48 protein-coding genes and 2 pseudogenes (1 of these 50 running past the window's edge) are annotated in these 57,671 nt (G+C 60.2%); 28 read left to right on the top strand and 22 right to left on the bottom strand.

Annotated features, from left to right (window positions below; all coding sequences use genetic code 11):
- The 3 genes from GOB93_RS01625 to GOB93_RS01615 form a co-directional block, all read right to left on the bottom strand.
- On the bottom strand, positions 1–493 hold the 5' portion of the coding sequence (locus GOB93_RS01625; protein WP_173581786.1) for a gamma-glutamyl-gamma-aminobutyrate hydrolase family protein. 230 nt of this gene lie to the left of the window's left edge; the window shows 493 of its 723 coding nt (coding positions 1–493); it begins with the start codon at positions 491–493; its stop codon lies beyond the left edge, outside the window.
- Between the two features lie 177 nt (positions 494–670).
- Complete coding sequence (locus GOB93_RS01620; protein ID WP_173581785.1) at positions 671–1,441, bottom strand: glucose 1-dehydrogenase; 771 nt, start codon at positions 1,439–1,441, stop codon at positions 671–673.
- A 172-nt stretch (positions 1,442–1,613) separates the two neighbouring features.
- The gene (locus GOB93_RS01615) at positions 1,614–1,763 is read right to left on the bottom strand and encodes a hypothetical protein (protein WP_173581784.1); all 150 of its coding nucleotides are present in this window, start codon (positions 1,761–1,763) and stop codon (positions 1,614–1,616) included.
- A gap of 317 nt (positions 1,764–2,080) precedes the next feature.
- Here GOB93_RS01615 and GOB93_RS01610 point away from each other — a divergent pair, with 317 nt between their 5' ends.
- A complete protein-coding gene (locus GOB93_RS01610; protein WP_408742322.1) occupies positions 2,081–2,578 on the top strand; it encodes a nucleoside deaminase in 498 nt (165 codons plus the stop codon).
- 27 nt (positions 2,579–2,605) lie between these two features.
- On the opposite strand, the gene GOB93_RS01605 is transcribed toward GOB93_RS01610, so the two are convergent.
- Complete coding sequence (locus tag GOB93_RS01605; protein WP_198912659.1) at positions 2,606–3,439, bottom strand: cyclase family protein; 834 nt, start codon at positions 3,437–3,439, stop codon at positions 2,606–2,608.
- 105 nt (positions 3,440–3,544) lie between these two features.
- Positions 3,545–4,141, bottom strand: coding sequence for a zinc-binding dehydrogenase (locus tag GOB93_RS01600; protein WP_173581783.1), 597 nt, complete (start codon positions 4,139–4,141; stop codon positions 3,545–3,547).
- A gap of 751 nt (positions 4,142–4,892) precedes the next feature.
- On the opposite strand from GOB93_RS01600, the gene GOB93_RS01595 reads away from it, so the two are divergent.
- Positions 4,893–5,702 (top strand): glutaminyl-peptide cyclotransferase, encoded by an 810-nt coding sequence (locus GOB93_RS01595; RefSeq protein ID WP_173581782.1) that lies wholly within the window; start codon positions 4,893–4,895, stop codon positions 5,700–5,702.
- Between the two features lie 31 nt (positions 5,703–5,733).
- Here GOB93_RS01595 and GOB93_RS01590 read toward each other — a convergent pair whose 3' ends face one another.
- Both GOB93_RS01590 and GOB93_RS01585 read right to left on the bottom strand, forming a co-directional pair.
- The gene (locus GOB93_RS01590) at positions 5,734–6,741 is read right to left on the bottom strand and encodes a hypothetical protein (RefSeq protein ID WP_338422267.1); all 1,008 of its coding nucleotides are present in this window, start codon (positions 6,739–6,741) and stop codon (positions 5,734–5,736) included.
- Between the two features lie 246 nt (positions 6,742–6,987).
- Positions 6,988–7,485, bottom strand: a complete 498-nt coding sequence (locus tag GOB93_RS01585; RefSeq protein WP_173581780.1) for a hypothetical protein — start codon at positions 7,483–7,485, stop codon at positions 6,988–6,990.
- A 271-nt stretch (positions 7,486–7,756) separates the two neighbouring features.
- Between GOB93_RS01585 and GOB93_RS01580 the strand changes: the two genes are divergently transcribed.
- Together GOB93_RS01580 and GOB93_RS01575 are read left to right on the top strand one after the other, a co-directional pair.
- Positions 7,757–9,331, top strand: a complete 1,575-nt coding sequence (locus tag GOB93_RS01580; RefSeq protein WP_173581779.1) for a trypsin-like peptidase domain-containing protein — start codon at positions 7,757–7,759, stop codon at positions 9,329–9,331.
- Between the two features lie 328 nt (positions 9,332–9,659).
- The gene (locus GOB93_RS01575) at positions 9,660–10,592 is read left to right on the top strand and encodes a cellulase family glycosylhydrolase (protein WP_173581778.1); all 933 of its coding nucleotides are present in this window, start codon (positions 9,660–9,662) and stop codon (positions 10,590–10,592) included.
- A 119-nt stretch (positions 10,593–10,711) separates the two neighbouring features.
- Here GOB93_RS01575 and GOB93_RS01570 read toward each other — a convergent pair whose 3' ends face one another.
- On the bottom strand, positions 10,712–13,150 hold the full coding sequence (locus tag GOB93_RS01570; protein WP_173581777.1) for a TonB-dependent receptor: 2,439 nt from the start codon (positions 13,148–13,150) through the stop codon (positions 10,712–10,714).
- A 526-nt stretch (positions 13,151–13,676) separates the two neighbouring features.
- Here GOB93_RS01570 and GOB93_RS01565 point away from each other — a divergent pair.
- Positions 13,677–14,471 carry a shikimate dehydrogenase family protein gene (locus GOB93_RS01565; protein ID WP_173581776.1) on the top strand — a complete coding sequence of 265 codons (795 nt, stop codon included), beginning with the start codon at positions 13,677–13,679 and terminating at the stop codon, positions 14,469–14,471.
- 42 nt (positions 14,472–14,513) lie between these two features.
- On the opposite strand, the gene GOB93_RS01560 is transcribed toward GOB93_RS01565, so the two are convergent.
- The 4 genes from GOB93_RS01560 to GOB93_RS01545 all read right to left on the bottom strand — a co-directional run bounded on the left by GOB93_RS01560 (position 14,514) and on the right by GOB93_RS01545 (position 17,722).
- Positions 14,514–14,753 carry a hypothetical protein gene (locus GOB93_RS01560; RefSeq protein ID WP_173581775.1) on the bottom strand — a complete coding sequence of 80 codons (240 nt, stop codon included), beginning with the start codon at positions 14,751–14,753 and terminating at the stop codon, positions 14,514–14,516.
- A 215-nt stretch (positions 14,754–14,968) separates the two neighbouring features.
- Positions 14,969–15,856 (bottom strand): TIGR01459 family HAD-type hydrolase, encoded by an 888-nt coding sequence (locus tag GOB93_RS01555; protein WP_242010472.1) that lies wholly within the window; start codon positions 15,854–15,856, stop codon positions 14,969–14,971.
- Positions 15,853–16,944: a quinone-dependent dihydroorotate dehydrogenase gene (locus tag GOB93_RS01550; RefSeq protein ID WP_408742335.1), complete on the bottom strand. Its 1,092-nt coding sequence runs from the start codon at positions 16,942–16,944 to the stop codon at positions 15,853–15,855. The genes GOB93_RS01555 and GOB93_RS01550 overlap by 4 nt, the downstream gene beginning before the upstream one ends.
- Before the next feature lie 67 nt (positions 16,945–17,011).
- Complete coding sequence (locus GOB93_RS01545; protein ID WP_242010471.1) at positions 17,012–17,722, bottom strand: GntR family transcriptional regulator; 711 nt, start codon at positions 17,720–17,722, stop codon at positions 17,012–17,014.
- Positions 17,723–17,885: 163 nt separating this feature from the next.
- Between GOB93_RS01545 and GOB93_RS01540 the strand changes: the two genes are divergently transcribed.
- From GOB93_RS01540 to GOB93_RS01490, 11 genes are all read left to right on the top strand, one after another.
- A complete protein-coding gene (locus tag GOB93_RS01540; RefSeq protein WP_173581773.1) occupies positions 17,886–18,635 on the top strand; it encodes an aspartate/glutamate racemase family protein in 750 nt (249 codons plus the stop codon).
- Between the two features lie 148 nt (positions 18,636–18,783).
- A complete protein-coding gene (locus GOB93_RS01535; RefSeq protein WP_173581772.1) occupies positions 18,784–21,243 on the top strand; it encodes a TonB-dependent receptor in 2,460 nt (819 codons plus the stop codon).
- A gap of 61 nt (positions 21,244–21,304) precedes the next feature.
- Positions 21,305–21,853, top strand: coding sequence for a 2-oxoglutarate and iron-dependent oxygenase domain-containing protein (locus GOB93_RS01530; RefSeq protein ID WP_173581771.1), 549 nt, complete (start codon positions 21,305–21,307; stop codon positions 21,851–21,853).
- Complete coding sequence (locus tag GOB93_RS01525) at positions 21,796–22,290, top strand: 2OG-Fe(II) oxygenase family protein (protein ID WP_338422277.1); 495 nt, start codon at positions 21,796–21,798, stop codon at positions 22,288–22,290. The genes GOB93_RS01530 and GOB93_RS01525 overlap by 58 nt, the downstream gene beginning before the upstream one ends.
- The gene (locus tag GOB93_RS01520; protein WP_173581769.1) at positions 22,287–23,234 is read left to right on the top strand and encodes an isopenicillin N synthase family dioxygenase; all 948 of its coding nucleotides are present in this window, start codon (positions 22,287–22,289) and stop codon (positions 23,232–23,234) included. Before GOB93_RS01525 ends, GOB93_RS01520 begins: the two co-directional genes overlap by 4 nt.
- Complete coding sequence (locus GOB93_RS01515; RefSeq protein ID WP_173581768.1) at positions 23,234–24,733, top strand: NCS1 family nucleobase:cation symporter-1; 1,500 nt, start codon at positions 23,234–23,236, stop codon at positions 24,731–24,733. The genes GOB93_RS01520 and GOB93_RS01515 overlap by 1 nt, the downstream gene beginning before the upstream one ends.
- 138 nt (positions 24,734–24,871) lie before the next feature.
- Positions 24,872–26,068, top strand: a complete 1,197-nt coding sequence (locus tag GOB93_RS01510; protein ID WP_173581767.1) for an SMP-30/gluconolactonase/LRE family protein — start codon at positions 24,872–24,874, stop codon at positions 26,066–26,068.
- Between the two features lie 166 nt (positions 26,069–26,234).
- Positions 26,235–26,705, top strand: a complete 471-nt coding sequence (locus GOB93_RS01505; RefSeq protein WP_173581766.1) for a YbaK/EbsC family protein — start codon at positions 26,235–26,237, stop codon at positions 26,703–26,705.
- Between the two features lie 143 nt (positions 26,706–26,848).
- The gene (locus GOB93_RS01500) at positions 26,849–27,967 is read left to right on the top strand and encodes an acyl-CoA dehydrogenase family protein (RefSeq protein ID WP_242010470.1); all 1,119 of its coding nucleotides are present in this window, start codon (positions 26,849–26,851) and stop codon (positions 27,965–27,967) included.
- Positions 27,964–28,692: a PIG-L deacetylase family protein gene (locus GOB93_RS01495; RefSeq protein WP_173581765.1), complete on the top strand. Its 729-nt coding sequence runs from the start codon at positions 27,964–27,966 to the stop codon at positions 28,690–28,692. The genes GOB93_RS01500 and GOB93_RS01495 overlap by 4 nt, the downstream gene beginning before the upstream one ends.
- Positions 28,689–29,273: a class I SAM-dependent DNA methyltransferase gene (locus GOB93_RS01490; RefSeq protein ID WP_173581764.1), complete on the top strand. Its 585-nt coding sequence runs from the start codon at positions 28,689–28,691 to the stop codon at positions 29,271–29,273. Before GOB93_RS01495 ends, GOB93_RS01490 begins: the two co-directional genes overlap by 4 nt.
- Here GOB93_RS01490 and GOB93_RS01485 read toward each other — a convergent pair.
- Complete coding sequence (locus GOB93_RS01485; RefSeq protein WP_242010469.1) at positions 29,266–30,492, bottom strand: glycosyltransferase; 1,227 nt, start codon at positions 30,490–30,492, stop codon at positions 29,266–29,268. The two genes, GOB93_RS01490 and GOB93_RS01485, sit on opposite strands and share 8 nt — an antisense overlap.
- Positions 30,493–30,611: 119 nt before the next feature.
- On the opposite strand from GOB93_RS01485, the gene GOB93_RS01480 reads away from it, so the two are divergent.
- From GOB93_RS01480 to GOB93_RS01470, 3 genes are all read left to right on the top strand, one after another.
- Positions 30,612–31,298 carry an extensin-like domain-containing protein gene (locus GOB93_RS01480; protein WP_173581763.1) on the top strand — a complete coding sequence of 229 codons (687 nt, stop codon included), beginning with the start codon at positions 30,612–30,614 and terminating at the stop codon, positions 31,296–31,298.
- Between the two features lie 86 nt (positions 31,299–31,384).
- A complete protein-coding gene (locus tag GOB93_RS01475) occupies positions 31,385–31,954 on the top strand; it encodes a biliverdin-producing heme oxygenase (protein ID WP_173581762.1) in 570 nt (189 codons plus the stop codon).
- 9 nt (positions 31,955–31,963) lie between these two features.
- Positions 31,964–34,555 carry an HWE histidine kinase domain-containing protein gene (locus GOB93_RS01470; protein ID WP_173581761.1) on the top strand — a complete coding sequence of 864 codons (2,592 nt, stop codon included), beginning with the start codon at positions 31,964–31,966 and terminating at the stop codon, positions 34,553–34,555.
- An 18-nt stretch (positions 34,556–34,573) separates the two neighbouring features.
- Here the strand turns inward: GOB93_RS01470 and GOB93_RS01465 are convergent, their stop codons facing one another.
- Positions 34,574–35,326, bottom strand: a complete 753-nt coding sequence (locus GOB93_RS01465) for an ABC transporter substrate-binding protein (RefSeq protein ID WP_173581760.1) — start codon at positions 35,324–35,326, stop codon at positions 34,574–34,576.
- Between the two features lie 302 nt (positions 35,327–35,628).
- Between GOB93_RS01465 and GOB93_RS01460 the strand changes: the two genes are divergently transcribed.
- The 5 genes from GOB93_RS01460 (at position 35,629) to GOB93_RS01440 (ending at position 43,283) form a co-directional block, all read left to right on the top strand.
- Positions 35,629–37,845, top strand: a complete 2,217-nt coding sequence (locus GOB93_RS01460) for a TonB-dependent siderophore receptor (protein WP_173581992.1) — start codon at positions 35,629–35,631, stop codon at positions 37,843–37,845.
- Between the two features lie 102 nt (positions 37,846–37,947).
- Positions 37,948–38,220, top strand: a complete 273-nt coding sequence (locus GOB93_RS01455; RefSeq protein ID WP_173581759.1) for a hypothetical protein — start codon at positions 37,948–37,950, stop codon at positions 38,218–38,220.
- Between the two features lie 20 nt (positions 38,221–38,240).
- Positions 38,241–39,674: a PepSY-associated TM helix domain-containing protein gene (locus tag GOB93_RS01450; RefSeq protein WP_242010468.1), complete on the top strand. Its 1,434-nt coding sequence runs from the start codon at positions 38,241–38,243 to the stop codon at positions 39,672–39,674.
- Between the two features lies 1 nt (position 39,675).
- Positions 39,676–39,984: a DUF3325 family protein gene (locus GOB93_RS01445; protein WP_173581757.1), complete on the top strand. Its 309-nt coding sequence runs from the start codon at positions 39,676–39,678 to the stop codon at positions 39,982–39,984.
- A 308-nt stretch (positions 39,985–40,292) separates the two neighbouring features.
- Positions 40,293–43,283, top strand: coding sequence for a rhamnan synthesis F family protein (locus tag GOB93_RS01440; RefSeq protein WP_173581756.1), 2,991 nt, complete (start codon positions 40,293–40,295; stop codon positions 43,281–43,283).
- Between the two features lie 234 nt (positions 43,284–43,517).
- On the opposite strand, the gene GOB93_RS01435 is transcribed toward GOB93_RS01440, so the two are convergent.
- Together GOB93_RS01435 and GOB93_RS01430 are read right to left on the bottom strand one after the other, a co-directional pair.
- A complete protein-coding gene (locus GOB93_RS01435; protein WP_173581755.1) occupies positions 43,518–44,642 on the bottom strand; it encodes a glycosyltransferase family 4 protein in 1,125 nt (374 codons plus the stop codon).
- 40 nt (positions 44,643–44,682) lie between these two features.
- A complete protein-coding gene (locus tag GOB93_RS01430) occupies positions 44,683–45,909 on the bottom strand; it encodes a glycosyltransferase family 4 protein (RefSeq protein WP_408742334.1) in 1,227 nt (408 codons plus the stop codon).
- Positions 45,910–46,033: 124 nt separating this feature from the next.
- On the opposite strand from GOB93_RS01430, the gene argE reads away from it, so the two are divergent.
- On the top strand, positions 46,034–47,275 hold the full coding sequence (gene argE / locus GOB93_RS01425) for an acetylornithine deacetylase (RefSeq protein ID WP_173581754.1): 1,242 nt from the start codon (positions 46,034–46,036) through the stop codon (positions 47,273–47,275).
- Positions 47,272–48,339, top strand: coding sequence for a M14 family metallopeptidase (locus GOB93_RS01420; protein ID WP_173581753.1), 1,068 nt, complete (start codon positions 47,272–47,274; stop codon positions 48,337–48,339). Before argE ends, GOB93_RS01420 begins: the two co-directional genes overlap by 4 nt.
- Before the next feature lie 106 nt (positions 48,340–48,445).
- Here the strand turns inward: GOB93_RS01420 and GOB93_RS01415 are convergent, their stop codons facing one another.
- Positions 48,446–49,969, bottom strand: coding sequence for a CYTH and CHAD domain-containing protein (locus GOB93_RS01415; RefSeq protein ID WP_173581752.1), 1,524 nt, complete (start codon positions 49,967–49,969; stop codon positions 48,446–48,448).
- A 113-nt stretch (positions 49,970–50,082) separates the two neighbouring features.
- Positions 50,083–51,674 (bottom strand): annotated as a pseudogene (locus GOB93_RS21360) (oleate hydratase).
- A gap of 432 nt (positions 51,675–52,106) precedes the next feature.
- Between GOB93_RS21360 and GOB93_RS01405 the strand changes: the two are divergent.
- Positions 52,107–52,976, top strand: a complete 870-nt coding sequence (locus GOB93_RS01405; RefSeq protein WP_173581751.1) for a hypothetical protein — start codon at positions 52,107–52,109, stop codon at positions 52,974–52,976.
- 6 nt (positions 52,977–52,982) lie between these two features.
- Here the strand turns inward: GOB93_RS01405 and GOB93_RS01400 are convergent, their stop codons facing one another.
- From GOB93_RS01400 to GOB93_RS01390, 3 genes are all read right to left on the bottom strand, one after another.
- The gene (locus GOB93_RS01400; RefSeq protein WP_408742333.1) at positions 52,983–54,383 is read right to left on the bottom strand and encodes a sugar porter family MFS transporter; all 1,401 of its coding nucleotides are present in this window, start codon (positions 54,381–54,383) and stop codon (positions 52,983–52,985) included.
- A gap of 216 nt (positions 54,384–54,599) precedes the next feature.
- Positions 54,600–55,457, bottom strand: coding sequence for a shikimate dehydrogenase (aroE, locus tag GOB93_RS01395; protein WP_173581749.1), 858 nt, complete (start codon positions 55,455–55,457; stop codon positions 54,600–54,602).
- Positions 55,458–55,534: 77 nt separating this feature from the next.
- Positions 55,535–56,566 carry a LacI family DNA-binding transcriptional regulator gene (locus tag GOB93_RS01390; RefSeq protein WP_338422264.1) on the bottom strand — a complete coding sequence of 344 codons (1,032 nt, stop codon included), beginning with the start codon at positions 56,564–56,566 and terminating at the stop codon, positions 55,535–55,537.
- A gap of 337 nt (positions 56,567–56,903) precedes the next feature.
- Here GOB93_RS01390 and GOB93_RS01385 point away from each other — a divergent pair, with 337 nt between their 5' ends.
- Positions 56,904–57,569: a TonB-dependent receptor plug domain-containing protein gene (locus GOB93_RS01385; RefSeq protein WP_338422263.1), complete on the top strand. Its 666-nt coding sequence runs from the start codon at positions 56,904–56,906 to the stop codon at positions 57,567–57,569.
- 1 nt (position 57,570) lies between these two features.
- Here the strand turns inward: GOB93_RS01385 and GOB93_RS01380 are convergent.
- Positions 57,571–57,671: pseudogene (locus GOB93_RS01380) on the bottom strand (IS5/IS1182 family transposase); the annotation flags it as partial.

The raw sequence follows: 57,671 nt of genomic DNA, 5'->3' as shown, positions 1-57,671 counted from the left end.
GGCGTGTTCCTGCCTCCAGTGTCACGATATGCCCTGCCTCATCCCGCGGATTCGGCTGCTCATGCGGCAGCGCATCCGGTATCGCCGCCGTAATATCCTGATACAGCGTTCCACCCAGAACAGCCGCCAGCAGCTGCATTCCGCCACAGATTCCAAACACCGGAATTCCGCGCGTCCGGGCCGCCCCGATCAGTTTCAGTTCTGCCTGTGTCCGGCCCGGCTTCAGCAATGGTGTCCGTTCATCCCGCGCCTCGCCATACAGCGCCGGATCAATATCGAACGCTCCACCGGTCACAATCAGCCCGTCCAGCCGGGATACAGTCTCGTCCGCCAGGCAGGGCGTATGCGACAGCGCAACCGGCAAGCCCCCGGCCTTCACCACCGCGCCCATGTAATTCGCCCGGACCGCATACCACGGAAAGGCCGAATACTGAGCCGGGCTGCCAGGCTCCTGATCCAGTGTGACACCGATAAGAGGAAGGGAAGCATTCATGCCGCTTCCCATAGAACAAAGCTGGACACCGGTATATGGCCGCTCACACTGCTGAAAATGAACCGAAGCTTCTCCCGGGACTAAATACTGGCCTTCATAGATAAAAAGCCTCCTGTGACCGAAACTTCCGGTCACAGGAGGCCTCTGCATAAATCTGAATCCGGACAGAAACAGAAGTTACTGAGCGGTATATCCGCCATCAATGACCAGTTCACTGCCGGTCATGAATTTCGACTCATCGGACGCCAGGAACAGAATTCCATAAGCAATATCGTCCGGCTCACCGAGATGACCGATCGGATGCAGGTCCACGAGCTTCTGCCGTGCTGCCTCCTGATCCGGCGTCTCCCCTGTCAGTCCCTGCACCATCGGTGTCCAGATATAACCTGGATGAACTGAATTCACCCTGATATTATAGCCTGATTTCGCACAATGCAGGGCAGCGGATTTCGTAAACAGCCTTACTCCGCCTTTGCTTGCATTATACGCCGCCAGGGTCGGATCACCGACAAGTCCTTCAATCGATGACAGATTGATGATCGACCCGCGTCTATGCGGTTTCATCGCCTCGACAGCATATTTCGTACCGAGGAAAACGCCATCGAGATTGATTGACTGAACCCGCCGCCAGTCATCGAGCCCGGTACTTTCAACCGTCCCTGTCCAGGCAATTCCGGCATTATTAACCACTATATCAAGCTGACCATACGCCTGAAGAGTCGCCGCAATGGCCTTTTTCCAGTCGTCCTCATGTGTGACATTCAGCTCGGCGAACATGGCCTCACCGCCTGTCGCCTTAATCTCAGCAACAACGGCCTGACCATCCGATACCTTCATGTCGGTTATGACGACCTTCGCGCCCTCGCGCGCCAGCAGTTGCGCCGTCGCCTTGCCAATCCCAAGCGCTGCTCCCGTCACGAGAGCCACTTTTCCTGATACACGTCCCATATCGTCTGTCCTTAAAAAGGCAGGACACACCCCATACCAAGACAAACCGGTTTACAATGACCTGCGTCAAAATCGGAAAACAAACCGATTACACACATTGTATTATAATGAGATAGTAAACATAAGGACGTTCAGCCACCGATGCTTCGAAACACCGATCCCGCAGCACTTTTCAGGGCAAATCCACGCCCGCATCTTTCGATGCATGAACATGCGATCGCATGTGTGCATGAGAAGCTGTCTGATGAAGACCGATATGCTCCGAAGCGGCGAAACCAAGGCCGATCGCAGCAGCAGCCAGAACAAGTGTCAGACTATGCATAACTGTCTCCCTCCCTGCGCCTCAAGGACCTTCCGGACATCGGATCCGCGTTATCGCAATGAGTCCGACGCCATGTTTTCTTACACTGGCAAACATTACAATTTAGGTAACGACGCCGTAACGCATTGTGATCTCCCCGGGTTCCCGGATCAAGGCCAAACTGTGGCGAAAATAATATTTCTGACATGTTCGGGGTCGAAATATTCTCTTCGCCGGCCCCGGAGCTGGTTCCGATGTGTAGCTCGGGCACCATCTTCCCAAATCACAACGAGACTCCTATGCATGTCCCGCCCTCCGGAGCGTCCCAGGGGAACGCCATGCCACCGCCTTCCGATATTGTCCGCAATCCTGGCGGCCTTCGTCCCTGTGCCGGGATGGATCTTGCCCTCAGCGAAGCCCGCGAGGCGGCCCGGAACGGCGAAGTTCCCGTAGGCGCGGTTATTCTCGATGCTGATAACAGACCCATCGCCCGGGCCTCAAACCGCGTCGAGGCCGATCACGACGCGTCCGCCCACGCCGAACTTCTTGCCATGCGCGCCGCGGCACGCGCCCGCGGCACCACACGTCTTGAGGACTGCACGCTGGTCGTCACGCTCGAACCCTGTCCCATGTGCGCCGCCGCCGCCGTCCATTTCCGTATCCGGCGCATCATCTTCGGTGCCTGGGACCCGAAGGGCGGTGGCGTTGATCATGGTCCCCGTCTCTTCGGACAACCTGCCTGCCTGCACCGTCCCGAAACGATCGGAGGCATCAGAGAACGGGAAAACTCTCTGATGCTGAAAGAGTTTTTCAGAGCGCTTCGGCATCACTCCTGACAGCCACGCATGACGAAGCCGCCGGGCTTATGGAATGATCGCAATCACCCTGACGGGAAAACCGGTTCCGTCTTTCACTTTTGGCACGCCAACACTGATCAGTGCCCCTTTTTCGGGGACCTGATCAAGATTTGCCATGATCTCGATCTGATAATGGTCGTGAGCAAGAATATAACGTTCGATCGGATAATCGTTCTTCGTCACCACCACTCCGGGCTCTGTATCGGTGGTTTCATGGCCATTGGCCGTAATATGACGCACCTCGTACAGATAGCGAATCGCTTCCATACTCCAGCCCGGATAATGCGAGACGCCGCTGGCGTCGACATTCTGCATCGCCTTCTGGTCCGCCCAGCGACGCGACCAGTCTGTCCTGAGCGCAACAAACGCCCTGGCCGGAACAGGTCCATTCCGCGTCTCCCAGTCCAGAATATCCTGACGCGTGACGGCATAGTCCGGATCAGCAGCCACCCTGGCATGAACGTCGATGACTGCGAGAGGAAGAAACAGATCCTTCGGCGGAATATTATCCAGCGTTCTGGCGCCGGGAATGAAATGAACCGGCGGATCGAAATGGGTGCCCCACTGCCCCACATGACAGAATTTCTGAATTCTGAAACCGGACTGCGGATAATCGTACAAGGTCGTAACCGTCTCGTCTCCCACATCCCGCCAGTGAGGAATGCCGGGTCCGAAAGCATGTGTCAGATCGACGAAGCGCGCATTTCCGATCAGTTCGTAAAGCTGTTCTGACTTCGCGGAAGAAACCGGACTCCCGGCAGCGCGCTCCGTGATCGCCGTAAACACCAGGCCGGACGCCATGACAGCGGAAAGAGAACGCCACGAGCGATGGAAACGCATTAATATTTTCCCCGAAATCCTGAGGCAGCCTGATCTGCTCAGGGAATCAGTACCACAGACCCGGTCGATCTGCGTCACTCCGGATCAACATGAGCCTGCACAACCTCAAAGAGCGGACGCTGTGTCACGGCATCCGCCTTCAGAGCACCATCCAGGATCTTCCCGAACAGTACCGCTGATCTCCGCCGCAATTCCTGCGGTTCGCGAATAAAATCGGAAAGCTTTGGCCGGGTGGCCCATAAACGCCCCGCGTGCCAGATCGGAAACCCGAAAATCCGTGACCGGTCCCGAAGACTGACCGAAACTGACAAACGTCCCTCGCGTTCTCAGACACGCGAGGGACACCCGCCACGTCGTGCGGCCGACGGAATCATATGCCGCTGCGCACAGTGGTACGCCGGTCAGACGAGTCACGTTCGCGACAATATCGTCACTGTTATAATCGATGACATGCGCATAACCATGGTGCGCGGCCAATGCTGCCTTTTCCGGGCCACCTGCCACGCCGATCGCGACAGCAGCGAGAGAAGCGCGCCATTGTCCGAGCAGCAGCCCGACTCTGCTGGCGGCGGCGTGAACCAGAGCGAACTCTCCCGAACTTACCAGATAGCTGTCGGTAACAAGATACCGGACCGTCAGCCCTTTAAGGAACACTGCAGCCGCTGTCACATCGTCGATCCCGTCCGGAATGCGTACAAGCATCCAGCGCACGTTCGGACCGGTAAGCACCGGTGGCGGATGTATAGACGACCCTGTTTCCCACCGAGATATGTTCAACGCCTCTTCCGACCGCCTCCACGACCCCGCTGCCTCGTTGCCCGGAATCAGGCAGCAATCTGAGCAGGGGTAGAGACCGGAACGATAATAGGTATCAACGAAATTGACCCCGATCGCCGCGTGACGCACCAGCACCTCGCCAGGTCTGGCGGGACCGCTAGCTCTTCCGCCCTGGACAGAACATCGGGGACCACCGGCGGCATCTGCTTTCCGGACAACAACCATATTCAGACCTCCATCAGGAACTGCAGATTGGAAGGACTTTGAAAAGCTTCAGCTGCCACTCTGGTTTCCAGGGCCGTGCCGATCGGGGACACTACCTGATCTTCTCCATCATCTTCCCGGCTGCGCTGCAGCCATATGCTGGTGAATATATTACGGAGAGCCGGTCGCTGCCGGCACCATCGCTCAGTACATTTCCATGGCTCTGCCCAAAGATGTTTTCCTTCATCCGGAGTGCTGTTCAGCAGCAGCAATGCGTGTCCCGGCTGACCCGATTGTCGTCAGACATAGTCCTGACACCCGGTGACTCCTGACCCTGACATCCAGTCTGGAAAGGAACAGCTACCCGGTGTGTCTTCCTGCCGGATCTGACCACGCTATCTTCCCTCCCTGTCCGTTACAGCACTGCGCTGTTATCATCGGCGGAACAGACGACAGCAGGAGGAAAAATTTCATGAACGATTGCGGCAGAAAAACAGTTCTTCTGCCTGCTGTTCTGTCCGTTTTCCTCTGCCAGCCTGCTGCCGCAACCCCGGTCTACGGTGTCAGCGTCCAGGCCACTTTTCCGCACGACCCCCGCGCCTTTACGGAGGGTCTCTTTTTTCAGGATGGTTTCCTCTTTGAGAGCACCGGGCTTGCCGGTCACTCGTGGATCCGGAAGGAAAAACCCGAAACCGCCACCCCTTTGCAGGAAACGCGCCTTGACACACCGTATTTCGGCGAAGGCATCATCACCTGGAAAGATCGTCTTTTCCAGCTCACCTGGCGCGACCATGTCGGCTTCATCTACGATCTTAAAACTCTGAAACCCGAAGGCCAGTTCACCTATCCTGGCGAAGGCTGGAGTTTCACCCGCAACAGTCAGTGGCTCATCATGAGTGACGGCAGTGCGAAACTTCGCTTTATCGACCCGAAAACCCTGAAACAGGTCACGACGCTCTCTGTCACCGCCGATGGCTGTCCTGTCCCGAATCTCAACGAACTGGAATGGGTCAATGGCGAAATCTACGCCAATGTCTGGCTGACAAACCTTATTGCCCGCATCGACCCGAAAACAGGTATCGTCACCAGCTTTCTTGACCTCAGCCACATCGGCCCGCCCCGTACCCGGTACAGCGACAACGTTCTCAATGGCATCGCCTGGGATGCGCAGAAAAAGCGCCTCTTCGTCACCGGGAAACTCTGGCCCAGCATGTATCAGATCACCACAGGCAACCGGAAGACCGGCCAGATAAGCTGCAAAGACCTGACACAGACAGACTGATTTTCATCTTCCGCCAAGCGAAAGCGGGAACCTATCCGTTCACCGGGATTGTGACGATCGCCCCTGGATTCTTGCTGGTTTTCGACAGCTCCAGCAAAATCTGAAGCATGGTAAACGCTAATTTGCTGTCGAAATCATCATCGGCGATCCAGTAATATTTGTTATTGTAGGTCGTCCATACAAATACGTTGTCAGGCCGCTCTTTGCCGACATGAATAATGATGATCGGTTTCGTTTCACGCCCGATCAGCGCTGTCCCCGCAAGTGTGCGTCCGGATCTGATGTCCTCCGCCGGGACCTCAATCTGGTACGCGATCTGCGCCATAACACCCAGCATGGTGCGTGTCAGAAGCCTGACCTGTCCCCGGGCAGCCTTGCCGCCTCCGTAGACCACTTCCACCCGCTCATCCGTCCGGGACATGCCAAAGAAACGGCGCGTTTCATAAACCGTCTCGGACAGGACAGGATCATTTGTGCTGGCAACCGTCAGGAAGACCCGGTCAACCGGCGGTGTTTTTCCCGAAATCTCCGGGCTGTGCTCCAGTTGTATTCCCAGAAGCCCTGTCAGCTGAAGCAGTCGCAGATCATGAATCAGCTCGAAAAACTCCGGTGATCCGCGGCCGACACTCCCACCGATCGCCCCGGCATTGCTGATCAGATTGACCGACTGAACGGACAGCCTGAACAGCACATCGATCGGGAGACCACCCATTGCGAGAGGCAGCAGACTGCCTGGTGGCAACGGGCGTAAAAAGCTCTGCGCATAAGAATCGCCGGTCACCGGCTGGAAGGTAAAAGTGGGGCTCTCCTGAAACTGAATCGCCGCACCCCCAATTGGCCGAACCGGCGAATCCGTGCCCACGCCAACGGAAAGGTTACGCTGCAACTGATAGCCCGAAATCAGCTGCGTCGTATCGAGGAATCCCGGTGTATCCGCATAGCGCAGCCGCACCACATTCAGCAGCGTCTGCTGTTTGCCGGAACTGGTCAGGGCCCGTGAATAATCGCTTTCGTCCTGATCCAGGCGCCGCGGCCCCACCTGGTAACATCCGCTCAGAAAAACAAGAGACAGAATAACAATTTTCTTTGACAAGCTGATCACAGAGACGTCCTGCTGCATAAACACGGCGACCCGCCCTTATAGAGATCGCCGGTTAAGAGAACAGACTTTTTCAGGCCCGAAACAGGCCATGAAACCCTGAAATCAGCTTCTGAAAGGCAGGAAATCCCAGCTTTGGGATGCCCCGGAAAACCCGGATGAACAGTCTGGTCTGCTCAGTTCCCGTCACCAGCCTGTCGGCCCCATTCCCGGATCCCAGTTCCCCCAGGCCGGATTCCAGCCACCGTAAGCGCCGCCCGGAAGACCTCCCCAGCCCCAGGGACCTCCACCCCAGGGGCCCCATGCTCCCCAGTTCCACGACGCATCCTGGTAATCCATTGCCGTCATCTGCTGTTCATCAGCCAGCGCCTGTGCCTGACGATACTGCTGATACTTTGCATAAGCCGCCTGATCGCCCACATAGAGACAGTCACACACTGTCGGATCAGCGTAAACGTAGAATACCTGGTCTCCCTTCACCCGCTGCACGAAGCGATGCGGTGGCAGCCTGTTCAGCATGCCCTGGCGCTCCCGGGTGTTCGCCGGCTTAAAGGCAAAGCCTGCCGCGGCCAGATGATCTTCCTTCTGTGCCACCATTTCGCTCGTGCTTTCACAGGACGGCAGAACCGCCAGCAACCCGAGGATACCCGCCGTAAAAAGTCCCTGCCGATAACCTGCCATCATGTTCCGCCTCTTCAATGTCCGGCAATGTTTTGTCATATATGCATCCCAATTGCACGCATCGGGCGACCGGACGCTCCTTATTCAGACCCCCGGGAAACTACCTCGTCTAACGCATGTTTCATCACCGTGTATCATGCCTGTTCGGTGAGACAGCGTATTCGGGACACTCTCGGGCGCGGGTGGATTGCCCTCAAAGGCGCCCTCGCTCATCATGATAGTGTGCACGGGCCGCGCGAAGCGGCCCGGTCTTTTGGGATTTATCGGAAGAGATATGCCAGTACAGAATTCGCCGACCCGCACCACCCGGACGTCCCGCGCCCTCCTGTGCGCAGCAATCGCGGGTCTCGGTGGCCTCGCTTTCGCCTCACCGCTCTCCGGCTTCATGGTTCCGGCCGCGAAAGCCGACACAGCCAGCCTGATCCAGCCATCCGCGCCGGCAAAAACCATTCCGGACTTCGTCAGCCTCGTCAAACAGGTGAAGCCCGCCGTCGTCTCCATTACGGCGAAGATCCGTGCCGATTCCGTCGATCCCGGTGAGGGACAGGGCGGAGGCCAGCAGATGCCATTCGGCTTTCCCTTTCCCTTCCAGATGATGCCGCAGCAACAGCAGCAGACTGTCGAAGCCCGGGGGTCCGGCTTCATCATTTCCGCTGACGGTTATGTCGTCACCAACAACCATGTGGTCAAAGGCGCAACCAAAGTCACCGCCACGCTCGACGATGGCACCACCCTTTCCGCACGCATTGTCGGCCGCGATCCCAAAACCGACATCGCTCTGCTGAAACTCACCCCGACCGGTAAGCTGCCTTTCGTCCAGCTCGGCGAATCCGATGACGTTCAGCCCGGCGAATGGGTCATCGCTGTTGGCAACCCTTACGGTCTTGGCGGCACCGTCACAGCCGGTATCGTGTCCGCCCTCGGCCGCGATATCGGTGACGGTCCGTACGACAACTTCTTCCAGGTCGACGCTCCTATCAACCGTGGCAACTCCGGTGGCCCGCTGATCACTCAGGACGGCAAGGTAGTCGGCGTCAATACGGCCATCTTCTCGCCTTCCGGTGGCTCCATCGGCATCGGCTTCGCCATCCCCTCGGACATCGTTCAGACCGTTGTCACCCAGCTTCGGACGACCGGACACGTCACGCGCGGCTATCTCGGCGTCCAGGCGCAGATGGTCTCGCCCTCCATAGCCAGCGCTCTCGGCCTGAAACCTTCCATTCCGGGAACCCCGGCCGCCGGCGCTCTCGTTGCCAGCGTGTCTTCTGACAGCCCGGCTGAAAAAGCCGGAATCAAACAGGGTGACGTCATCACGAAGCTGAACGGAAAGCCGATCGACACACCGCACCATCTCGCGGTCAAAGTGGCAGCCCTTGTCCCCGGCACGGATGCGACGTTCACAATTCTCCGCGGCAACGCCCCACGCGACATCACCGTGAAAATTGCCAGCCAGTCCGCAGCCGGCGGCGCGCCAGGAACACCTGCCAGTCTCGGAAGCAATGGTCAGAAGCTCGGTGTTTCTCTCGCTCCGCTCAACGGTGACGCCCGTCAGCAACTTGGTCTCGACCAGTCCGTCAAAGGCGTTGTCGTCAGCGACGTCAAACCCGGCTCTCCCGCCGATCAGGCCGGCATCCGCCCAGGCGACGTCATTCAGGCCGTAGGCGACCAGCAGGTCGACAATCCCAAAGCCACCGTCACAGCTGTCGCCGCTGCTCTGAAATCCCGACAGGCGGTTCTGCTTCGTATTCTCCGCGACGGTCAGTCACTGTTCGTCGCCGTCTCCCTGAACGGCGATAACAGCGACAGCAATGCGGCTCCCGATAACGGCGACGACGACGATAACAATTAAACCCTGTTTCCTCGCTGAAGCAGGCCTCTTCTTCAGAACGCCCCTGTCCGGAAAACCATCCGGACAGGGGCGTTTCTTTTTAAAATCCTTTCCTGTGGTGATTCCGGGCAGATAAGACCGGCCACTTTCAGTGCCGCGATAACAGCGCCGGATCACGCGCCAGCAAGATTGTATAATTTCGTTACGTTACGAAGAGCGAGGGACAGCCAGTCTGATGCCGCCAGTTCCTGACGCACGAACCGTGCTCCGGTAATGGCGCCTTCCCGGGAAAGACACAATTCTAATCACAAAAAACACGTCGCCGATCGTTTTTCAGAAGGAGAACATCATGCTTATCGGCGTTAATCTCGGTGGCCTTGAGGATGGAAGCACTTTTTCGTCCAGGGCTTATTTTGACTACAACGTTCCCGCCGCATCCCTCGGCGAAAGCTGGATCGCTCTCGGATGCCTCGCAGCGCGCATTCCTCACAATCTGTACCGTATGCAGCCCGGCGGTCAGGGCACCGACTTCGATGCAACCTATCTGGGTTATTCCACCGCTCTCGCACAACCTTATCTGGAAGCAAACGGTTTCGTCATTTTCGATCCGCATGGATTTGGCAGCATCCAGACAAGCGGGACCACTGTCGATATTACCACCACCAGCGGCCAGGCACAGTATCTCGATTACATGACCCGGCTGGCCACCGCAGTTAAGAACTGGATGGGCGATGCCGATCCATGGCGTGTCGCCATCGGCCTGATGAACGAACCATACCAGCACGACAACGCTACTTATCAGCCGCTCTGGAACACCGTCATCGCCGCGATGCGGGCGACCGGATACAAAGGCGTTATCACCGTGCCATGGACTGCCTATCAGGCCGCCGCACAGTTCAGCGTCAGCAACCCGGTCCCCGCCGTTGTGGACACTGTCGGCCCCTGCGTCGTTGAAGTACATTGCTATCTTGATCCGGACGGCTCCGGAGCCGGAGATGCCTCCACCAGTACATCGGCCGGCGTGGACCGGTTCTCCGGCCTGCTCGCCTCTGCTCTGCCGGATTGCTACGCCGGCATCATCGTCGGTGAGATCGGCTGTCCTGCAGACGCTGTTTCGGTTGCGGCTCTGACCAATACCTTTACCGCTCTGACGGCCGACTCCCGCGTTCTGGCTACAACGGTCTGGTGCGACGACAAATGGCTGGTCAATAACGGAAATTACGTAACCCCGGATCAGACCGACCCGCGCGTTAAAGCCATGCTGGCCTGTCTTTCCACATAAACTCAGATCTCTGTTGCTGACGGAGCATAGCTGCTCCTTCAGACTGGTCCCGCTCCCGTCGGGTGGCGGGACTTCTCTGCTCCGGTCATCACGAACCCGAAATGTACCGGTCAGACGTATTACAGTCCGACACTGACGGACATAATGGCCGCAAATCCCGGATCGATATAATAGGTGGGCGAACTGCCACTGATCGTTCCGCCAAAAACACCCTGAGCGGTCCGGGCGTTGTCAGAATATCCATACACGCCAATCCGCTGGGTCGAGCCGCTGATGTTGTTCAGTGCGACCTGAATTTTCGGCGCCTTCATAAAACCGATGTCGCGGGCACGATACCCCAGGGTAAGAGAATTTGTGACATAACCGGGCATTTTCTCGTCGTCCATCAGCGTCGAATACTGCGAACTGATATATTTGACGTTCAGATTCCCGAAGAAATGCCCGTCATCATAGGTCAGACCCAGCGCGGCCTGATAATGCGGACTCATCACCTGCGTTTTGCCCGCCGTCCGCAGGTAATCAACCGTTCCGTCAGAGGCAGTCGTCGCCGTGTTGTTGTCCTGCCGCGCCGCAAGATAGGCAAACGTCACATAGGGCGTGAACCGTCCCCAGATCGGAGCCGTCGCAAACTGAACGTCCACACCACGGCTGGTCTGACCGCCGGCATTTTCCGTGCGGCTGACCTGAACACCGTTCTGATAGGTGTTGAGAGTCAGCAGACGGTTGACGATGTTCATATTGTAGAACACCACCGAGGCGATAATCTTTTCACCGTTATAGCGGTATCCGAGTTCTTCCTTGATCGCATATTCCGATTTCGGCATGGACGCGCCGTTGACCAGCTGCCCGGTGCCGATCCCGTAGGCGTCAAGATTGCTGCCCATATAAGGCTGGCGATAATCGCCCTCACCCAGAATGAAAATCTGATTGTTCCGGTCAAAGCTGTACCGAGCGCTCAGCGTCGGCAGCGGAACATTTTCACTGACACCCTGGTGAGCTGTCGCACCCGGCAGATAGTTGTCAGCCGACCGGGTGATCATCACGTCCTTGAAGCCAGCGTTGATGTTCAGCTTGTCATGAAAAAGCTTCAGGCTGTCGCCGACATATAAAGCATTCAGCTGGTACTGAAGAAAATAATTGGCCGAATAATATTTCCGGCCGTTGGGCAGCGTGTACTGATTGGCGCGCTGTGTGATGTCGTAAGGCGCTCCGGTTGCCTGATCGACAATCCCGACCGGATCCTTGTCCGACAGATTATAATTCTCATACCAGTAGCCGACATAAAGATCGTTATGCCGGGTATGCCAATTCAGCTTCAGATTATTGCCACCAATATAGGTCAGGCCATAACTCGCATTGTCGACCAGGACACTGGTGCCGGTGGGCAGACTGCCTGCTCCGGTTCCCTGCGCCAGATTGACGTCCACATTCTGATTGCCGAGATAGGTGCTGCCCTGCTGAACAGTATTGCCACCCATCGACCAGCCATACCCATACCAGAAATATGGCGTATCGGTCAGGGTAAGATTATCATTGAGCACAAATTTCATCGGCATCAGAACCGTACCGCTGTAAAACGGCGCCGCATTGTTCAGCTTGTAATAGCTGGAATCGTTTACGCCGCTATACGTCGCATCCGGGCTGATCCAGCGTGTCTGCCGCCATTGCTGCGCGGTCGGATAGTAATAATACCCCGAATCCGAAAGATTAAAGACCTGCTCGAACGCGATCGAACTTCCATTCGACCATTCCTTCATGATTTTAGCGTCCGAGTGAATCTTCTTCTGGATGCCGGGTCCGTACCAGTTTTCCTCGGACGCATCGGAAACAGAAGCGAACGCACGCACTCCGGAATGACCGATCTCTCCGGTATCACCCCGGAAAAATCCACGGAATGTATTGAAAGATCCGTAGCTGAAATCGACCTGCGCTCCCGCCTTCGCCGTTGGATCGCGCATCTTCATGTAGATCGTGCCGGCCAGCGAACTCGTCACCGGATCGTCCGTGCTGCTGGACCCCGGAGCAATCGCGATCTGCTCCATGTTCTCCGTATCCAGCACCTCCGCCTGATAGTTGCCGGCACCCGACGAGAGAACCGGCGCCCCGTCCATCAGCCAGCCCATATCGTTCGAGGTCAGACCACGAACCTGCAGACCGGAACTGTTGATTCCCGCTGCATCCGTGGGCATCGCATTCACGCTGGGCATCATTGCCAGAAGATTGACGACGTTCTGCGTCGGCGCCTGCTTGGCGATGTAATCCTGCCCGACATACTGAATGTTCCGGGCTTCCTCGACCCGGCGTAGCAGACCGCCGCCTACCGTGACATGCAGACGGCCGGTGCTGACAGACACTTCGTCAGCGGCGCCACGTGCCTCGATTCCTCTGACAGGAGAAGCCGGTTTCGCACCAGCTGTCTTGCCGGTCGCAGTCGCCTGCTGTGCATGAGGTCGCGCGTGAGAGCGGTGTGTCACCGGTGTCGCCGCATGAGCGACCCCCGAAAGAGCTGTGCTCAGCAGAACCGCACGACCGGCAGCCAGTCTCAACTTACGCGACATGTTCGAAATTCCTGTTCTCTGCTGTCTTCATACGGTCAGTAACCGAAACGTAATGCCCATCATTCGGACTTAGCAACGACCGGAATCGGAATTCCGCCACAAAACCCGTCTGAACGGTCAGGTTCTTCATGGCTGTGCTGATTCAGCAACAGTTTGAAAGATGCAGTTTCAGAACGATCTGTATGAACGACTATCGACGCACAGCCCTGTCGGCTCCTGAATCCGGGTAAACGTCCTGATCGATCGACGGAAGAACAAGGCTGCCGGACGGCGCTTATACGCTACACCGGCCGCAACGCCACGGCGGGACACACGCCGCCGCTTCGGATCTGATCGCTCTCATGCCCGGACGAAGGCCATCTGTGACATCCTGATCAGGACCACAGGCACGTCGATCCAGATCACGGGGCCTCCGCACAATCCACCATCGCTTTGTATGATCCACGTAAAAAGGCGCATGATCGCAGGATCATTCTTCATTATACGGCTTCATTGGAGCCGCATCCCGTTGTCAGCCGGAGACCTCATGACCAGCATCACCGGAAAAACAAAGCTCTTCGCCACACTCGGCTATCCCGTAGGCCACGTTCTGACGCCGCAGAAAATGAACGCGCTTTTTGCCGAACGTCACTATGATGGTGTCATGGTCGCTGTCGCAGCCACTCCCGGTCAGGACCTCGCCCGCGTCGTCGCAGCTTTCAGGGCCATGAGAAACTTCGGGGGCGCGGTCGTCACGGTTCCGCACAAAACCGGCATTGTGACGCTCTGCGACCACCTTTCTCCGCGCGCCGCGAACGCCGGTGCTGTCAACGTCATCCGACGCGAAGCCGACGGCAGTATTACCGGAGATCTTCTTGATGGCGTCGGCTTCGTCACAGGCCTGCAAAATGCTGGTGAAACACTGAAAGACCGGCGCGTTCTTCTCGCCGGCGCAGGGGGTGCGGCGCTGGCCATCGCCTTCGCTCTGGCCGAAGCCGGCGTGGCGCATATCACCGTCACAAACCGCTCACAGGACAGGCTGGACGCTCTGATATCCCGACTGAAAAACTCTTTCCCCAGACTATCCGTCTCCGCAAACGACCTTTCGGAAGGTCATGATATCGCAATCAACGCCACGTCCCTGGGTCTGCGCGAAAACGATCCCCTTCCGATCGCTCCTGAGCATCTTCGGCCGCCTATGCTCGTCGCCGAAGTTGTGATGATGCCCGAACAGACCGGCCTCCTGAAAGCCGCCGGATGGGCCGGGTGCCGTACCCATTCCGGTCGTCACATGCTGACAGGCCAGCTCTCAGCGATCTTCGATTTTCTGACAGCGGCATAGCTTACAGCCTCACATATGGCCGCAGTGAGGGACGACGACCCGTCACCTGCCCCAGCGCCACCGCCAGCCACCTTCGGTTCTGCGCGACGCAATCCAGCCGAAGACGACCGTCACGCCAAAGATCGCCAGGCTCTGCTTCAGCCCGGGAACCAGCGCGATGATCACCACGAGCGCAGCGACATAGACCAGCACAGAGACCCAGCCCTGCCATGCCACAGGCCATCCCGCTCCGTAGCCAAACCGCTTTGGTGCAAACCACGGTTTCGATACACTTTCCATCATGGAACCATCCCTCCGCGAAAAGCAGATTGCCAGTTTCCGATAACGGCAGGCTACAAAAATCGTTGTAGCGGCATGTCCGGGACAGATGCCTTCGCGCGCACTCATCTCACCCCGGCAGAGACCATAATTCCTTCATCTTTTTTATGGAGACATAATAGTTCGCAAAAGACTGCTTCTTTAGCGGGTTTTCAGATCAGAACCCTGATGTCAGCCATTTACCATCTGAACAGCGGCACCGTCGCAACCGGTGACAGGCCCGCTCCGTCCGCTTCCTCCTGCGCGAGGACCGGATCGTCGCCGAGTTTTTCCCGGTGTATCCCGCCCAGAACCCACAATCCGGCCACGCCAGCCGCTGCCGCACCGCGAATATCCGTCGCCAGCGCGTCGCCCACGCCGATCACCCGGTCCGGCGGCACCGCCAGCATCTCCAGGACCGGCTGATACACCTCTGCATAAGGCTTGCCGATCCAGTGCACGATACCGCCTTTCTGCTCGTAAACCCGGCCGAGCAGACCGGCGCAGATCAGTCGCACGCCACCACGGATCACCTCCATATCCGGGTTAGCGCACACCATGGGCAGATCACGCACGACACAGGCCGCCAGCGGCTCCAGATACGGCTCCAGCTCCGTCTTGCCCCGCCGCTCATCCGGCCCCGTGTTCAGCACGAAATCCGCATCGTCCGGATGATCGACCAGCTTCAGACCCAAGCCCTCGAACAAGGCTAGGTCATGTTCGCCACCAATGTGCAGAACACGTGATCCGATCTTCTCAAGCCAGGGCCAGTCTTTATAAAGCCCTTTGTCATCACGCGAGGAAAGCAGATTCCAGGTAAACTGTCCTGATGTCATCAGCCCGTCATAAAGAGCAGGATCGACGCCCATTCCGCCAAGCTGCGCCCGCACCACCTCTGCCGGACGCGGCGCGTTGGAGAGCAGCACGATCCGCTTCCCTGCCGCTCGCAGCGCCTTCAGACAGTCCACCGCGCCGGGATACGGAGCGACACCGTCATGCACAGTGCCCCAGAGATCGACAATAAATCCGTCATAGCGATCCGCGAGCGCGGCAACTCCCGACAACACTTCCATCCGACGACCGCTCATGACCGCACTCCTGCTCCGGACCCTTTCAGATCCGCTCCCTTCAGATCCCCCACCGACTCAATGCCCTGCTCCCGCAGGATCGCCAGCACCTCACGCTTCAGGCGCGTCAGCAGAGCCGGGCCGTCATAAGCGAACGCCGTATAGACCTGCACAAGATCAGCCCCGGCCCGGATACGCGCTACTATGTCCGCCCCGGTCTCGATACCGCCACAGCCGACCAGCGCCAGCCGCCCGTCCGCCAGCCTCGCCACCTCGCGCAGCATCTCCAGCGCCTTTTCTTTCAGTGGCCGCCCCGACAGACCGCCGGCTTCGGACGCATACGGACTGCGAAGCCCCGCCGGCCGGGCGAGCGTCGTGTTGCTGATGATCAGCCCCTGCGCGCCACCGGAAACCGCCGCTTCCACGATCGGCCCCAGCTCATCGGATGCCAGATCCGGCGCCAGCTTGATCAGCAAAGGCGGGTGTTCGCTGTGCTGCGCTGCAATCGCCGTCAGCAGATCGGACAGCCGTTCCGCATCCTGCAGCGCCCGCAGACCTGGCGTGTTCGGGGATGACAGATTCAGAACAATATAGTCCACATATGGCTTCACACGCCGGATCAGCTCCGGATAGTCCCGCTCCGGGTCCGCACCGTCCTTGTTGATGCCGATATTCGCGCCCACGGGCACCATCGGATGCCGCGCCCTTCCGCGAAACAGCCGCGCCAGACGCACCGCGAACCTGTCGATTCCCTGATTGTTGAAGCCCATCCGGTTGATGATCGCCCGGTCTTCCGTCAGCCGGAACAGACGCGGCTTCGGGTTGCCGGCCTGCGGGCGCGGCGTAACGGTACCCGCCTCGACAAACCCGAACCCCAGCCGGGCCAGCGGACGCAGCACCCGCGCATCCTTGTCGAATCCGGCGGCGATTCCGATCGGATTGGGAAACCGCATGCCCAGCGTCCGCGTCGCCAGCGCCGGATCGTCCTTCACCGGGACAGGCGGAACCCCGACCCCGAGCATCAGCGCGTCGATCGCCAGCCGGTGCGCCCGTTCCGCGTCCAGCGTGCGCACCAGGGGAAGCAGGGGAGAAATCAGTTTTTCAGACATATCGCTCATGGCGGCGCATGCTGCCCGAACCACCGCCCAAAGAAAAGCCGCCCGCTCCGCCCCCTCGCTACCGCTTCAGAATCAGACTCAGAGAGGAGGCCGGAGGCGCGGGAGACGAGAAATCCAGATTCTGCTCGATCTCCAGCAGATGCCGCGACATCAGCCGCCCGGCCTCCGCCCAGGCCTGTTCGCAGACCGTGCCAAGCAGCAGATCATGATCCGCCTTCAGACAGCACATCGCATTCTGCCGCTCATAGATCGCAATGATCAGAGACGTCCGCAGGCTCAGCTCCGAGACGATACCCGCGATCACGGCATTGCCGAGCGCCAGCGCCAGCTCCAGGTGAAATCGTCCCGACCAGCGAATCATCGCCACGGAGTCATGCGCCGCATGCGCCCGCCGCTCCTCCTCCGTGACCGCCCGCAGAACCGCAATCGCGTCTTCCGTCAGCGGCTGGCACGGCCGTTCCATCACGGCGACCTCGATCATGCGGCGCGCGGCGAGAACGGCCCGCGCCTCGGCCGCGTCCGGCGACGCCACGAAAGCGCCGCGTGACGGCTGAATCACGACAATATGTTCACGGGCCAGCGCCAGCAGAACCCGCCGGATACGGCCGCGCGAGGAGGCGAAAATCTCCGCCAGCTGTTCTTCCGGCAGCCGGCTTCCCGGCCCCAGCCTGCGCTCGAGAATGGCGTCGCGCAGCGCCTGCGCGATCGCACTCTCTTCCTGAATCAGCCCGTCATCCCGCAGCGCCCCCGCCGCCAGCATAACATTCATGCTACCCCCCGTGTGCACAGACGGCACTCGTTTCACCCCGGCATTGGTTTGCATTGTAAACGATGATTGTTAACAATGCACCCGTCATCCGACACAGGTCCAGTCCGTAACACAAGAAAACGGAGCAGACGCACCCGTGAACACGAGGCCAGAAACGGATCCTATGCGGCATCTTCTTATTCTCAACCCGAACACCGATCCAACCCTGACGGCTAAACTTGTCAGTCGTGCGCGCGGTTTTCTGCCGGAACACTGCGCTGTCAGCGGTGTCACGGCCCGCTTCGGCGCCCGGTACATCACCTGCCGCACCTCACTCGTGATTGCGGCATATGCCACACTCGACACATTCGCGCACGCATTCCGCTCAGACCCGCCACTGATCACACCGGACACGACGGTTCTTCTCGCCTGTTTCGGCGATCCGGGCCTGTCCGCCCTGCAGGAAATCACCGGCAGCGCCGTGACCGGCATGGCCCGCGCCTCCCTCCTGGGCTGCCGGGACAGAGGCGGCCGCACCGGCATTGTCACAGGAGGTGCGGCGTGGAAACCGCTGATCGAAGAACTGGTCATCAGGGAAGGCTTCACCGATACCGTCGCCGGCATCCGGACAACGCCCGACAGCGGCGAACACGCCGGGGTGCAGCGAAATGCGACAGTGCAGGCACTTCTCCGTGCTGCCCGCGACCTCATCGATGAGGACCACGCCGACCATATTCTCATTGCCGGCGCGGGCATGGCCGGGTTCAGTACGGAACTGGCTGCTCTGCTTCCCGTTCCGGTGCACTGCTCCTTTGAGGAAAGCCTGTCCTGCCTCATGCGGACACCCCTTCAGCCGGAAAAAACCCGGCAATCCCCGCTTGTCACCACAGGGCTCAGTCCGGATCTGACCGCGCTTCTGCTCAGCCCGGCGTAATACTCACTCAGATTGTTAACATTTCTTGTTGACATAATTCGCTCACAGGTTTCATTCTTGTTTCGTAATATATGGGTGCCGCAACAAACTACGCCGCCCGCATCGTCCCAACCGCGCCCCTTTCACAAGCGCCATGAGGAATCCCCGGATGCGTCGTCTCAGAACCCGAACCTGGACATTTCGCGCGACACTTCTGACCAGCGTCATGCTCACCGGCGCCACGGAACAGTTCGCCACCCCTGCCGGGGCCGCCACCCCCACCGGCCATGCCGCGCACCACAGCACCTCCCGCCAGACAGCGCCCGGCCACGCGGCCACCGCGAAACCCCGCCACGCCGTCAGCTCCTCGCCGGAAGTCATTGATGTCCGGGCGGAGACCACACCCTCCGGCGTCACGCGTCACGCGGCCGGCGGCGGCCTCATCCGGCTGCAGGACGCACCCAAGGCCCGCAGTACGGTTTCACAGGATTACATCGCCAAGCAGGCCCCGGCGCAGAACGCCTATAACTTCGCGAAAATGATGCCCGGTGTCGTCGTCGCCAACACCGATCCGGCCGGACACGAAAAATCAGCCCTCTCCATGCGCGGCCTCACTCAGGACGAAATCGCAAACACCTATAACGGCATGCCCCTGTCCAGCGTCGGCGGCTACAATCTCGACCTCGCCTGGATCGTGGACAGCGAAAATATCGGCACCGTCTCCGCCCAGCCAGGCTCGTCCAACCTGGACACCGCCGCGATCAACGGCTCCGGCGGCATGTTCACCCTCACCACCCGCGATCCCTCAAAGAAATTCGGCGGCCTTGTCGATTTCGGCGCCGGCTCGCGCGATTACACCCGCCAGTTCGTCCGCATCGACACCGGCGAATGGGGCCATTCCGGTATCCGCTCCTTTATCTCCGCTTCCAACCAGCATGATTCCTTCTATCGCGGTCCTGGTCAGGAAAGTTTCCAGCATCTCGACTTTCACATTCTGAAAGAATGGGACCCGGACAACAGGATTTCGCTCATTGGCGGCTTCATGCGCGGCCTCGCCGGCAACGAGCCCTACTGGAGCACGACCATGGAAAACTGGCATAAGCTGGGATGGTCGAATCAGCTTGCCCGTTACTACAACTCACAGACACAGAACACCGATTACTGGAAGCAGAACTGGCTTCACTCGCGCACCTACAACATCCTCGCGCCCTCAAAATTCCGATTCGGGAAAGTGCGTCTCGAAATCACACCTTACACAGCTTATAACTATAAAGTTTATGGCGCGGGGACTGTTCTCGGGAACACGGTTTATTACGGCAACCAGCAGATCACCGCCATGGTCATCCCGGGCCAGCTTTCTGGCACGAGTTCAGGAAATGCCGAGTCTTATTCAAGCCTGAATGAAATGCGTGGCGGTGTCGTCACGAAGGCGACCATCGACCTCGGCGCGAACCATCCCTATTTCGGATACTGGTTCGATTATGACAATTCCACCGATCTCACCGGCTATACCGGCGTCAATCAGGACGGTTCTCCCACCACGCCCTGGGGCTGGTCGAGTAAAAGCCTGAAAATGCCCAACGGCCAGAACTATTATACCGCCAATTACAGCGACATCACCACGACGCACGCTCTCTTCGCCGGCGATACGCTGAAACTGTTCCACGACAAGCTCGTCATCGACGGCGGTATGCGTGTCACCATGATTAACCGCAACGCCACGCAGCGCCTGCCCGGCCTGCCTTACAAGATCGGCCTCAACGAACTGCAGCTCCTGCCACAGCTGGGCGGTCATTATCAGGTCAATAAGAACTGGCAGGTCTTCGCCGGCGTCGCCACCGGCGCCAAGGCGCCGCCCGACAGCTACCTGCTCACCACCCTCAACCCGAACACCGGCGCCTATGCTTCCAAAGGAAGCAACTCGGTCAAGGAAGAATACTCCATCTCGGAAGAAGCCGGCGTCCGCTACAACGACAAAATCTTCGTCGGATCGCTGACGTATTTTCATTACAATTTCACAAACCGTCAGATCTCCACCTACGGTTACCTCGGTAATCAGCAGATCGCGGAAAACATCAACGGCGGCGGCCAGACCAGTGACGGTTTCGATGTCGAACTCGGCACCCGGCCCTTTTACCACTTCCGCCCCTATGTCTCGGCCCAGTATCTGCACTCGGTCATCAACAACAATATCCGCGTCGGTGACGACTACCTGCCGACGAAAGGCAAAACCTCGACCAACGCCCCGAAATGGACGACCTCCCTCGGCATTGACTGGGATAACGGCACGTTCTTCTGGAATTTCGATCTGACCTATTTCTCGCGTCAGTATTCCACCTTCATGAACGACGAATATCTGCCAAAACTCGTGACCGAAAATCTCACGATCGGCGCCCGCCTCAACCGCGACACCTGGCTCGGCCGCAGGCTCTCCTTCATGAAATCTCCGGAAATCATGCTCTGGATCAATAACCTTGCGAACACCAAAGCCTATTCCGCCATCAACAGCGTGAAGCTCAACGCCCATACCACACGCGGTATTTACGGCACGGAAATCGCCGGCACGGCGCCCACCTACAACACACTGAGCAATTTCTACGCTATCGTAACATTCCGTACCGGATTCTGAATCAGGGCAGGCCGGGAGATCACGCACCCGGCTGCCCGTTCCGGTCAGGAAGGAGCCGTTCATGTCAGACGCCATTCCCGTCATCGATATCGGACATTACGGAACCGACAGTGCCCGCTCCGCCGCCATCGCCGCGGAAACGGACCGCGCCTGCCGTGAAACCGGGTTTTTTCTGATCACCGGACATCAGGTTCCGGGACACGATATCAGCACGCTCTTTGAGGAAACCCGCCGTTTCTTCCGCCTCCCTGACGAACAGAAGCTGAAAAGCCGGGGACCGGGCGGTCACATCGCACGGGGCTACACGCCCTTTCTCGGCGAAACGCTCGCCGCCGGCGCGGAGTCCGGCACCGTCACTCATGCGCCCGATGCCAAGGAAATGCTCGATTTCGGCCCTGAGCATCCCGAAGACACCGTAGCGGAGAACGATTTTTTCGCTCCGGATATCTGGCCGGAGCAGCCTCCGGGCCTGTCCCCTGCCATCCGGCTCTACACCCGCCATATGCTCTCGCTGGCCGGCACCCTGCTGCGTATCTTCGCTCAGGCCTCAGCATTCCCGAAGAGATCTTCCTCAACGCTCACCGCCGGAACATCAGCGCCCTGCGCCTGATCTGCTATCCCGAGAGCCAGACACCCCTGGCCACGCCGACACGCGGCGGAGCACATACCGATTACGGCTCGCTGACCATTCTCACCGCCGACAACGCCACCGGCGGCCTGCAGGCGAAACTCCGCTCCGGCAACTGGGTCGATGTGAGTCCGCAGCCGGGCCAGTTCGCCATCAATATCGGCGATATCATGCCCGTCTGGAGCAATGACCGCTGGGTCTCCACGCCCCATCGGGTCGTCGCGCCGCCCGCCTCAGACCGCAGCCGCTCCCGCCGCCACAGCATCGTGTTTTTTCATCAGCCCGATCCGGACGCCCGTATCGCGCCGCTTCCCGCCTGCATCGCATCCGGCGAGACCGCGCATTATCCGCCTGCGACCTATGGCGATCACTGGCGGCATAAATGGCTTTCCACCCGTCAGCAGAGCATTCTTCCATGAGCGCCGGCCCCATCCCCGTTCTGGACATCGCCGCCGCCCTGTCAGGCGATCCGGATGCGCTGGAGGAAACAGCTGCCGCACTGCGCACCGCCTCCGAAGAAACCGGCTTCGTGTTCATGCGCGGACATGGCATCCCCGCCGAACAGATCAGTGACGGTTTTGCCGCCGCCGAAGCGTTCCACGCTCTGCCCGATGCGGTCAAAAACCGCTGGCCGGTCAATGACGCCATGGAAGGCTATCTCAGCCAGGGCGGCGCGACCTTCACAACGTCGCCTGATCTGTCAGCGAAAAACCGCTCCGACCGGAACGCCGCCTTCTTCATCGGGGAGATCCGGCCCGACGGCGCCATTCCCTGCCCGGACATTCCCGAATTCCCTGCCTTCCGGCCGGCGGTCATCGCTCTTTACCGGGCGTTTCTGACTCTGTCTCTCGCCCTGCTGCCCCTTTATGCACGCGCCCTGCACCTGCCTGCAGCCGCCTTTGCGCCGGCTTTCAGAAATCCCATGACCACGCTGCGCCTGACCCATTATCCGCCGGCCCGGTATCAGCCGGACGAATACGGTATCGCTCCGCATGTAGATTCCAGTTTCATCACCCTGCTTGCGCAAAACCCCGTGCCGGGACTGCAGCTCCGGCTGCGGAACGGGGAATGGGCGGACGCTCCCTCGCTCCCCGGAACGCTTCTCGTCAACACCGGCGACATGCTGCGCCGCTGGACGAATGACCGTTTCATCGCAACGCCGCATCGCGCCAGCAACGCCACGGCGCAGGACCGTTACGCCATTCCGTTCTTTTTCCATCCGGACCCGGATTATCGCATGACCTGTCTTCCAAGATGCGAAATGCCGGAACGTCCGGAAGGCTATCCGCCACTCACGCCGGCTGAATACATGGCCTGGTTCAACCGCAACAATTATCGCCACATGGCAGGAAAGTCCGCCTGATGCCCGAGGCCGCTCCGTTTTCCGACATCGGGCCCGCTGCCGCCGATCCGCGTCTTTCCAACAGCGCTCTTCTGCCCACACAGGATCGCAACTGGTCCTGGTTCGACTATCTCTCTTTCTGGATGTCGGATGTCCACAGCGTTGGCACCTATGTCACGCTCGGCAATCTTTTCGCCGGCGATCTTCCCGGCATGGCTGTCGCCGCAGGGCTCATTATCGGCATCATCATCGTGCAGATGCTCTGCAATCTGGTCGCCATCCCCAGCCAGCAGACCGGAACACCGTTTCCGGTCGTCTGCCGCGCGTCTTTCGGCGTAAAAGGCGCGCTCATTCCCGCCTTTGTCCGTGGTGTGATCGCCATCTGCTGGTACGGCATCCAGACCTGGCTCGCCTCGAACGCGCTCGTCGTCCTCATCCTCAAATCCGCGCCGTCCTTCACTCCGTGGGCCGATCTCACACAGCATGGTCTCGCCGGTCTCTCCACCCTCGGCTGGGCCGCTTTTCTTGCTCTCTGGCTCGTACAGGCAGCCGTTTTCTGGCGCGGCATTGATGCCATCAGACATTTTACCGAATGGGCCGGGCCGCTCATCTACGTCGTCATGCTCGCCCTTGATCTTTACCTTCTGCAGCGCGTCGGCTTCACCACCGGCCTGCATTCCGTCATCGATAGTATGACATTCACCACCGCCGGCTCTTCACTGCACGATACCATTATGGCCATCCTCCCGACCGTAACACTGACAGTCTCCTATTTTTCAGCACCTATGCTCAATTTCGGCGACTTTGCCCGTTACGGGAAAAGCCCGGACGCTATCCGTCACGGCAATTTCTGGGGCCTGCCCGTCAACTTTCTCGCCTTTACCGCTCTCACTTTGACGACCATCGCCCTGACAGTTCCTGCTTTCGGCATTCGTATCGCCGATCCCGTCGAAACCGTGGCCAGAACCGACAACACCACCGTCATCGTTATCGCGATTCTCGCCTTCATGATTGCTACTGCAGGCATCAACGTCGTCGTTAATTTCGTTTCGGCGTCTTTCGATTTCTCCAATCTCGCACCGGACAAAATCAGCTGGCGCGCCGCCGGGCTGGCCGCGGCCTTTCTCTCGGTCTTCATGACGCCATGGAATCTTTACAACAGTCCTGCCGCCATGCATCTCACACTGGATTTTCTCGCCAGTCTTATCGGTCCCTTTTACGGCATTATCATCGCCGATTACTTTCTTATCAGCCACCGCTCAATTTCAGTTCCCGACCTCTATTCCTTTTCATCCAAAGGCCGTTACTGGTACAAAAACGGCGTCAACCGACCGGCCCTGCTCAGTCTCGGGCTCTCGGCTCTGTTCGCCAATCTTACCGTCTTCCTGCCCATTTTCGCGGACTTCCCTGGCATCTCATGGTTTGTCGGCAGCCTCTGCGCCATGCTGCTCTATCCGTTGCTCAACCAGAAACGGGCAGCTACCCGTCCGGCTGAAATCACTATGACATCGCAACGATAATCAGACACACCGGCGCAGCAGATCCGGACGCCAGGGTCACAGATTTTTGTTGTCCGTCATCCCGCCGTATCAGATAACGGTCGGAATTATTGTGACAGAAATCAGTTTGCCCGCCACGGACCGGAGAGTCGCAGGACCATGTTTTCAGGACGACGCGCCTTTGTTACCGGCGCACTCAGCACTGTCATCGCCAGTCAGATCCGGACTACAGCATTCGCAGCCTCCGGAAGTAAGCCTCCGGATGTCACAACACAGCCCCCACGCAGCTGGAGCGGAGTGGCTCCCACGGGATACCTTCCCGACCCGGACGTCATCTCTCTCGATCCTTCTTTTAAAGATCTCACCTTCTCAGGAACCAGCATCCAGCGCGTTCTCACCGGTGGCGGATGGCTCGAAGGTCCTGCCTGGCTCAGCGAAGCCCGCATCCTGCTCCTCAGCGATACCATCCGCAGCGAACAATATCGCTTCATTCCGCCCGACGGCGCCGGTGAAGGCTCTCTCTCCGTCTACCGGCGCGAAAGTTACCACAGCAACGGCAATACCCTCGATACCGAAGGCCGCGTCATCACCTGCGAACACGATATGCGCCGCGTCATCCGATGGGAGCACGATGGCAGCTGCCACATTGTCGCCGACAGCTATAACGGAAAACCGCTCAATTCTCCCAATGACGTCATCGTCCATCCTGAGGATGGCAGCATCTGGTTTACCGATCCCTCCTACGGCGATACCCTCATCGAAGGTCATCCCGACGCTCCGGGCAAAGGCACGAATTCCGCAGGGAAACTTCGCTGGCGTATCGGCTCTGAACTCCCGCCGCAATTCGCCGCGCATGAGCGCCAGGAGGACCACACTTTTCGCGTCGACGCCGGAACCGGCTCCGTCCAGGCCGTTCTTTCGCAGACCGCCGTCCCCAGCCCGAATGGCCTGTGTTTTTCACCGGATCTGAAAACTCTCTATGTCATCTCCTGCGTGCCGGACCCCGGACAGACAGGAACCAAAGGACAAAGCGTCATCTATGCGTTTGACATGATCGACGGACGTCCGGCAAACCGCCGCCTGTTCGCCGCCATGACGTTAGAGGGCCACCATCTGACACCGGACGGCATGCGTGCCGACGTGTTCGGAAACCTCTGGTGTGGTGCGTCAGGTTCATTCGGTGCGGCCGGCGTCTTCTGCTATAATCCCGCCGGGACACTCATTGGCCGTATCCGGCTTCCCTATGGCTGCTCAAACCTTACCTTTGGCGGTCTCAAGCGCAACGAACTCTATATGTGCTGCGGCCCCCATCTGTTTCGCCTTATCCTCGAAACTCAGGGTGCTGGCCTCTCCTGATCCGTCTTGTCAGTGCGTTACGCCATACGGCAAAGAAATCGGGGGAGCAGTGAAGCCATTTCTCTGTTTTCCTGGCAGAAGCCAAACGTAACAGACGACATCGGCTTCAAAATATCCATGCCGGAAGGTTAAGCATTCATGCCGCCAGTATCTCCAGGGAAGCCCGATGTCTCTCAAATCCGTAATCGAATTTTTCAAAGTGCATGCCCCTGATATAATCCCCGTTATCCGCGATGAAAGCACTGCCACGGTCGCTGAGGCCGCGCAGACTCTCGGTGTCGAAAAAGGCCAGATCGCTAAAACTCTCGCCATGAAAATCGGCGAAGAACGTGTTCTCGTCGTCATGGCCGGAACGGCCCGCCTCGATAATCGCAAGACCAGAGACACGTTCGGCAGCCGTCCCCGCATGCTCTCGTCGGAAGATGTGCTCGCACTCACCAGTCATCCTGTCGGCGGCGTCTGCCCCTTCGGTCTCCCCACATCGGTCCGTATCTGTTGTGACACTTCTCTGAAAGCATGGGATGAAGTCTGGCCGGCTGCCGGATCTGTCAACAGCGCCGTAAAACTGTCTCCTGTCCGTCTCGCCGAACTTACCGGCGCCGAATGGATCGACATCGCGAAAACCAGCATGGACTGATCCTGCGTCCGGGGCGTTAACCGGATTCTTCACTGAAGCAGAAAACATCGCTGCCACAGTCACCGGACCTGCGCTCCGGTCGGCATTTTTTGCGTCTCGCGCAACCCGCACCCCCTTTGCACGCTTCTCACCGGCACACACCCATGTCGGAAAGGCACGCCGGGGCAATGAATTTTCCGTTCGAAAGCCTGAAAGCCTGTCTTCCCGAACTGGAAGCGGAGGCCTCCGAAAATGACCGCGACGGCAGTTTCCCTGTTGCCGGTCTGGCTCTGATCCGCAGTTTCGGCGCGCTGTCCGCGGCTCTGCCCAAATCCCTCGACGGCTGCGGCTTTGGCACCGATCCCGGCGGCGCCACCGCCCTCATGCAGCTTCTGCGTCTCACCGGCGAGGCCAGCCTTCCCCTCGGTCGCCTTCTTGAAGGTCATATCAACGCCATCCGCCTCGTCGCCCGCTATGGCACTCCTTCCCAGCTCCGGCAACTTGCCACCCATATCCGCGACGGCGCCCTCTGCGGGATCTGGGTCACCGAAACCACTAATCCCGTCCACATTCTCCGCAATGGCACCACACTCACCCTCGAAGGTGAGAAAGCCTTTGCCTCCGGTGCGTTGCACGTTACTCATCCGCTCATCACCGCCGAAACCCCGGACGGTGAAACCCGGATGCTTATCGTCCCGGTCGACAAAAACCGTAAAGCCGCCGCATCCATCGGCGGCCTTTGCGGCATGCGCGGCTCCGGCACCGGCCGCTTCGATTTCACCGGGATCGGGATCTCGCCCGAAGCAATTATCGGAGCGCCCGGCGATTACCTCCGCCAGCCTGAATTTTCCGCCGGAGCCTGGCGCGGCATGGCTGTCGCTCTCGGCGGAATTGACCGGCTCGTTACTCTCCTGCGCGCTCAGCTCATCGCCCGCGGCCGGGATACAAATCCGTATCAGAGAGCCCGCATCGGGGAAGCTCTCATCGCCCGCGAAACCGCCGCCCTCTGGACCTGCAAAGCCGCCCTTGTCTCTGACGACGATGTCATTCCGCCTGCCGACATCGCCGGGACCGTCAACCTCGCCCGGATGGCTGTCGAACGCGCCGGGCTTGACGTCATCGAACTCACCCAGCGCGGCCTCGGTCTCGCCGCCTTTATCAGAACCAATGTCGTGGAACGCATCATGCGCGACCTCGCCACCTATCTCCGTCAGCCAGCTCCGGACGAAACCCTTGCCGAAGCAGCCGCCACTTTCATTCGCCGCGATCTCCCGCAACCATGAAAGCCGGGGATATTCAGGCCGCCTTTCGCGTGCTGCCGACCGGCACTCTCAACGATATCGCTCCTGGTGCTGCTCTGATCCTCGCTCCCCACGCCGATGATGAAAGCCTCGGATGTGGCGGTCTCATCGCCTCCCTCTGCGCCGCCGGGCGGCCGCCCGTCGTGGTTATCATGACCGATGGCACCGGCTCACATCCCGGCTCGAAAACCTGGCCCGCGCACCGCCTCCGGGCGCAGCGCGAACAGGAAGCCCGCAACGCTACCGCCTGTCTGGGCCTGCCCGATCATCATCTCGTCTTTCTGCGCCTGCGTGACACCGCTGCCCCGCATGACGGTCCGGATTTCGATCACGCTGTTCATCATCTCGCCAAACTCGCCCGTACCACAGAGTGCCGCACCATCCTCGCTCCATGGCGGCACGACCCGCATTGCGATCATGAATCCGCATGGAAAATGGCCGTCGCCGTGAGCGACGAACTCAGTCTGCCTCTCCTCGCCTATCCGGTCTGGGGCTGGCTGATTCCGGCCGATACAGATCTCGACACAACATATCCCGAAGGCTTCCGTCTCGACATCACGCCGTTCCGCGCCCTCAAGGCCCGTGCCATTCATCTGCATGAAAGCCAGTACGGAGACCTCATCACCGATGCCCGGGAGACCTTCCGCCTTCCGGAACCACTTCTTGCCGTCTTCGACGCACCTTATGAGGTCTTTCTCCAGCCATGAGCGAAAATTCCTGGTCCCGCGCCGTTTTCGAGCAGCTCTATGAACAGAACCCCGATCCGTGGGGATTCGAGACCAGCCCTTATGAACACAGCAAATATGCCGCCACCCTCTCTCATACAGGTCCCGGCCCGTTCAGAAATGCACTTGAACTTGGCTGTTCCATCGGCGTCCTGACTGCCACCCTTGCACAACGCTGCGGTCATCTGCTCGCCATAGATATCGCAGATGCCGCCCTCACCCGCGCCCGCGAGCGCTGCACCGGCCTCCCAAATGTGAATTTCCTGCGCGCCAGACTTCCGGACGAGTTCCCGGCGCTTCCACCGGAAAGCTGCGATCTCATCCTGATTTCAGAACTGCTCTATTTTCTTACTCCGGCCGACATCACCCGCCTCGCTCAGCACTGCCTCGCTGTCCGCATCTGCGGCACCCCGATCATTCTCGTGAACTGGACTGGCGAGACCAATACCCCCTGCACCGGAGACAGCGCCGCTGATCTTTTCATCGCGACCTGCTGCGGGCATGGCCTGACTGCGTGCCCGACTGAACGCCAGGAAACCTGCCGTTTTGACCGTCTTATCTGACCGCCTCATCTGCCGGAAGGGCAACGGACGCCTTCCGGCAACGCAACGGCGTCGGCATAATATCGCGTATGAGCAGATCTCTCACGATCGCCTCCGCCTCAGCGTGATGCCGTGTCAGGTCACCACGACGAACCATCTGTCGCCGTAACAACGGGCTCACCCGCTCAAGCGTCTCCCAGGCCTGTCCAAAATAAGCCGTCTCCGTCTGCGCCAGCACCTCCACAAACGGAAGCGCCAGAAATGCCGCCAGCCCGCGTATGCTGTCGATCACCTCATCCGTCCAGGAACCTGGTTTCCAGACCGATTTCAGCCAGGCCCGCGCCTGCGCCCGGCGCAGACACAGCACGGCCGGCTCCAGCGCATCATCAAGCATCTCATCCTGCTGCCGCATTCTGCGGGCCATGGTTTCCGCCATTCCGCCCTTCGCACGCCCCTCGGTTCTTCCGGACACCGTTACCACGACATCCGGCGCGTGCCGGACCAACGTATCCACCCGTCGCAAAGCCGCGATAAATCCCCGATCCTCTCCGGATGACAAAGCCGGAATCCCTCCCGCCTTCTGCCAGGCAGCCACCGTCACCGCAATACTGGCTCCGGAATGTTCCGTGTGACGTGGCCATGGGTCTGCGGGATCAGGATCGACCAGCGCATGAATCCGGTCCAGAGCGGTGCCGTAAGCCATTTCAGCCATGTCATCAGCATGGAGACTGGCAGGGATCGCCCGTGCTTCGACCGGATCAATCACCGCTCGTCCGCAAACTGCAGTTACCCCGGTGCTGAATGCATCCAGATTGCGCACCAGCCAGTCCGGCGCCACGACACCGTCCGCATCCGTTGTGAAGAGCAAACCATCCGGCCCGGCTATTGCCGCCGCGATCTCCATGCCCTCACGCCGCGCCGTTCCCGCATGTGCCAGTTCCGGCGGATATGTCCGCTCCGCAGCCGTCAGCCCGAATGGCAGAGATGAAGCGATTCCTTCAGTCACAGTCTGCGTCGCGTCGGTGCAGTTGTTCAGCAGCAGGACAACATGATGGACAGATGCCCTTTCCTGCCGTGCGAGCGCCTGCAGGCACTTTGCGATACGGTCCTCCTCATCACGAACAGGAATGGCAACAACAGGCAGAAGACGGCAGGGCCAGCCGGACATAGAAAGAACCATCAGCCAGAGGGAAATCTCTAAACTCTCCGGTCTGGCCCAGGTTCCGTGCGTTTTCGGCATACCCATCCCGTGACATATCGAAATACCGGAAGCCATTGCCTGTAAAATTTTCTCCGGGGCCGGGACAATTATCATTCATGGTCGTTCCACAGACATCACACAGTCGCAGGAACCCGTCCTTGCCTCACTGGCGCCGCCTCATCTTTCTCCTCCTCCTCATCACCACTATTGCCGCGACGGTCCTTCATCGCGCATGGCTCCCTCCTGTCTGGGACCCCGTCGAACCTCTTGATCTGCAAGCCCCGCCGAACGTTCTGCGCCCTCTCAAGCTTCGTCTGCTCTCATCATCGCCCGCGCTTTGCAAAGCTGCACTCCGGACCGCTCCACTCCATATCCACGCATATTCCGCTGCTGGCAGCGTCTCATGTCCGATCCCCGACGTCATGACCGTCAGCGGTGGTCCGGCTCCAGGCATGCCAGAGCCGTTCCTTGCCTCCTGCCGGCTCGCGGTGCGCTGGTCGCTCTTCGAAACAGAAATCGCACCCATCGTCCGCGATGCCTTCGGCACCGAACTCCGTCGCATCCGTCAGGCCGGCAGCTTCGCCTGCCGCGACATCCGCGACCATCCTGGCGTCCGAAGCAGCCACGCCAGTGCTGACGCCATTGATGTCTCCGGCTTCCTTCTCGCCGACGGTCGGGAAATCTCTGTCTCTGCGTGGAATTCCCATGATCAGCGCAGCATATTCCTGCATACCGTGCGCGACCGCGCCTGCCGGCTTTTCGGGATCGTGCTGTCCCCCGACTACAACAGCCTGCACGCCACCCATCTGCACCTTCAGGCCACCGGCTTCGGTCTCTGTCGCTGAGGAAGTCTGACCAGACAAAACAGCGTGATATAAAAGTTTTTTTACGGGATCAGCCGCCGGCAATTCATTATGCCTGACGACAGACAATGCCCGATCAGACCGCCCCTCTTTCCGTCCGTCACAGGCTCAGAACTGCCACGCAGCCGCGCCACGCCGTTCTCGACACTCTGGCCGGACCGATACACAACGCCGCCGCGTATCACACCTATCTGTCCGGAATCGCCGCCTTCCGCACCGGAGCGGAACAGGCCCTGAAAGCAGCGCCCCGGCCGGAAATCCTCGGCTCCTGGCAACCACAGACCCTCACATCCCTGCTGATGCAGGATCTCAGTGATCTGTCGCTTCCTCTGCCCGCCCCCGTTCTCATAACCCTGCCTGACAGCACGGCCGCCACCATGGGCCTGCTCTATGTGCTGGAAGGTTCGACTCTCGGCGCGCGCGTCCTCGTCCGGCAGGCAGCCGGTCTGGGCTTCACCGGAGCATTCGGCGCGCGACACCTGACAGTGCAGGCGGACGGGCTTTCCGGATGGCAGAGTTTTCTGCATTGTCTCGGACAGATGCCGGACGACGCCATTCCGGCGGCTGAACTGGCCGCCATTCAGACCTTTGATGCCGCCATTCTCGCAATGCAGGCAACCATCGGCCCCCGACCGTAAAGAAATTCCATGACGGCAACAGATACCGACCAGGTCATTTTCGGACAGGCTGACCTGACGAGCTGTGACCGCGAGCCCATCCATATCCCGGCCAGCATCCAGCCCGCGGGATGCGTGATGGCTTTCACCGGCGGCCGGCTCGCCAGATTCTCGGAAAACGCCGCCAGCTTCATGGACCGGCCCGCACTGCAGATGGGAATGACGCCCGAAGACTGTATCGGCCAGGAAGCCGCCGCGACGATCCTCGCCCTTGCCGACCGTGATAACACCACCCATCCGGCTATCAGTTTCGACGTGGACTGCGGCGGAAACCAGAAGCAGGACATTGCGGTCCACCGGTCGGACGACACCATCATCGTGGAATTCGAGACCGCGACCCCGGCACGGCTGCACGCCGGCCTGGCCGGGATGCAGCGCGCCACACTGGAGCGCCTCCGCGACCCGACCGACATTCTGAGCCTGCTGCGCGACGCCGCCGCGTCGATCCGTCAGACCTTCGGCTATGACCGCGTCATGGTCTATCGCTTCGCCCCCGACTGGTCCGGCCAGGTCATCGTCGAAAACCGTCGGGACGATCTGGAAAGCTTCTTTGGACAGCACTTCCCCGCCAGCGATATTCCGGCCCAGGCCAGAGAACTGTACAGACGCTCGCTGATCCGCGTGATCAGCGACGTCACCTATCAGCCCGTTCCTCTGATCGAGGAGGCAGGCGCCGCGCCGCTGGACATGTCGTTCATGCATCTGCGCGCCGTCTCGCCCATTCACTGCGAATATCTGACCAATATGGGCGTGCGCGCCTCCATGTCCGTCTCGCTGATCGTCGACGGTAAACTCTGGGGCCTCATCGCCTGCCATCATTACAGCCCGCGTCGTCTGTTTATGGCGGAACGGATCACCGCCAAAATGATCGGAGAGGTCATCGCGCTGCAGATTATCGGCCTCAACCGCTCGCGCCGCCTCACCCTGACACAGGCAGCGCACCGGTTCCTGTCCCGGATCCTGCGCGACGCCTCCGGAACCGACGGCCTGACCATCTGTGCGCGGTCTCATCTGCCTGAACTGCTCGAACTGATCCCCTGCGACGGCGGCGGCATCTGGACGGACCGGCACTGGTCATCAACAGGCCTGTCCCTGCCGGAAGAGGATGTCAGGACGCTGCTCGCCCTCACGGAGACCGCCGGCCAGAACCATATCTGGCACAGCGACTGCCTGATGCGGGACTGCCCGGAACTACCCCCCTCTGACATTTCCGGCGCGATGGTCATTCCGGTATGGCCCGAACAGGATGACTGCCTGATCCTCTTCCGCCGGGAGATCATCCAGACCGTCGTCTGGGGTGGTGATCCCACCAAAACCTACACCACCGGCCCGCACGGCATCCGTCTGACGCCTCGGCGCAGCTTCGAGATCTGGACCGAGGAGGTCCGGCATCACTCAGCCTACTGGTCCGATGACGACCTCGAACTCGCAGGCCTGTTCCGGTCGGCCCTGATGGAGGTCGTCGCCAGATCCAGCCATCAGAAACTCCAGGAGCGCACACAGGCTGAAGCCACACAGCGTATGCTGAATGACGAGCTGAATCACCGCGTCAAGAATGTCCTCGCCGTGGTCCAGTCCCTTGTCTCCAGACTGCCCGCCGAGCAGGACAGCGCCGCCGACTACCGCCGCACCATCCAGGGCCGCATCCGCGCCCTTGCCAGCGCGCACGACCTCGCCATCAGCGCCGGGAAAGGCACGGGAAAAGGCACATCCCTGCATGATCTTCTGGCCACGGATCTGGCGCCCTACAGTACCGGCGAAGGCCAGATTACCCTGTCCGGCCCGGAGATCAGCCTGACCGGACGGGCACTTACGCTCCTCGCGCTGCTGTTTCACGAACTGACAACAAATGCCGTCAAATACGGCGCTCTTTCCATCCCCGCCGGACAGCTCGCCGTCAGATGGGAACATGATCCGGTCTCCGGCACATGCACCATCCACTGGCAGGAACGAAACGGACCGCCCGTCCGCACGCCAAAGCGCTCCGGCTTCGGCAGCCTTCTGATCGACCGCGCCATCAGCCACGATCTCAGAGGCACCGCCACCCGCCATTTTCACCCGGAGGGCGTGGCAGTGGAGATCTGCCTGCCTGCCGCCGCCATCATCGCCGCGCCTGGCGCCGCGGACAGAAACCCTCCGCGTCAGAAGGATCAGCGCCAGAAGAACCAGTGTCCCGCCGGCCATCTCCCGGCGAATATCCTCAGAGGCAAAACGATCCTCGTCCTGGAAGACGAATTTCTCGTCGCGACAGATCTGGAGGAAACGCTTCAGTCGGAAAAACAGGCCGTCGTCCTCGTCGCCCCGACCATCCAGGAAGCCTTGGATATCCTGGAAACCCGAACGGTCGATCTCGCGATCCTCGATGTGAATGTCGGCGGCACGACCTCCGTGCCCGTCGCCACAGTGCTGACAGAGCGCGCCGTTCCGTTCCTGTTCGCAACGGGATACGGAAAAGGAGCCTCCGTGACAGAGACCTTCCCTACCGCTCCGATACTGGCGAAACCATACGCCACCGGAGAAGCCGTGAACGCGCTCGCCTCCCTGGCGGCCGGCTGCGGCTGACGCGGCGGCAACGCTCTCCTAAACTTCCGGCCATCCCGACGATGCCGGCGCCACGGTCGCCGCCGTCTGTCCACTTTCCGCCAGCGCCCGGGCCACAAACCCGTCCGCCTTCACCTCTTCCACAAAATCCTGCAGCCAGGCCCGCGCCGCCTCACGGCCTTTCGGCACGCCCACCGCCTGCTCAATCGCCGTAAACCGTCCGTCGATCACACGGAAACCGGGATGCGTCGCCGCCCAGGCCTGCAACGGCTGACGGACACCTGCCGCCGCCTCCAGCCCCTCATCGGCGAACAGACCGATCGCCGCGGCCGATGTCGCCGCCCGCACCAGTGTCGCATGCTTCAGAGCCCGGCTCAGATACAGATCATAAGCCGCCCCCTTGCCCACCGCGATCCGCACGCCTTCCCGGTCGAATGCCGCCACGTCCCGCAGCGGGGATTCATCACGAACCAGATACGTCCCTTCGATCACGACATATGGCGCCGTAAACAGAATCTCCGTCGCCCGCACCGGATCGATCGCCAGAAACATCAGATCCAGCCCGTTTTCCGGCACTGCGGCAAAAACCTTTCCGGCAGAATCGAAAGCCTGAAACGTCACATCAACGCCCAGCCGGCGTCCGACCTCCCGCGCCAGCGCCACGGACACCCCCTGCAACGCGCCCGTATCAGGCGCCTTCTGCGCCAGCACCGGATTGCCCAGATTGATCGCCGTACGCACCACGCCCGTCGGCGCAAGTTCTTTCAGAACCGTTTCGGAAATTCCGGTCATCCCGCCGCTCCCGTTCACCGGCGTCCGCCATGCAATGCAGTCCTGCGCCGGTACCGAAGATTGTTATTCTTGAATCCAGTTATCCAAAAAGGCTCAGAAATCACAAGAAAATTCGCACTCCGGAGCATCATCCCGAAACGGTCTCCTGCTCCGGGTTCCCTGTGACATAATATTTCTTCAATTTGCTGTTGCGACACATTCGCATTTTGTGGCACGCCATCCCTCCTTCAGGGAGACGTAACGTGAAAGCCGTGCACACTTTTGTCGCCGTGGTCTCTGCCACGGCCGGATTTTTTCTAAGCCTGAGCACGGCGCAGGCAGCAGAAAAAAGCTCTGCAGACCCCGCCACCATCCAGACGAACGCCTCAAAAACCCAGAAATCCGGGAAGACGTCACCCGCGAATAAAACAGCCGCTACCGGCAAATCCGCGCCCGCCGCCCAGAGCGAAGTCATCCGCATCCATGGCAACCGGAAACCGTCCACAGTCGCCTCTTCGGCCACCAAGTCGGACACGCCGCTCGTGGAAACCGCGCAGTCCGTCACCGTGATCGACCGGCACGAGCTCGACATCCGCGGTGTGCTGAGCCTCAACCAGGCCCTGCGCTACACCGCCGGTATCGAGCCTGACCTGCGCGGCTCGACCGCCACACGTTACGATCAGTTCTCCCTGCGCGGCTTCACCGTCCCCATCTTCCTCGACGGGCTGAAACAGCAGGACAGCCCGAGCGGCTACGCCACTGCACAGGTCGATACCTCCCGGCTTGAACGGATCGAGGTGCTTAAGGGCCCGGCCTCCGCGCTCTACGGCCAGTCCAGTCCCGGTGGCCTGGTCGCCATGTCCTCCAAACTCCCCGGAGAAGGCGAGGCCTACGGCAGTGTCACCGCGACCGGCGGCAGCTACGACCTCTACCGCGTCGATGGCGACACCGGCGGATATGTCACGAAAGACGGCTTCGTGCGCTACCGGCTCTACGGTACCGCCAACGGCTCCCACAGCCAGCTCACCAGAACCGACAGCAAACGCTTCGGCATCAGCCCGTCCCTCCTGTTCGGCGGCGGCACGAACACCACTCTGACCGTTCTCGGCAACTATCAGTATGACCCGGAAAACGCCTCCTACGGCTCCGTGCCGCTCGAAGGCTCCTTAAGACGCGCCACCTTCGGCAGAATCCCGCGCGATTACTATGACGGCGATCTCGGCTACGAGAAGTTCAACCGCAAACACGGCGCCGTCACTTATATTTTCTCGCACCAGTTCAACAATGACTGGTCCTTCACCTCGCGCGGCCGCTACGACAACATCCGCACAAAATACGAAAGCGTCTATACGGACGGCGTGTATCTCGACCCCGCCACCTACGAACGCGACATGAGCCAGGAAGCGCTCGGCAATTTCAGCCGCGGCTCGATCTTCGCCAACGAGGTCATGCACAACCTGGCCTTCGACAGCCAGTTCAAAGGCCGTTTCAACACCTCCATCCTGCACCATTCCTTCATGGCCGGTTTCGATTATCAGCAAAGCCACGCCACGGAACTCGGCGGATACGGAACCGCCCCGGCCGCGAATATCTTCGCGCCGAACTATCATGAGCAGTTCGCAAGACCGACCGCCGGCTTCAATTACATCACGCAGCAGCAGCAGTTCGGCGTCTATGGCCAGGACGAAATCACCGTGGACCGCCTCATCCTGACCGGCAGCCTGCGGAATGACTGGTACCACAGCACCCAGCGTGAAACCTTCGCCGGCTCTGAATCGAAAGAAAATCCGTCCCAGATCACCTGGCGCGCCTCGGGTCTGTATCATTTCAAATTCGGCCTCGCGCCCTACATCAGCTATTCGACATCCTTTCAGCCCCAGGCGGGCGTCGTCTCGAACAATGGCGGAGCCAGCACCCGTCAGGCTGACCCGACAATCGGTAAACAGCTCGAAGGCGGCTTCAAATATCAGATCCCCAACCTGCCTGTTCTGCTCTCGGCCGATGGTTTCCACATCGAGCAGACCAACGTCCTCGTCTCCGTCCCCAACACAAACTACAGCACCGAAAGCGGCAAGGTTCACTCGGATGGCTTCGAGTTCGAAGCGCATGTCAACGTCTATAAAGGCCTGACCGTCGCCGCCTCCGTCAGCACCCAGAAAATCCGCGACACCTCAACCGGAAAACCACTCATCGGCGGCGGCAAGGGCAACGCCACGCTGTTCGCCTTCTACACCCTGCAGTCCGGCCCGATGAAAGGCTTCGGCATCGGCGGCGGCGTCCGCCACGTCGCCGGCTCCTATGGCGGCACCGCGTCCTATGGTGATGTCCATGTTCCCGCCTACACGCTCTTCGACGCCTCGATGAGCTATGACCTCGCCAATCTCAGCCGCTCCCTCATCGGCTGGAAGCTGAACGCCAGCGCCCGCAACCTCTTCGATACCCGCCACATCACAAGCTGCTACGGCTACGCGCCCTATGACGAGTGGTGCTGGTACGGCGAGCGCCGGACGGCTCAGGCCAGCCTTGGATTCAGCTGGTAGCGGCAGGGAAGAACCGGATCCCGCCCGGTTCTTCTGTCCGCATCACTCTCCCCTGCAAACGTGCCTGTTTACGAAAACACCCCGGAGTGCGAGGACCTTCCCATGGCCACCACCCGATACCGCTCCGACATCGCCATCCGCACTCTCACCGGTATCGCCGGCGGCTATCTTCTCGCCGCTCTCCTCTCCGTCGCCATCGCCCGCTGGCTCCCGCTTCCCCGTATTGAAGCCAGCGCCGCCGGAATGCTGGCCGGTCTGCTCGCCTGGCCTCCGCTGATGATGACCGCCTTCGCCATCCACAGTCTGCCCCGTCTCTGCGCCGGTTTCGCTCTGGCCGGCGCCCTGCTGGCTGTTCTCTCCTTCTGGCCGGTATGAAACGTCATTTCCGACCCGCCATGACCTGGCTGCACGACTGGTCCGGCATCATCACCGGATGGCTCCTTTTCGCCATCGTGCTCTCCGGAACCCTCAGCGTCTTCCGGCCGGAGATCACGCTCTGGATGCAGCCAGAGCTCACCCGGCAGACCGTCGATTCCGACCAGGCCACCGAAGCCGCCATCGCCTGGCTGAGCGCCCACGCCTCCGACTCCCCGAGCTGGTATCTCGATACGGCCACGCCCCGCGCGCCCTTCACCCTCGCCTTCTGGTCGGACAAAAACGGCTACACCCAGCGTCCGCTCGATCCGGTCACCGGTAGCCCGGACGGCCTGCGCGATACGCGCGGCGGCGAGTTCTTCTATCGCTTTCATTTCGAGCTCCAGCTGCCCTATCCCTGGGGGCGCCTGCTCGCCGGCATCGCCGCAATGGCTCTGCTCCTCACCCTCATCACCGGCATCATCGCCCACCGCCGTTTCTTCGCCGATTTCTTCACCTTCCGCCCCGGCAAAGGCCAGAGAAGCTGGCTCGACGCTCATAATCTCCTCGGCGTCATCGCCCTGCCCTTTCATCTGATGATTGCCTTTACGGGTGCTGTCACACTTGCGTCTCTGTTCTTTCCCTGGAGTGCAACGGCGCTTTACAAAGGCGATACCGCTGGCATGCAGCACGATCTGAATCCCGCTGCCATTGAGCGCCCCCGAAGTGGCACCGCAGCTCCGCTGGCACCATTCGATGCTATTCTGCACACGGCACAACAGCATTTCGGAAAAACCGGCATTGCGCAGATCGCCGTCGTCAATCCCGGCGATCGGGCCGCGGTCATTACCATGACCGCAGGCAACGAGGACAGTATCGGCATCACCAGCCATACCATCAGCTTCGACGGCCCTACCGGTGCCATTCTCGCGGAGCATATCGAACGTCGCCCGGCCATCATGACGTATAATGTCCTTTATGGCCTGCATGTCGCCCGCTTTGCGCCGGGTGTCACGCGCTGGCTGTATTTCGTCTCAGGGCTGATTCTGACAGCACTTATCGGCACCGGGCTGCGACTCTGGACCGTCAGCCGTGCCCGCAAGGTGTCTCATTTCAGCACGATTCTGGTCGCGCGGCTGAACGTTGGTTTTATAGCGGGAACACCTGCGGCTTTCGCCAGCTATTTCCTCGTCAGCCGTATTCTGCCAGCCGGTCTTGCTGATCGTGCCGGTCTGGAAATCCGCTGTGTCTTTCTCATCTGGGGCGCGCTGCTCGTCTTTGCGGCTCTTCGTCCCGTCCGCAAAGCCTGGCCGGAAATACTTACGCTCGCTGCAGCTGCATGTGCCGCTGTTGCGCTTTTCAGCGCACCGTGGCATCGCGCTGTCGATGCTGCCGGCGCCATCATTGCTATTCTGCTCGCAGCTTCCTTCACCTTCGCTGCCCGGCGGTCATCCCTGAAAAATCGCATTATATGACATGATCTTCCTCATTGGTCTCCTTGCCGTCCTCCTCCTGGCCCTTACCACGCACCGCGACGCTGCAACTCTCACCTTACGCCCTCTCTCTTCGCAACATCGCCTGATCCTGCGTGGCATTGCGTTCCTTCTCCTCGCCCTTCAGCTGACGCTTCAGATCCGGAATAGCGACAGCACTGCCTTCGCGCTGATCGAATGGACTGGTCTGTTCAGCGTCGAAGCCCTGTTCGCTGCTGTCATCTGCACGGTGCTTCGACGCTGGCGTGAGCCGCTTTCTTACAAACAGCGAAAGTTCGGGAGTTTGTCCTGAATCCCGTCAGGGTTCTGACAGCTCTTCTGTTTCCGGCCGCCCTGACCTGCACCGGAAAGAAGCACAGTCCGTCACTCTGTTCTTAAAATTAACTGAAATCAAAAAAGCTGCATCCGTTGCGGAGTCCGGTCCGTGCACCCGAAATCCGACCCGCCCCTCCATATTACTTATCAGAGCATGCAAACGCCCGGATCACCGATGAGCATCGCAATCCTCTCTCTCCCGGTACGAACCCGGTCATTCACGGGACACTCTCTGCTCTGCTGTGCTATCCCTTTCCGAACAGATCAGGCTGCCAGGGAAGCCCTATGCTCTTCAGACGCCGCACTCCCCATATGTCCGCTTCCTCAACAGCTTCACCCGACCGCGACATCATTCTCTCCTCCGGCCTGTTCGATCCGGAATGGTATCGTGACCGCCTGCCGGAAGCCGAGCGCAACACCCCTGACCTCATCGCGCATTTCCTGACCAGAGATACAGAACGCTGCCTCTCCCCAGGTCCGCTCTTCGACATGCGTCGCTATTTCGACCGCTACTGGAACCTGGAACCCGGTGTTCTCAATGGTCTCGTCCATTACCTTCGGCACGGCCTTGCCGAAGGTCAGCAAATCGATGGTATCTGCGATACCAGTCTCCACGACGACACTGGTCCCGTCGCTCCGACCGAACTCCGCCCTCTCCCGGCCGATGCCCCGAAAACCGTTGTCGCCATTCATGCCACCCGCCTGAATACACTCGACCGCATCCTCGACCGGCTCACGCATTTCCCCGGCAACTTCACTCTGCTCATCGCCACAGACAGCCTCGACAAGCGCCGGCACATCGAAAACTGTCTCACCCGGACCGGACTCAACGCCACCCCGGCCCTCATCCGTGTGGCAAACCCGTGCGGCAGCCATTTCGGCACCATCCTCACCACTTTCGCGACGCCGCTGCGCAGCCATCCCCTGATGTTGCATCTGCACACGGAGACCAGCCCTGATCTCCTGGATCGCGTGCTCCCTTCCCGCGCGGATGCCATCGCCGCCCTCATCGCCCGTTTCGCGGAACATCCCGAACTCGGCCTGCTCCAGCCTGCTCCGAACCACGATACTCCCTGGTGGCGCTGGACCTGGCTCGCCAGCCAGCACCTGGCTCATCCCCTGCTCGCCCGCATGAACCTCCACGCTCCGGCCGGCTATTTCAGCCATCCGCCCGAAGGTCTGTTCTGGGCCAGTACCCACGCTATCGCCCCCCTGCTCGATATCCCCTGGAGTGTAGCCGACTTCCCTGTCGACACGATCCACCACAACATGCCCGAAGACGCGGTAATCCGGATTCTGACTCCTGTTATCCAAGCCCAGGGCTGTCGCGCCGACGAATACGATCCGGAAGCCGGCCTGATCCGCATTGGCCACACCCGAATGAATCTGGATCAGTACGAGCGCCGCTCACCGGACGATCTGTATGCCGCCATCCGTGACGTCCGCACCGTATCTTTCGATCTGTTCGATACCCTCCTGACCCGTATCGCCCTGACCCCCGATACCATCCATTACGATGTCGCCAGCCGCCTTGCCTGCCGCTTTTCCGGTCTCACACCCGATCCCGCCGGCTTCGTCACCCTGCGCAAACAGGCCGAACACAATGCCCGCGAAGCCCGCGCGTGGACCGACGATGTCGGACTCGATGACATCTATGCCGCGCTCGCCACCCTGACCGGCTGGCCTGCTGACGTCCTCGCCCTTGCACGGATTCTCGAAGTCGAAACTGACCAGGCGGTCCTCCGTCCCCGTCCGGAGATGATCGCCGCACTGCGTTACGCCCGTGAACAGGGACGTCGCACCCTCATTATCAGCGACACCTATCTCAGCCGTGAAGATCTCGCCCCGGTCCTCGACCGCACCGGCATCACTCCCCTCATCGACCGGATATGGCTCTCTTCCGAATACCTCGCCCGCAAGGACCGCGGCGATATGTGGGACCTCATCCGTGCAGCCGAAGACACCACCTCCTTTCTGCATGTCGGTGATAACGAACACGCTGACATCCAGCGGACCGCCGATGCCGGCATCCGCAACTTCCACGTCATGTCCGGCCTCAACATGCTCCGTCTCAATCCGGTCGGATCCGACATCGCCGCCGTCGTCACACCAGCCCGGCTTCCACCCGGCCAGGTCCTGGAAAAACGCCGTCTCGCCGGCGACATCCTCCTTGGTCCGCTCGTCAGTGATCTGTTCGCCTCACCCTTCGCCAGCACCCCGGAGCGCCGTCTCACCACGCCCCGCTCTCTTGTCACTCCGGAGCAGACCGGCCGCATTCTCTTCGGTCCGCTGCTCCTCGCCTTCATGGCACAGCTCATCACCCATCCCGCGACCCGGAGAATCGAAAAATTCCTGTTCGTGTCACGCGAGGGTTATTTTCTCTCGCGTCTCTACAAAGATCTCCGTGAGACGTATTCGCTTCCGATTCCGGATGCGATGCACTTTCACTGCTCCCGCCGCGTTGCCATCAGCGCCGCTCAGGCCAGCCATTTCGATCCCGATATCCTCGCTGTCAGCGGCGATGGTTTCCGTGGTACCATGGCCCGTCTTCTCTCCGCGCGTCTCGGTGTTACGGTTGCTCCGGACAGCCCTCTCCATGACCTCGATGTTGCTCTCCCTGAAGACCGCGACACCGTCCGCAACCTTACTCTTCTCCTGCGCGATGGCATCCTCGCTCAGGCCCGCATCTCCCGCGACAGTCTCATCGCCTATACCCGTTCCTGCGGCCTCACAGCAGATGCTTCTGCCCTTTCTGGTCTTGTCGATGTCGGTTACAGCGCCACCATCCAGCGCCATCTGCAAACCACGCTCGGTCTGCCTCTCGCCGGTTTCTACATGGCCACCGAGCCTGCCTGCGCCGCCGTCGAGGCCACCGGCGGCACGGCTTTCGGTCTTCTTGCCAGTGGTCCTGCCGCCGAAACCTTCCGTCGTCAGCACGGTCTTTTCATCGAGGCCATCCTTTCCGCCCCTCACGGTCAGACCATTGGCTACGACATGACCTCCATTCCCCCCGCTCCGGTCTTCGCGCCGGATCCCCGCACGAAGCAGGACTTCATCCCGCTGGAAGCAGTCTTCGCGGGCATCACCGGATATTGCCACGACATCATTCGCACCTACGGGACAGACGTTCTGCAATCCCTCCGGACGTCAGCCGCCGCCAGCACAGCCCTGCTCGACGCCTTCGCCGGGAATCGTATCGACGTCGCGCCCGAAATCCTGAAAACCCTTGCTGTAGAAGATGAATTCTGTGGTCGCGGCCATGTCCGTTTCATCTGACTGCACATCTGCCGTTGTCGTGATTTTGCTTATGCAGACGACCGATTATCAGATCTGCTGAATCTTATTAACATTGCTGCAAAACCGTAACATCACAAAGCACTTTCAGATCGTCAGCAATATATCCGGGGACCATTCATATGCGTGTTCGGTCTGTATTGCTCGCAGTCAGCCTTCTTTTCAATGGCAGACAACGTCGTCTTACAGCAATGCGATCAGATCAGCCTGTCTCTTTCAGATCCTGTGACAGGCCGACCGACCCAGCGCCACCCCGATATCGGCGACCAGGCGCCCCGCCACGGCTGGCCATGCCTGCTGTCCCCGGTCCCGGGGCACCACCAGCGGCAAAGGCTGATCCGCGATCAGTTGCGCCAGCATTGCCGAGAACGCCTGCGCCGTCGGTTCGCACAGACAGGTCTGTGGCATGTCCCGAAACTGTTCGGCCAGACCACCAACATTCGTCGACAGAATCCATCGTCCGGCAGCCTGCGCAATTGCTCCGACACCGCTCTGGCTCGCCTCGCGATAAGGCAGCAGCATCACATCCGCCCAGGCGATCAGCGCTCCGACCTCGCCCTCCGGCACCCAGCGGTTCTCAACATGAACGTCCGGCAGCGCCGCCAGCGACCGCAGCGTCGCCGAGTCCGGTCCCCTCCCGACAATACGACATTCATATTCAGCACCTGGCGGCAACATCGACAATGCCTCAAGCAGAATATCCAGCCCCTTATAGGTCAGCAGCCGCCCGAACATCAGCAGTCTTACGGGTCCCGGCCTGCGCTCTCCCTCCCAGGGAACATCCCCGTCATATGTCGCAGAGTAGTCAAACGGGGGAAGCGATGACATCACGATATCCCGTCCGCGCAGTGCCGCCTGCCCGCGCAGTTGCTTCGCCACGTGCGCGCTCAGCGCCACCACGACATCCACCCGGCGCAGCAGATACCGCTGTAGTGTCAGCTGAAACGGAAACCCGTCTCCTGGATGCGCCACCGCATCATGCACCACCACGACACATGGCACACCTGCGCGCCGCAATGCGATCTCCATCAGAAAATCCAGCGGACTTGTCATCGCACAGATCGCAAAATCTGGTTTCCACAAAGAAAGTTTTCTGATCAGCTTACGGACCAAAACCGGGCCACCCAGAATCCGTACGGCCAGCCCGGCGAAACCACCATATGTCTCTTCAGGACTGACCCGAACAGGTACCGGCACGCCTTCCGCCAGAATCTCCGCCCGTCCTGACAGGGACAGCACCACACTCTGTCCCGGCAGAGACTGAATCGCCTCAGCAAGCTTCAATGCAAAACGTGGACCGGCGCCCCGCCGGCCCCATTGCCAGACAAGAATCCGGCTCATTCTGGCTCCTCAGCCATATCGGTCGCTCTGACAATCCTCCTCACGGCACAGAGCCCGGCGCCATGGAAAACGCCCGTGTCGCCGCCATCAGTTCGGCTCCCGAGAATCGCTCCCGCGCCACCTCCGCCGCCCGCGCGCCCAGCCGTTGCCGTAACGTGACATCCTCTGCCGCCCGGCGAAGCGCGGTGACCGCCGCATGCAGATCCGCATCCGCCCAGACTGCGCCTGCCGCCTCAAACACTCCACGGGGATCCCGCGCCGGTATCAGCCGGAACGGAACCGGAAGACTACAGTCCGGAGTCAGGAACTCCGCCGTCGCCGACCAGTCCGTCGCAATCACTGTCCGCTCCAGCAGCATCGCCTCGGCCGGTACCAGCCCGAAGCCTTCACTGCGATGCAGCGAAAGCACGATGTCCGCGCACCGGATCAGAGCGTAGGATTCCTCCACCGGAAAAAGCCGCTCCTCCAGACGAATATTAGCCGCCCCTCCAGCCGCCATGCGCAACCGTTCCATATCCTCCGGATACTTTCCGCCATGCACCACTTTCAGCAGCAGCAGACGATCCGGCCGGTCACCGAAAGCAGCCCGGAACGCCCTGATCGCTGCCAGCGGATTTTTCCGCTCGAAACTCGAAGCCAGACTGAACGACACCAGCACCACAACTGCATCGTCCGGAAGTCCGAACGCCGCCCGATCCATCATCGCCGGTCGTATCGGATTCGCCGCCAGCGCATGCGGCACAACCCTTACCCGGCCGGGAGCCAGTCCCTCCAGGGACTGAGCACTGAACCGTGACGACGTCCACACCTCATGAACACAGGCCGCCCCGGCCCGCCACAGAGGTGGTACCGTCGGCAGTTCCCAGTGCCAGTAGCCAATGATACGCCGGTTGCGAAGAAACCGTCTTCCAAGACGAAGCAGAACCGCAGGCAGAAACGGGGAATTGACGAACAGTACGAGAGCCGCCCGTTCCTCACCCGAATCAAAGCCTGATCCCGGACGATCCGTTCCCTCAAGCAATCCGGCACGAAGCGGTGTCGCCGGAATACCGTATGCTCCATAAGCCCGCAACATGATCCGGGCCGCCTCGCCCAGCCCCGATTCCCGGCCAATCTCGCCTCCGACAATCACATGACCGTCAGAAAACGGACCGGGCAATGTCGCTTTCGGTGCCAGACGGGCCGTCAGGGCGGCAAAACCCTGCCGTCGTCGTTCTGCCGGAAGAAGTCGCCAGAGGCTGTGTAACGGATGAAACGGCCTGCTCACAACCTCATCTGTCTCCATCCCGTTACGAATTCCGTTTCCCGGACGATAGGCTCTCTCCGCATCTTGTGAAAGTACCCGCAGACGGGATTGCAGCCAGCCGCCCGGACGTGAATACTCGATTCCTATGGATACCGCCACGGATCAGCTCCGCTCTCCTTCTTCGGAAACGCCCGCCCCCGGCACCACGGACAGCGTCGCGCTGCTCGCGCATCTCGTGTCCTTCAACACAACCAGCAACCTCACCGATCTGCCGCTGATTACATGGACAGGCCAGTGGATGGACGCTCATGGTATTCCCTGGACTCTCAGCCACAATCAGGACGGTACCAAAGCCAATCTGCACGCCATCATCGGACCCCGCACCAAAGGTGGCCTGGCTTTTGCCGGACACGTCGACACCGTTCCGGTCGAGGGCCAGGACTGGACGTCCGATCCCTTCGTCCTCCGCGACGACGGCTCCCATCTTGTCGCCCGCGGGGCCGCCGACATGAAAGGCTTTGTCGCCTGTATGCTCGCGGCCGTCCCCGACATCGCCCGGATGCCGCTTGCGAAGCCACTGCACATGATTTTCACCTTTGATGAGGAAATCAGCTGCGACGGTGCCCGCGTCGCGATGAAAGACGCCACGGAGCAGAACCTCCTTCCCGAATGGTGCGTCGTCGGCGAGCCTACGCTCATGGTTCCTGTCATCGCGCATAAAGGCCGCCTCGCGGTCCGCCTCACCGTCCAGGGTAAACCCGGCCATTCCTCCCGCCCCGACGAAGGTGTCAACGCCCTGCACGCCCTCGGTGAAGCCATGGCCTGGGTCGCCGCCGAAGCCCGCCGCTTCGCCCTTGAAGGCCGTCAGGTAGATGGTTTCGAGCCGCCGCATACCACGATCCAGATCGGTACCGCCCGCGGCGGTACGGCCCTGAATATCATCCCTGAATATGCGGAAGCCGAAATCGAATGGCGCACCGTCCCCGGCGATGACGCCCATGCTCTGCTCTCGCGCATGGAAAGCGCTCTGAACGAAACCACCGGCCGGTGGATGAAACAGGCCGACCCCGATTGCGGTCTTACCTTTGAGGTCCTTAACGAACTGCCTCCCCTCGCCCTTTCCGCGAACGACCTGCTCGCCACAACCGTCCGTCAGGCCGCAGGAAGCAACGGCGAAGGCTTTGTCTCCTATGGAACAGAAGCCGGGATTTACCAGCAGGCCGGCATGAACAGCATTGTCTGCGGTCCCGGCAGCATCGAACAGGCCCACCGCCCCGACGAGTGGATCGAGCGCGATCAGCTCACCCGATGCGACGCCTTCCTCCGGGACATGGTTCGCCGCGTGTGCCTTCCCGCCGATGTCGCGACACCCGAAGATACAAAATGAAGTCAGGCGTCTTCGCCCCGTCCGAAGAACCTGGCCGTATACCGCAGGCATCAGCGCCGCTGCCAGGGCCTGTCCGTACTCCCGCACCCCGCCTGTCCGACAAACTTCCGCCGACACCTCCGCAGCTTCCTGGCTTCTCTGTTGAAATCAGCCCGCCGGACCTTACCCCCTGGTATAACGGGAATACCGGTCTCCCCGGGGTCTGCCGCCTGACCGGTACCATCCCTGGCCCTCATATCGCCGTCACCGCCCTCATGCACGGCAATGAATATGCCGGTGCCATTGTGCTTGACGAACTTCTTCGCACCGCCTTCACCCCGAAACGAGGTACCCTTTCCCTCATCTTCCTCAATCTCGACGCTTTCAGTCGCTTCACCCGCAACACTCCCACCGCCTCACGCTTCGTCGATGAAGATATGAATCGTCTCTGGTGCCGGAAACGTCTGTCCGCCAGCGAACCGTCTTCTGAACGTACGCGCGTTGCCACCCTTCTGCCTTATATCGAAACCGTCGACATTCTCCTCGACCTGCACTCCATGCTCTGGCCTGCTCCACCCATGCTTCTCGCTGGCCCTGGTCCGGGCGGTCTTATTCTCGCCACCGAAATCTCCACCCCGCCGCTCGTCGTTACCGATAACGGCCACGCCACAGGTCCCCGACTGATCGACTCACCGCATTTTACGCGACCAGACGGCTCGGCGCAGGCCTGTCTGCTCGAAGCCGGCCAGCACTGGACCCAGGCCACTCTATCCATGACTCGTGAAACCACTGCCCGCTTCCTCACTCTCACCGGTCTCACAAATGCCGCGGCGACCCCGCTTCCGGTCCCTGCGCAGGCTCATGTCACCGACCGCGTCGTCGCTCACACCGCCCGCTTCACTTTCGTTCCCGGCATCCACAGCGGCCAGATCATCCCGCAATGCGGCACCCTCATCGCCCAGGATGGCCCCGACGAAATCCGGACTCCCTACGATAACTGTCTGCTTGTCATTCCCAATTTCCGGACCGCCCGTGGTCACACCGCCGTCCGCCTCGCCCGTCTGGCGTCCTCCGTCTCAGGATAGACTCGTTTTCGTCTGAAGAATGACCGGCGACGGTTAGAGCAGGAACTCTCAATCAGTCTGAAAATGCTGTGAAGTTCTGAGAATCCTGCCTCGTCAGGTTGTCCCGTCACCGCCAGAACGGCGTGGCGTCCTGAAACTCATCCCAGGCGCCTGACAGCTTCCCGATCGCCTTTCGCCGCCGTTTCTCACTCCACAGGCTGAGCGCGCCGGCAGCAGGTGCAAGCTCGATCCGCTCCTCACTCATCGCAACCACCAGGTTCTGAGACACCACCGCGTCATTGATCTCACCCAACAGCGCCTGCAGATGCCTGCAGTGCTTCAGCCAGGATTTCACCGTCCGATGCGGATAAAGCCCCGTGCAGCAGTCAGCACTGTAACGAAGCCTCTTCAGAGCCTTCCGCAGGGAGTGCAGCTCCTCCATCGACAGCCGGTCAATATGGCGTCCCCGCCGCCGCACCCTGCGCGCCATCTTATCAAGCAATACCGGCGCCACATCGGAGAGCGGCTCCGTCACCGACGCGCCCGCACCGGAAAACGGCTGCCCCTCCGCCCAGGCAGCCAGCGACAGCACCAGCGCCGTGAGAGCCGGCCCCTCAAGCTCCTCGCGCAACTGCTCATGGGCACCGGTCCTCTTTTCCATCGCCGCATCCATCAGAAGACGCCGCCATTCCTCTGACTGCCCATCGGGAAAAGTCGCCGGCAGCGTCTCCAGACAAAACACATCCCGGTCCCGCGCCTCACCCAACTCCCGCCCGATCCGACGCAGCTCATCCTCAAAAACACCGGCGACGGACGCCTCCAGATGATCCGCAAACAACCGCAGCACCGCGCGCAGCCGCCGGTTCGCCACCCGCATCTGATGAATACCCTCCGGCTCCCCCGTCTCCGCCGCAGGCAGATTGCCGGCCAGCGCGCTCAGACAGGCCCCGACCACAGACCGGAATCCATCCTGGGCTGTCGTCTTTTTTCCGGCTGCCGGTTTCTGCACATGCACCGCCTCCGGCAAAGCACCGGTCAGCAGCCGGTATCCCCGCGCCGCCTTCGTCTCCACGCCCAGCCGTAACGGAAGCGTGTACTGCATCTCCAGCGCCAGACCATACAGCGCCCCGACCGGCCCTTCCTTCAGCTCAAGCTCCATCTCCCGGACAGGAACCTCGCCCCCGTCCGCCCGGACCACGCCCTCGTCAATCACCAGCTCCACCGTCGCGCTTTCATAACGCAGCAGCCACGCCGTCCAGTGAATATCCGACACCCAGACCGGCTTCACGTCGCCAGCCGGAAAGGACCGCATGACCGAAGCCGGGATCTCCGCCAGTAGCCGCAGATCAGGCGTGTCCGCCTTTACCGGCCACTCCCATTCTCCGCGCCCGGACGCCAGCCCGTCCTCCGCCCCCTGAGACTTCAGTGTCTGAACCCGGTCCTTCCCTGTCCGCCGCACCCGCAGGGATAACCCGGTCCTGCTCAGCGCCAGATCCGGCGTGTCGTAATAGGTCGTCACCAGATGCTTTGCCTGCGGCGGTAACACAGCAGCCTTCAGCACCGGATGTCGTTCGATCAGCACGCGCGCATCCGGCGGAAAGAGCAGCTTCAGCTCGATCTCGACCGGAGCCGGAGGTTTACCTTCAGACATCGACACCTCCATACGACCCGGCCTGGACCGCCTTTTTCTGTCGCAGACCCGGCATTTCCAACGCGCCGTCTCCCGAAAAGGCGCCACGCCGGAAAACGGTGAAAAGCGAGACCTTACCGGCTGATCGCCCGCGCAGCCTCGATCAGATATTTCGGATTATGGATCGAATCATAAACCGGGATCGGCTCCTTTCCGGTCTCGAACAGTCCGTACACCGCCATCTGCGCCGTCCGCACCGAATACTCGACCGTAAACACACAGTCATGCGGCGCCTCCACGAACTGCCCGAGGAAAGCGAAATTCGCCGCACCCGCCGGCACTACATCCGGCCGATCCCCGATCCTCCTCGGCATGAACAGCGCATCGACATACGGCATCGCAACAGGAATGCAGTTCACTTTCCCCTCATCGACATACGGCTTCATCAGATCCTGAATCTTCAGATGCCCCCACAGCTCGTCGAGAATTTCCTTCCCCGTGCATTCCGCCATAGTCTTACTGACGAAATTTCCCTTCCGGTCCGGATACAGCGCATATCCCCAGAAAATCTTCACATCACGCGGCTGATTCGGAAAATGCGGCTGCCGCGCAATGACGAACGACATCAGCCAGTTCGAATCTGTCAGCGTCACCAGACCGCCTGTTCCGGACAGATTGCCCGAAAACTCCTCCATATAATCATGGAAAACCGGATCTTTCAGCGTCGCCGTAAACGAATACCACTTCGATCCCTCAATGTGATCGCAGAACGGCGACGGATTCCCGAATGTCGCGTCCTTCGCCGCCAGCGTCTTCCACAGCTTCCAGGACCCGGACTCCGCCAGACCTTTCAGAACCGGCGCGCGATCCCATGCCCCGTTATCCGAACTCTCCGTGATCGAGCCCAGCGTGGTAAACACATAATCGTTCGCGCCCAGCGGAATACTCCCGCCATCGGCAAGCTGCAGAATCGTCGCGCGCTTTTCGCCATTCGTGGTCTCAAACCCGATATCGGTCACCTCTGCGCCAAACCGGACCTCAACGCCTTTATTCTCCAGCCAGCGCTGCAAAGGCACGACCACGGAGTGATACTGCTCGTATTTCGTCCTCAGCACGCCACCCAGATGCGGCAGCCCCTCCACCATATGAATGAAGCGCCGCATAAGCGCCGCATCTCCGCCAGACTGCTCCAGCGCTGAAACGCAAACATCGTCGACCAGATGAACCAGAAATTCGTCCCGAAAAACGCCCCGTCGAACCAGTCCTCGATCTTCCGGTCCCCAAGAGACGCTTCCGATTCATAAAGAAGTTTCAGAAGTCGCGCCTGCTGCGCCAGCGACAGTCCGTAGGACGACACATCCAGCCGCCTCCCGTCCTTCAGAAGCCGTGCCTGACCATGCGAAATCAGCCGCTCATTAAACTCGAACGTCTCATCCGTGACCGAAACCTCCGGGTTCTCCAGAGAGGGAATCCCCGAAAGCAGATCCCAGTAACAGGCATAATGCCGTTCATGCATCTGGCCGCCACGCGCGACAAAACCATGTTCCGCATCCCCGGAGCCATCCAGCGCCCCGCCCGCGATCCTGTCCTTTTCCAGAATATGAATATTCCTGCCCGGCACGCCCGCATCCCGGATCAGCAGCACAGCGCTCGCAAGCGACGCGATCCCGCTGCCGATCAGATAAACATGCGCATTTTCAGGAGTTCTGTTTCTGGTCCGTGTCATCCGTTTCTCTCCGGCGTCACTCAACACGTCAGACACGAAACGCGTCCACACAACAAATACCTGACAACATAACAGTGTCTGGCAAACCCGTCCTCACCCTGACGTCCGTAACGCGATACAGCAGATAACCGCCCTGCAACGAAAATCAGGTCACAACGGCATTACAAATCAGACACACGGTCCTTGACATGCTGAATTCAGGAAACCCGTCATCTCTGCCCGTTCCTTTGCAGAACAGGCAGTGACTTCCGTTCTGTCCAAGAATGCGACCAGGAAAGGCATTCAGGCTAGACAGGCGAGGTCATGGAATTACTAACGTAAAATTAATATGTTTTATCAGCAATGAAGAATAATGTGTCCGGCGAACAGCCCTCTTCCATCACGGAATACCCTCGCATCTCCGGCATCCGGACGGTGTGGAGACACGAAAACATGTCTGAAAACAATAATATATCAGATATTTACGATCTCGACCCTGTGTTCGGCGACGAAACGGATTCTCTTCCGGTGTTTCCTGTCCTGTCAGACGAAAATCTGACGCGGATCGCGGAGGATATGGACAGATACGGCTTTGGTGTCGTCACACACTGCGTCAGCCCCGACAGGCTGGCGTCGCTGGCCCGGTTCGTTGAAAAAGAAGTCGCGGCGTCATCCGGCGAATATGTTGCTGTCGTCGGTTCCGCTCCGCTGACCGGTACATTTCTTGAAAAACTTCCTGCTTCCCCTGAATTCAGAGCGGCCTGCGAGGCACTTTACCGGAAAGGAACCGGAAAACAGCCACCATCTTCGCCGCTCTACCAGCTGTTACGCTGTCTTTCGGGTGGAAGCGGTGAAAAACATTCCTTTTATTTCCATTATGATTCTTACATTCTGACCATTCTTCTGCCCGTGCTGATACCATCAGAAGGGAGAACAGGTGATCTGGTCATGCTCCCCAACATACGCAGGATCAGAAAAACCTACGGTGCGAACCTGATCGACAAGGTATTTCTGGACAGGAAAATAGTTCAGGGAGCTCTGAAAAAAATGGTGACTTCCGGCATACTGCCTGTCACCCGTATCAGAATGGTCCCTGGTAATATCTATTTTTTCTGGGGTTACCGCTCGATCCACGCGAACGAGCCATGCGACAGACACCGCATCCGGGCAACGGCATTACTGCATTATGGCAATCCGCACGAAAAAAGCCCTATGCGCAACGCCGTGACCAGAGGACGGGCAGCCATAATGCATGGACTCAGACGGAGCACCAGAACAGCAGGCAGCCCGGTATCTCAGGACAGCGCCTCAGCCTTGTCATGAACCTCATCATCCCGGCCGGAACGTTCCCTCCTGCAACGACGTTTCAATCTCTTCCAGACTGCGCCCCGCTGTCTCCGGCACGTATCGCCACACGAACAGAAACGACAGCACATTGATCGCGCCAAACAGCCAGAACGTCCCCGTCGCTCCCAGCGCATTCACAAGAGAAAGCGTCACCAGCGAGACGATCGTATCCGCCAGCCAGACCGTCGCACTCGCCAGCCCCATCGCCCGGCTCCGCACCGCCAGCGGAAACACCTCCGCCCCGACCAGCCAGACCGCGACCGACAGCGAGCCGAAATTGAAAAAAATGTAGCCCAGCAGAGAAGCGACCATCAGCGCCATGCGAAATCCCGTAATCGGCGCAGGGCTGATAAAAATCGCTCCGAGCACGAACAGCGACAGCGCCGCGAACGGCAGCATCACCAGCATCATCCGCCGCCGCCCCACCCGGTCGATCAACGCAATCCCCATCGCCGTCGTCACTGTGGACGTCACCCCGACCGAAACCGATGTCAGCAGCGCCGCCGAATGACCCAGCCCCGCCTGCGAAAGAATGATGGGCGCGTAATAAACAATCACATTCGGCCCTGAAAGCTGTGACAGCGCCGCAATCCCGAGCGCCACCACCAGCGCCGGACGTACCCATCCCTGCATCAGCTCCCGCCAGCCGCCACCCGCTTCCGCTTTATCGACCGTCAGCACATCATCGAGTTCCCGCCGGACACAATCGCAATGCCCCCGCAGCCGGTACAGAATGGTCACCGCCCGCTTCTCCTGCCCGTTATGCAGCAGCCAGCGCGGGCTTTCCGGCAGAAACACCATCCCGACGCCGAGGCACAGCGCGGGCACAGCACCCAGCATGAACATCGGACGCCAGCAGTCCGGCGGCCCCGAAAGCGCATAGCCGACAAAAAACGCTGCGAGCAAGCCAAGAGAAAATGCAAGCTGGAACAGAGAAACCAGGCCGCCCCGTCGCTCGGGAGGCGCCAGCTCGGCCATGTAAACCGGCACGATCTGCGTCGTCGCGCCGATCGCCACACCCAGCCCCAGCCGGGCGACAATCATCATACCGATCCCGGGCGCCAGTCCGCAACCGAACGACGCCAGAATAAACACCATCGCCGCCATCATGACCGCCGGCCGGCGTCCGAAACGATCCGAAAGCGGTCCGCTCAGCACCGCTCCGAAAATCGCACCGATATTCAGCGCCGCCGCGACCCACTCCTGCCCCACCGTCGTCAGCGAAAAACTCTGTGTCACGAAAATCAGCGCTGCGGCGATAATCCCCGTATCATAGCCGAACAGAAGCCCGCCCGCCGCCGCAACAGCCGCCGCCATCCGCACATATCGCGCCGCCGTCTTTCGCCGGTCCCCCAGGATCTCAAATTCGGAAACACAGGACATCGCCCTGTCACGAAGTCCCGGTCCGGCCTCACCATGCAAAACGGTCGCCATCACTCTGTTCTCTTTTTAAATAACCAGCTTTTACGGGGCTCTGACCCGTTCCCCGGCAGGAGGCACAGCCGCCTGCACCTCGATCTGATTTAATAAAACGGGATTAAAGGGACCGCGTCCCTTTGCGGGTTTCAGGGCAGAGCCCTGAGGCTCAGGACGACACCATCACTCAGACGCGCCGAAAATCTCCTGAAGCGTTTTCTGCATCACATCGGCATCCAGAGTTTGGCCCAGCCACAGCTCCACACCGATCACGCCCTGATTGACCAGCATCCCCAAACCATCCAGCGTCGTGCAGCCCCGCTCTTTCGCCAGCCGCAGCAGCTTCGTTTTCGGTGGATTCGGAATGACATCGGCAACAACAAGCTCTTTCCGCAACGTCTCCTGCGCCAGCGGTGGCATCGCCTCCGCGCCCCCCAGCCCGACCGACGTCGCATTGATCACAATATCAGTGTCGTCCGGCACCCGGACATCGCCTTCCCAGCCCTGCGCCGCAGCATCGCAGGCAGTCCTGTCCCGCACCAGAGCCGCAATCGTTTCCGCCTTCTCCGGATCACGATTGACCACAGTGATATGCGCCACCCCGGCCAGCCCCAGTTCCACCGCAATCGCCCGTGCCGCGCCTCCGGCCCCGAGCAGCAGAACCCGTTTTCCAGACGGGTCCGTCACCTCCTTCAGCGAGGCAAGAAAACCCTTTCCATCCGTGTTATCCCCGATCAGCTTCCCGTCCCGGATCGAAACACAGTTGACAGCGCCAATAATTTTCGCGGATTCGGCCAGCTCGTCGAGATGATCGATCACCGCCACCTTGTGCGGCAGCGAGCAGTTGAACCCCGCCCACTCCATCGCCACGGCTCCGGACACCGCATCCCCCAGTGCCTCCGGCTTCACGTCACAGTTGATATACCGCGCGTCGATCCCCGCCGCCCGGTATCCCGCCTCGATCATCGCCACCGTCGGATTATCCGCGCAGGGCGTCGAAAAAGATCCCGTCAGGATGCTGAGAAAACTCTGACTGCTCATGATGTCGCTCCGGTCGGACTGGATTGCATAGCTATGCAATCAAAAGCCCGCTGCCCGGATCATGCAAGTAAAAACTCTCACACCGGACCCGTGCTGCCCCGCTCCAGCAGCTCCGCCCCGATCACAAGACTCTGCGAAACCGGCTCCGCTCCGTCCGCCAGCGCCTCCGCCAGAAGCGCGCAGGCTGCCCCGACAAGCCGCTCCACTCCCTGATCGAATGTCGTCAGATCATACGCCCGCCAGGCGCCCTGCGGAATGTTGTCATACCCCAGCAGCACCACATCGCGCGGACAGCACAGCCCCGCCCGGTCCCGCAGCGCGTCGATCGCCCCACACGCCATCATGTCATTGCTGCAGAACATCCCGTCCGGCCGCACGCCACGCGCCAGCATCGTGCTTACCGCCTCATACCCACTCTCATAGGTGTCGTCCCCCTGCAGAGATACCAGACCGGCGGCCAGCGCGCCCAGCCCCTCCCGAAATCCCTCGCCCCGCGCCACCGACGCCGCATTCCGCAGCGGCCCCGCCAGCCAGGCCGGACACGCCACGCCCCTCTCCCGCAGCAGATGCGCCGCCGTTACCCCCGCCGCCCGGTTGTTCGAGGACACGGTGGAAATCCACGGTCCCGTCAGTCGCGAATTGAAACAGATCACCGGAATACGCAGCGTTCCCAGCGCCTGCGCCACCACCTCCGACCCAATCGCCAGCGCCGTCACCACCGCGTCGATCCGGTAGCCCAGCAACTGCTCCAGCGCACTGTCCAGCGTCAGCGCGTCATCCACATGCACCAGCAGCACCTGCAGGCCCTGGTCGCGCAGCGAACAGACCAGATGCTCCAGAGCCGACGCATAGAACGGATTGGAAAGCCCTCCGACCACAACCCCGACCATGCCGGAACGTCCCGACAGCATGATCGCCGGAATGCGGTTTGGCCGGTAATCCAGCTCCGCCGCCGCACGCAGAATCTTCTCCCGCGTTGCCGGCGCAATACTCGCGGTTCTGGAAAATGCCCGCGACACCGCCGACTGCGAAACCCCGGCCCGTTTCGCCACATCCACCGATGTCACCCGTCGCCCGTCCTGCGCTCCCACATCTTTCCTCCGCGCCACGATCACATCCGGACATAGGCGAGAAAATCAGGAATCCGCAAGTCGGCGAAAAATCGTCAGTAAGAAAGCCACCACCAGCACAACGAGACTGTACCGATAAAAACCGCTTACCCGAACAATTAAAATATCTCGTTTGCTCCTGATCAGCCGGATATCTATCCAGACGCCACTACATCACTTCAGGAATACTGTTGAATTTATGCGGACGTTTCGCCACAGGTTATACGTAACCGCGACTCTTTTTACTGTTCAGAACATAGTCACTCCGGTTTCCCCCGCTGCCGCACAGGAAAGCCCGAGTGCTGCGACCGGCACAAAAACGGAGAGAAAAACCCCGGTGCAGACACGCACTGTCTCCCGTTCTGCCGCGATGCCACAGAAGACAGGTGTCAGCCTGGTAAAAACCGTCAGACACCCGGCTCTCCCGGCCACTGAGACAGAACAGCTCATCGTCACCGGCACCCGCGACGCCCATCGCACCGCACGCAGCAGCAGCAGTCCCATCGACATCATCACCAGCGCGGAGCTTGCCAGAACCGGCGCTCTCAACATCAGCGACGCCCTCACACGAACGGACCCGTCCATCAACAGCAGCATCACCGGCGGTTCCGGCGTCGTTGCGGGCCTCAGAATGCGCGGGCTAAGCCCCAATGAAGTTCTCGTGCTGGTCGATGGAAAAAGGCGGCACGCCACTGGTGTTGTCGCCACCTATTCCGGCCCCGAACATGGCGCCACTCCTGTCGATCTCAACGCCATCCCGATCTCGGCCATCGATCATATCGAGGTTCTGCGTGACGGCGCAGCCGCCATGTACGGCTCGGACGCCATCGCCGGCGTCGTCAACATCATCCTGAAAAAAACACCTCATGGCCTGAACACATCCTTTCAGACCGGCGCGCATCCCTTCAGCAATCTCTACGGATCACCTGGCTGGGATTATCAGCTTAACGCCGATGGAGGCATTGGTTTTTCAGGCAACGGTTATCTCCATCTCAGAGCCTGAATCAGAAAGCGGTTTGATTGATTTTTCGCAGAACTCTGCGGATATGGGCAATCATCAACCATGCGCAGGATGACGAGATTGTTGTCTCGACATCCTTCGTGA

The organism is Acetobacter musti (assembly GCF_011516835.1).
Lineage (GTDB): Bacteria > Pseudomonadota > Alphaproteobacteria > Acetobacterales > Acetobacteraceae > Acetobacter > Acetobacter musti.
This window is presented reverse-complemented; position numbering and strand designations above follow the sequence as displayed.

Coding starts and splice junctions, on each gene's coding strand:
- GOB93_RS01620 (WP_173581785.1), bottom strand. CDS start 1,441: ATGGGACGTGTATCAGGAAAAGTGGCTCTCGTGACGGGAGCAGCGCTT.
- GOB93_RS01615 (WP_173581784.1), bottom strand. CDS start 1,763: ATGCATAGTCTGACACTTGTTCTGGCTGCTGCTGCGATCGGCCTTGGT.
- GOB93_RS01610 (WP_408742322.1), top strand. CDS start 2,081: ATGCCACCGCCTTCCGATATTGTCCGCAATCCTGGCGGCCTTCGTCCC.
- GOB93_RS01605 (WP_198912659.1), bottom strand. CDS start 3,439: ATGCGTTTCCATCGCTCGTGGCGTTCTCTTTCCGCTGTCATGGCGTCC.
- GOB93_RS01600 (WP_173581783.1), bottom strand. CDS start 4,141: ATGCTTGTACGCATTCCGGACGGGATCGACGATGTGACAGCGGCTGCA.
- GOB93_RS01595 (WP_173581782.1), top strand. CDS start 4,893: ATGAACGATTGCGGCAGAAAAACAGTTCTTCTGCCTGCTGTTCTGTCC.
- GOB93_RS01585 (WP_173581780.1), bottom strand. CDS start 7,485: ATGATGGCAGGTTATCGGCAGGGACTTTTTACGGCGGGTATCCTCGGG.
- GOB93_RS01580 (WP_173581779.1), top strand. CDS start 7,757: ATGCCAGTACAGAATTCGCCGACCCGCACCACCCGGACGTCCCGCGCC.
- GOB93_RS01575 (WP_173581778.1), top strand. CDS start 9,660: ATGCTTATCGGCGTTAATCTCGGTGGCCTTGAGGATGGAAGCACTTTT.
- GOB93_RS01570 (WP_173581777.1), bottom strand. CDS start 13,150: ATGTCGCGTAAGTTGAGACTGGCTGCCGGTCGTGCGGTTCTGCTGAGC.
- GOB93_RS01565 (WP_173581776.1), top strand. CDS start 13,677: ATGACCAGCATCACCGGAAAAACAAAGCTCTTCGCCACACTCGGCTAT.
- GOB93_RS01560 (WP_173581775.1), bottom strand. CDS start 14,753: ATGATGGAAAGTGTATCGAAACCGTGGTTTGCACCAAAGCGGTTTGGC.
- GOB93_RS01555 (WP_242010472.1), bottom strand. CDS start 15,856: ATGAGCGGTCGTCGGATGGAAGTGTTGTCGGGAGTTGCCGCGCTCGCG.
- GOB93_RS01550 (WP_408742335.1), bottom strand. CDS start 16,944: ATGTCTGAAAAACTGATTTCTCCCCTGCTTCCCCTGGTGCGCACGCTG.
- GOB93_RS01545 (WP_242010471.1), bottom strand. CDS start 17,722: ATGAATGTTATGCTGGCGGCGGGGGCGCTGCGGGATGACGGGCTGATT.
- GOB93_RS01540 (WP_173581773.1), top strand. CDS start 17,886: ATGCGGCATCTTCTTATTCTCAACCCGAACACCGATCCAACCCTGACG.
- GOB93_RS01535 (WP_173581772.1), top strand. CDS start 18,784: ATGCGTCGTCTCAGAACCCGAACCTGGACATTTCGCGCGACACTTCTG.
- GOB93_RS01530 (WP_173581771.1), top strand. CDS start 21,305: ATGTCAGACGCCATTCCCGTCATCGATATCGGACATTACGGAACCGAC.
- GOB93_RS01520 (WP_173581769.1), top strand. CDS start 22,287: ATGAGCGCCGGCCCCATCCCCGTTCTGGACATCGCCGCCGCCCTGTCA.
- GOB93_RS01515 (WP_173581768.1), top strand. CDS start 23,234: ATGCCCGAGGCCGCTCCGTTTTCCGACATCGGGCCCGCTGCCGCCGAT.
- GOB93_RS01510 (WP_173581767.1), top strand. CDS start 24,872: ATGTTTTCAGGACGACGCGCCTTTGTTACCGGCGCACTCAGCACTGTC.
- GOB93_RS01505 (WP_173581766.1), top strand. CDS start 26,235: ATGTCTCTCAAATCCGTAATCGAATTTTTCAAAGTGCATGCCCCTGAT.
- GOB93_RS01500 (WP_242010470.1), top strand. CDS start 26,849: ATGTCGGAAAGGCACGCCGGGGCAATGAATTTTCCGTTCGAAAGCCTG.
- GOB93_RS01495 (WP_173581765.1), top strand. CDS start 27,964: ATGAAAGCCGGGGATATTCAGGCCGCCTTTCGCGTGCTGCCGACCGGC.
- GOB93_RS01490 (WP_173581764.1), top strand. CDS start 28,689: ATGAGCGAAAATTCCTGGTCCCGCGCCGTTTTCGAGCAGCTCTATGAA.
- GOB93_RS01485 (WP_242010469.1), bottom strand. CDS start 30,492: ATGCCGAAAACGCACGGAACCTGGGCCAGACCGGAGAGTTTAGAGATT.
- GOB93_RS01475 (WP_173581762.1), top strand. CDS start 31,385: ATGCCCGATCAGACCGCCCCTCTTTCCGTCCGTCACAGGCTCAGAACT.
- GOB93_RS01470 (WP_173581761.1), top strand. CDS start 31,964: ATGACGGCAACAGATACCGACCAGGTCATTTTCGGACAGGCTGACCTG.
- GOB93_RS01465 (WP_173581760.1), bottom strand. CDS start 35,326: ATGACCGGAATTTCCGAAACGGTTCTGAAAGAACTTGCGCCGACGGGC.
- GOB93_RS01455 (WP_173581759.1), top strand. CDS start 37,948: ATGGCCACCACCCGATACCGCTCCGACATCGCCATCCGCACTCTCACC.
- GOB93_RS01450 (WP_242010468.1), top strand. CDS start 38,241: ATGACCTGGCTGCACGACTGGTCCGGCATCATCACCGGATGGCTCCTT.
- GOB93_RS01445 (WP_173581757.1), top strand. CDS start 39,676: ATGATCTTCCTCATTGGTCTCCTTGCCGTCCTCCTCCTGGCCCTTACC.
- GOB93_RS01440 (WP_173581756.1), top strand. CDS start 40,293: ATGCTCTTCAGACGCCGCACTCCCCATATGTCCGCTTCCTCAACAGCT.
- GOB93_RS01435 (WP_173581755.1), bottom strand. CDS start 44,642: ATGAGCCGGATTCTTGTCTGGCAATGGGGCCGGCGGGGCGCCGGTCCA.
- argE (WP_173581754.1), top strand. CDS start 46,034: ATGGATACCGCCACGGATCAGCTCCGCTCTCCTTCTTCGGAAACGCCC.
- GOB93_RS01420 (WP_173581753.1), top strand. CDS start 47,272: ATGAAGTCAGGCGTCTTCGCCCCGTCCGAAGAACCTGGCCGTATACCG.
- GOB93_RS01415 (WP_173581752.1), bottom strand. CDS start 49,969: ATGTCTGAAGGTAAACCTCCGGCTCCGGTCGAGATCGAGCTGAAGCTG.
- GOB93_RS01405 (WP_173581751.1), top strand. CDS start 52,107: ATGTCTGAAAACAATAATATATCAGATATTTACGATCTCGACCCTGTG.
- GOB93_RS01400 (WP_408742333.1), bottom strand. CDS start 54,383: ATGTCCTGTGTTTCCGAATTTGAGATCCTGGGGGACCGGCGAAAGACG.
- aroE (WP_173581749.1), bottom strand. CDS start 55,457: ATGAGCAGTCAGAGTTTTCTCAGCATCCTGACGGGATCTTTTTCGACG.